The sequence below is a fragment of the Ruegeria sp. YTSC230 genome, from assembly GCF_059609665.1.
The window spans coordinates 57,437-115,107 of the sequence record NZ_JBXWMC010000005.1 but is presented as its reverse complement, the minus strand read 5'-3'; the positions used below and the strand labels follow the sequence as shown (position 1 = coordinate 115,107).

At 55.4% G+C, this 57,671-nt stretch carries 44 protein-coding genes and 2 pseudogenes (1 of these 46 cut by a window edge); 19 read left to right on the top strand and 27 right to left on the bottom strand.

What is annotated here, in order from left to right; genetic code table 11:
* Window positions 1–49 precede the first annotated feature (49 nt).
* Both AC2FD9_RS11565 and phnY read left to right on the top strand, forming a co-directional pair.
* Window positions 50–1,069, top strand: a complete 1,020-nt coding sequence (locus AC2FD9_RS11565; protein WP_282119440.1) for a GlxA family transcriptional regulator — start codon at window positions 50–52, stop codon at window positions 1,067–1,069.
* A gap of 174 nt (window positions 1,070–1,243) precedes the next feature.
* Window positions 1,244–2,704, top strand: a complete 1,461-nt coding sequence (phnY, locus tag AC2FD9_RS11560) for a phosphonoacetaldehyde dehydrogenase (protein WP_496836953.1) — start codon at window positions 1,244–1,246, stop codon at window positions 2,702–2,704.
* A gap of 55 nt (window positions 2,705–2,759) precedes the next feature.
* On the opposite strand, the gene AC2FD9_RS11555 is transcribed toward phnY, so the two are convergent.
* Entirely contained in the window at window positions 2,760–3,602 is an 843-nt protein-coding gene (locus AC2FD9_RS11555; protein ID WP_282119442.1) for a fumarylacetoacetate hydrolase family protein, read from the bottom strand.
* Between the two features lie 239 nt (window positions 3,603–3,841).
* Between AC2FD9_RS11555 and AC2FD9_RS11550 the strand changes: the two genes are divergently transcribed.
* Together AC2FD9_RS11550 and AC2FD9_RS11545 are read left to right on the top strand one after the other, a co-directional pair.
* On the top strand, window positions 3,842–4,483 hold the full coding sequence (locus AC2FD9_RS11550) for a GNAT family N-acetyltransferase (RefSeq protein ID WP_496756045.1): 642 nt from the start codon (window positions 3,842–3,844) through the stop codon (window positions 4,481–4,483).
* A gap of 94 nt (window positions 4,484–4,577) precedes the next feature.
* A complete protein-coding gene (locus AC2FD9_RS11545) occupies window positions 4,578–6,347 on the top strand; it encodes a tetratricopeptide repeat protein (protein WP_496836950.1) in 1,770 nt (589 codons plus the stop codon).
* Between the two features lie 55 nt (window positions 6,348–6,402).
* Here AC2FD9_RS11545 and AC2FD9_RS11540 read toward each other — a convergent pair whose 3' ends face one another.
* The 4 genes from AC2FD9_RS11540 to AC2FD9_RS11525 form a co-directional block, all read right to left on the bottom strand.
* A complete protein-coding gene (locus AC2FD9_RS11540; RefSeq protein ID WP_496772827.1) occupies window positions 6,403–6,978 on the bottom strand; it encodes a hypothetical protein in 576 nt (191 codons plus the stop codon).
* A gap of 149 nt (window positions 6,979–7,127) precedes the next feature.
* Window positions 7,128–8,423 (bottom strand): gluzincin family metallopeptidase, encoded by a 1,296-nt coding sequence (locus AC2FD9_RS11535; protein ID WP_496836948.1) that lies wholly within the window; start codon window positions 8,421–8,423, stop codon window positions 7,128–7,130.
* The gene (locus AC2FD9_RS11530) at window positions 8,410–9,768 is read right to left on the bottom strand and encodes a TfuA-like protein (RefSeq protein WP_496836947.1); all 1,359 of its coding nucleotides are present in this window, start codon (window positions 9,766–9,768) and stop codon (window positions 8,410–8,412) included. Before AC2FD9_RS11530 ends, AC2FD9_RS11535 begins: the two co-directional genes overlap by 14 nt.
* Window positions 9,765–10,970, bottom strand: coding sequence for a YcaO-like family protein (locus tag AC2FD9_RS11525; protein WP_496836945.1), 1,206 nt, complete (start codon window positions 10,968–10,970; stop codon window positions 9,765–9,767). The genes AC2FD9_RS11530 and AC2FD9_RS11525 overlap by 4 nt, the downstream gene beginning before the upstream one ends.
* Window positions 10,971–11,207: 237 nt before the next feature.
* Here AC2FD9_RS11525 and AC2FD9_RS11520 point away from each other — a divergent pair.
* A pseudogene (locus tag AC2FD9_RS11520) lies at window positions 11,208–12,041 on the top strand (transposase family protein); the annotation flags it as partial.
* Between the two features lie 190 nt (window positions 12,042–12,231).
* Here AC2FD9_RS11520 and AC2FD9_RS11515 read toward each other — a convergent pair.
* The 14 genes and pseudogenes from AC2FD9_RS11515 to AC2FD9_RS11450 all read right to left on the bottom strand — a co-directional run bounded on the left by AC2FD9_RS11515 (window position 12,232) and on the right by AC2FD9_RS11450 (window position 26,727).
* The gene (locus tag AC2FD9_RS11515; protein ID WP_496836944.1) at window positions 12,232–14,286 is read right to left on the bottom strand and encodes an adenylate/guanylate cyclase domain-containing protein; all 2,055 of its coding nucleotides are present in this window, start codon (window positions 14,284–14,286) and stop codon (window positions 12,232–12,234) included.
* Between the two features lie 231 nt (window positions 14,287–14,517).
* Window positions 14,518–14,723 (bottom strand): annotated as a pseudogene (locus AC2FD9_RS11510) (transposase); the annotation flags it as partial.
* 68 nt (window positions 14,724–14,791) lie between these two features.
* Entirely contained in the window at window positions 14,792–16,342 is a 1,551-nt protein-coding gene (locus tag AC2FD9_RS11505; protein ID WP_496836942.1) for a polyamine aminopropyltransferase, read from the bottom strand.
* A 76-nt stretch (window positions 16,343–16,418) separates the two neighbouring features.
* Window positions 16,419–17,006 (bottom strand): hypothetical protein, encoded by a 588-nt coding sequence (locus AC2FD9_RS11500; RefSeq protein ID WP_282119451.1) that lies wholly within the window; start codon window positions 17,004–17,006, stop codon window positions 16,419–16,421.
* Between the two features lie 30 nt (window positions 17,007–17,036).
* Entirely contained in the window at window positions 17,037–18,329 is a 1,293-nt protein-coding gene (locus AC2FD9_RS11495; RefSeq protein WP_496760936.1) for a GNAT family N-acetyltransferase, read from the bottom strand.
* A gap of 7 nt (window positions 18,330–18,336) precedes the next feature.
* Window positions 18,337–18,726, bottom strand: a complete 390-nt coding sequence (gene speD / locus AC2FD9_RS11490; protein ID WP_496836941.1) for an adenosylmethionine decarboxylase — start codon at window positions 18,724–18,726, stop codon at window positions 18,337–18,339.
* Window positions 18,727–19,167: 441 nt separating this feature from the next.
* A complete protein-coding gene (locus AC2FD9_RS11485; protein WP_058274623.1) occupies window positions 19,168–20,265 on the bottom strand; it encodes a M56 family metallopeptidase in 1,098 nt (365 codons plus the stop codon).
* Window positions 20,252–20,647 carry a BlaI/MecI/CopY family transcriptional regulator gene (locus AC2FD9_RS11480; RefSeq protein ID WP_113790821.1) on the bottom strand — a complete coding sequence of 132 codons (396 nt, stop codon included), beginning with the start codon at window positions 20,645–20,647 and terminating at the stop codon, window positions 20,252–20,254. The genes AC2FD9_RS11485 and AC2FD9_RS11480 overlap by 14 nt, the downstream gene beginning before the upstream one ends.
* 66 nt (window positions 20,648–20,713) lie before the next feature.
* A complete protein-coding gene (locus AC2FD9_RS11475) occupies window positions 20,714–21,118 on the bottom strand; it encodes a DUF2160 domain-containing protein (RefSeq protein WP_058274638.1) in 405 nt (134 codons plus the stop codon).
* 8 nt (window positions 21,119–21,126) lie between these two features.
* Window positions 21,127–21,924, bottom strand: coding sequence for a carbohydrate ABC transporter permease (locus AC2FD9_RS11470; protein ID WP_058274621.1), 798 nt, complete (start codon window positions 21,922–21,924; stop codon window positions 21,127–21,129).
* Window positions 21,921–22,784, bottom strand: coding sequence for a carbohydrate ABC transporter permease (locus tag AC2FD9_RS11465; RefSeq protein WP_058274620.1), 864 nt, complete (start codon window positions 22,782–22,784; stop codon window positions 21,921–21,923). The genes AC2FD9_RS11470 and AC2FD9_RS11465 overlap by 4 nt, the downstream gene beginning before the upstream one ends.
* The gene (locus AC2FD9_RS11460; RefSeq protein WP_496836940.1) at window positions 22,781–23,857 is read right to left on the bottom strand and encodes an ABC transporter ATP-binding protein; all 1,077 of its coding nucleotides are present in this window, start codon (window positions 23,855–23,857) and stop codon (window positions 22,781–22,783) included. Before AC2FD9_RS11460 ends, AC2FD9_RS11465 begins: the two co-directional genes overlap by 4 nt.
* Window position 23,858: 1 nt before the next feature.
* Entirely contained in the window at window positions 23,859–24,905 is a 1,047-nt protein-coding gene (locus tag AC2FD9_RS11455; protein ID WP_496836938.1) for an ABC transporter ATP-binding protein, read from the bottom strand.
* An 82-nt stretch (window positions 24,906–24,987) separates the two neighbouring features.
* Window positions 24,988–26,727, bottom strand: coding sequence for an ABC transporter substrate-binding protein (locus AC2FD9_RS11450; protein ID WP_058274618.1), 1,740 nt, complete (start codon window positions 26,725–26,727; stop codon window positions 24,988–24,990).
* Window positions 26,728–27,285: 558 nt separating this feature from the next.
* Between AC2FD9_RS11450 and AC2FD9_RS11445 the strand changes: the two genes are divergently transcribed.
* The 3 genes from AC2FD9_RS11445 to AC2FD9_RS11435 all read left to right on the top strand — a co-directional run bounded on the left by AC2FD9_RS11445 (window position 27,286) and on the right by AC2FD9_RS11435 (window position 32,238).
* Window positions 27,286–28,545 carry an aminotransferase class V-fold PLP-dependent enzyme gene (locus tag AC2FD9_RS11445; RefSeq protein ID WP_472725055.1) on the top strand — a complete coding sequence of 420 codons (1,260 nt, stop codon included), beginning with the start codon at window positions 27,286–27,288 and terminating at the stop codon, window positions 28,543–28,545.
* 682 nt (window positions 28,546–29,227) lie between these two features.
* Window positions 29,228–30,925 (top strand): type I secretion system permease/ATPase, encoded by a 1,698-nt coding sequence (locus AC2FD9_RS11440; RefSeq protein WP_496756068.1) that lies wholly within the window; start codon window positions 29,228–29,230, stop codon window positions 30,923–30,925.
* Complete coding sequence (locus AC2FD9_RS11435; RefSeq protein ID WP_282169471.1) at window positions 30,925–32,238, top strand: HlyD family type I secretion periplasmic adaptor subunit; 1,314 nt, start codon at window positions 30,925–30,927, stop codon at window positions 32,236–32,238. Before AC2FD9_RS11440 ends, AC2FD9_RS11435 begins: the two co-directional genes overlap by 1 nt.
* Window positions 32,239–32,251: 13 nt before the next feature.
* Here the strand turns inward: AC2FD9_RS11435 and AC2FD9_RS11430 are convergent, their stop codons facing one another.
* On the bottom strand, window positions 32,252–34,300 hold the full coding sequence (locus tag AC2FD9_RS11430) for a dockerin type I domain-containing protein (RefSeq protein WP_496836936.1): 2,049 nt from the start codon (window positions 34,298–34,300) through the stop codon (window positions 32,252–32,254).
* A gap of 135 nt (window positions 34,301–34,435) precedes the next feature.
* Between AC2FD9_RS11430 and AC2FD9_RS11425 the strand changes: the two genes are divergently transcribed.
* The 5 genes from AC2FD9_RS11425 (at window position 34,436) to AC2FD9_RS11405 (ending at window position 43,998) form a co-directional block, all read left to right on the top strand.
* Entirely contained in the window at window positions 34,436–38,344 is a 3,909-nt protein-coding gene (locus tag AC2FD9_RS11425; RefSeq protein WP_496836935.1) for an Ig-like domain-containing protein, read from the top strand.
* A gap of 60 nt (window positions 38,345–38,404) precedes the next feature.
* Window positions 38,405–39,211, top strand: coding sequence for a SapC family protein (locus tag AC2FD9_RS11420; RefSeq protein ID WP_496836934.1), 807 nt, complete (start codon window positions 38,405–38,407; stop codon window positions 39,209–39,211).
* Window positions 39,212–39,273: 62 nt separating this feature from the next.
* Window positions 39,274–40,569: a TolC family protein gene (locus AC2FD9_RS11415; protein WP_496836932.1), complete on the top strand. Its 1,296-nt coding sequence runs from the start codon at window positions 39,274–39,276 to the stop codon at window positions 40,567–40,569.
* The gene (locus AC2FD9_RS11410; RefSeq protein WP_496836930.1) at window positions 40,557–42,704 is read left to right on the top strand and encodes a type I secretion system permease/ATPase; all 2,148 of its coding nucleotides are present in this window, start codon (window positions 40,557–40,559) and stop codon (window positions 42,702–42,704) included. The genes AC2FD9_RS11415 and AC2FD9_RS11410 overlap by 13 nt, the downstream gene beginning before the upstream one ends.
* Complete coding sequence (locus AC2FD9_RS11405; protein ID WP_496836928.1) at window positions 42,688–43,998, top strand: HlyD family type I secretion periplasmic adaptor subunit; 1,311 nt, start codon at window positions 42,688–42,690, stop codon at window positions 43,996–43,998. Before AC2FD9_RS11410 ends, AC2FD9_RS11405 begins: the two co-directional genes overlap by 17 nt.
* 71 nt (window positions 43,999–44,069) lie before the next feature.
* On the opposite strand, the gene AC2FD9_RS11400 is transcribed toward AC2FD9_RS11405, so the two are convergent.
* From AC2FD9_RS11400 to AC2FD9_RS11390, 3 genes are all read right to left on the bottom strand, one after another.
* The gene (locus AC2FD9_RS11400; RefSeq protein WP_058274613.1) at window positions 44,070–44,768 is read right to left on the bottom strand and encodes a response regulator transcription factor; all 699 of its coding nucleotides are present in this window, start codon (window positions 44,766–44,768) and stop codon (window positions 44,070–44,072) included.
* Window positions 44,768–46,633, bottom strand: a complete 1,866-nt coding sequence (locus tag AC2FD9_RS11395) for a PAS-domain containing protein (RefSeq protein ID WP_496697732.1) — start codon at window positions 46,631–46,633, stop codon at window positions 44,768–44,770. Before AC2FD9_RS11395 ends, AC2FD9_RS11400 begins: the two co-directional genes overlap by 1 nt.
* Window positions 46,634–46,763: 130 nt before the next feature.
* A complete protein-coding gene (locus AC2FD9_RS11390; protein ID WP_496836926.1) occupies window positions 46,764–48,296 on the bottom strand; it encodes a sulfatase-like hydrolase/transferase in 1,533 nt (510 codons plus the stop codon).
* Between the two features lie 296 nt (window positions 48,297–48,592).
* Between AC2FD9_RS11390 and AC2FD9_RS11385 the strand changes: the two genes are divergently transcribed.
* Genes AC2FD9_RS11385 through AC2FD9_RS11370 form a run of 4 tightly spaced genes read left to right on the top strand, consistent with a single transcriptional unit; the run spans window position 48,593 to window position 52,503 of the window.
* Window positions 48,593–49,717 carry an MlaE family lipid ABC transporter permease subunit gene (locus AC2FD9_RS11385; RefSeq protein WP_496836432.1) on the top strand — a complete coding sequence of 375 codons (1,125 nt, stop codon included), beginning with the start codon at window positions 48,593–48,595 and terminating at the stop codon, window positions 49,715–49,717.
* A gap of 1 nt (window position 49,718) precedes the next feature.
* Complete coding sequence (locus AC2FD9_RS11380; protein WP_496836924.1) at window positions 49,719–50,534, top strand: ABC transporter ATP-binding protein; 816 nt, start codon at window positions 49,719–49,721, stop codon at window positions 50,532–50,534.
* Window positions 50,535–50,539: 5 nt separating this feature from the next.
* Entirely contained in the window at window positions 50,540–51,856 is a 1,317-nt protein-coding gene (locus AC2FD9_RS11375; RefSeq protein WP_109310979.1) for an MlaD family protein, read from the top strand.
* Window positions 51,853–52,503, top strand: coding sequence for an ABC-type transport auxiliary lipoprotein family protein (locus AC2FD9_RS11370; RefSeq protein ID WP_109310978.1), 651 nt, complete (start codon window positions 51,853–51,855; stop codon window positions 52,501–52,503). Before AC2FD9_RS11375 ends, AC2FD9_RS11370 begins: the two co-directional genes overlap by 4 nt.
* 43 nt (window positions 52,504–52,546) lie before the next feature.
* On the opposite strand, the gene AC2FD9_RS11365 is transcribed toward AC2FD9_RS11370, so the two are convergent.
* The 3 genes from AC2FD9_RS11365 to AC2FD9_RS11355 form a co-directional block, all read right to left on the bottom strand.
* Window positions 52,547–54,475, bottom strand: a complete 1,929-nt coding sequence (locus tag AC2FD9_RS11365) for a vWA domain-containing protein (RefSeq protein ID WP_282169461.1) — start codon at window positions 54,473–54,475, stop codon at window positions 52,547–52,549.
* The gene (locus AC2FD9_RS11360; protein ID WP_496837195.1) at window positions 54,472–55,011 is read right to left on the bottom strand and encodes an RNA polymerase sigma factor; all 540 of its coding nucleotides are present in this window, start codon (window positions 55,009–55,011) and stop codon (window positions 54,472–54,474) included. Before AC2FD9_RS11360 ends, AC2FD9_RS11365 begins: the two co-directional genes overlap by 4 nt.
* A 61-nt stretch (window positions 55,012–55,072) precedes the next feature.
* Window positions 55,073–56,653 (bottom strand): FMN-binding glutamate synthase family protein, encoded by a 1,581-nt coding sequence (locus AC2FD9_RS11355; protein ID WP_282169459.1) that lies wholly within the window; start codon window positions 56,651–56,653, stop codon window positions 55,073–55,075.
* Between the two features lie 216 nt (window positions 56,654–56,869).
* Here AC2FD9_RS11355 and AC2FD9_RS11350 point away from each other — a divergent pair, with 216 nt between their 5' ends.
* Both AC2FD9_RS11350 and AC2FD9_RS11345 read left to right on the top strand, forming a co-directional pair.
* On the top strand, window positions 56,870–57,277 hold the full coding sequence (locus AC2FD9_RS11350) for a fluoride efflux transporter FluC (protein ID WP_261307899.1): 408 nt from the start codon (window positions 56,870–56,872) through the stop codon (window positions 57,275–57,277).
* Window positions 57,274–57,636, top strand: coding sequence for a fluoride efflux transporter FluC (locus AC2FD9_RS11345; RefSeq protein WP_282169458.1), 363 nt, complete (start codon window positions 57,274–57,276; stop codon window positions 57,634–57,636). Before AC2FD9_RS11350 ends, AC2FD9_RS11345 begins: the two co-directional genes overlap by 4 nt.
* On the opposite strand, the gene AC2FD9_RS11340 is transcribed toward AC2FD9_RS11345, so the two are convergent.
* Window positions 57,633–57,671: the end of a DHA2 family efflux MFS transporter permease subunit gene (locus AC2FD9_RS11340; RefSeq protein WP_496836921.1), read on the bottom strand. Its footprint extends 1,485 nt past the window's final position; 39 of the gene's 1,524 nt are visible here — the last part of the coding sequence; its start codon lies beyond the right edge, outside the window; its stop codon occupies window positions 57,633–57,635. The genes AC2FD9_RS11345 and AC2FD9_RS11340 overlap by 4 nt on opposite strands.

Here is a 57,671-nt window from a genome sequence, read left to right as displayed (position 1 = left end):
TTCAGCAGGCCAGCGACGATGCGGTATTCGAACGCGAAGGAGGGGTGTAGTGGACAGCCAACGTTTCCTGCCCAGGGGGGCGATTTCCGTCGACGTTCCCTATGATGGACCACCCAAGGCCTTTCATTTCCTGTTGCTGCCTAATACCACGATGTTGGCGTTTAGCGCTGCGATTGAACCCTTGCGTATTTCAAACCAACTGGCCCGAAAGCAATTGTTCGAATGGTACGTCCTGTCCGCAGATGGCGCACCGGTCACGTGTTCGAACGGAATCCGCATTCAAGCCGACCAACCCATGCATGATCTAGAGCAGGGGGCCTATACCTTCGTGTGTTCCGGCACTGAGCCGATGGCCTCGTTTGACACCCGGGTTCTGAATTGGATCCGTCGGCAAAAGGCACATGGATGTGATTTTGGCGGTATCTGCACCGGGGCATTTGCCTTGGCCAAAGCCGGCCTGATCGGCGACAGAAAGTTCACCGTTCATTGGGAAAATCGCCCCGGGTTTTGCGAGTATTTTCCGACAATGACACCAACCCAGAGCCTGTACGAGATTGACGGCAAGCTGCGCACTTGCGGGGGAGGGCACGCCAGCACCGATATGATGCTGGAAGTGATCGAGGAATTGTTCGGCAACGCCCTGGCCATCAACGTGTCTGAGATGTGTCTGCATCGGCGGGTCGGTGAAAGTGGCAGCAATCAGGTTTCGCCCGTCTCGGCCCTTTTGGGGACGCGCAACGGCAAGCTGGTCGAAGCTGTCCAAGTCATGCGGGACAACATTGAATCGCCGCTCAGCCTTGAGGCGGTGGCGGATCAGGCGTCTCTGTCCAGACGCCATATGGAACGGCTGTTCCAGCAGCATACAAAGATGTCGCCCGGCCAGTATTACAACAACCTCAGGCTGGATCGCGCCTTCGCCCTATTGAATGAAACCGACCTCAGCGTATCCGAGATTGCCTTTGCATCCGGGTTTTCCAGCACGGACAGGCTTTCGGTTCATTTCCGAGGCCGGTACAATGTTTCGCCGCATAACTTCCGCAGATCGTGGTCGCACGAAAGTGGCAACTAAGACCGTTGGTGAGACTTGGATACCGAGGTGCAATCCAGCTCTGGACTGCCACAGTGGATTGACCGAGCGGGGCGTTCCCTTCATCTTCAATTGCGTGATCGACACTTCGCTGCGCCTGCCATTGCGCAATTTTGAAGCACCGCTTTTTGCCAGCATAGCGTTGGCCCCTTTATCATGGACATTATCATGAACACATCCGGTATCCGCAACGAAGGCATGCGTATTGGCGGCGAGATTGTCTTTACCGATGCTAAAATCCCGGTCCACTACCCCTACACGAGTGAGGTTGTCGGTACCGTCCCTGCCGGCACTTCTGAACATGTACGCAAAGCTTTTGAGATCGCCGCAAATTACACGCCCAAATTGACGCGTTACGAACGCAGCGAGATTTTGCGGCGCACCGGCGCGTTGATTGGTGAAAATCGCGAAATCCTCGCAAAATGGCTGACGCTTGAGCTTGGCATCTGCCATCAGCACTCGATCTATGAAACCAGGCGCGCGCAGGACGTTTTTCAGTTCGCTGCCTCCGAGGCCCTGAAGGACGATGGTGAGGTTTTCTCGTGCGATCTGACCCACAACGGCAAGGCGCGCAAGATTTTCACCAAACGCGAGCCGGTCAGAACCATCAGCGCAATTACACCGTTCAATCACCCTCTGAACATGGTCAGCCACAAGATTGCACCGTCCATTGCCACCAATAACAGCATGGTCTGCAAACCGACCGAGCTGACCCCACTGACGGCCCTGACGCTGGCGGACATACTGTACGAGGCAGGGCTGCCGCCCGAAATGTTTCAGGTCGTGACTGGCTGGCCAAAAGATATCGGCGATGAGATGATCACCAATGAACACATTGACATAGTCACCTTCACGGGCGGTGTGCCGGTAGGCAAGATGATCGCGTCCAAGGCGGGTTACAAACGGCAGGCACTGGAGTTGGGCGGCAACGATCCTCTGATCGTGCTGAATGATCTGAATGACGCCGATCTGGACAAGGCCGCCAGTATAGCTGTGGCCGGGGCCACAGGGAATTCGGGGCAACGCTGCACCGCGATCAAACGCATTCTGGTTCAGGAAAGCGTGGCAGATAGATTTGTGCCACTTGTTCTGGAAAAGGCAAAAGCGATCCGGTTTGGTGACCCTCAGGACCCAGAAACGCAATTGGGTTGCGTGATCCACGCACAAGCCGCCGAGTTGTTCGAAAACCGCGTGCTGAAGGCTGCGCAAGAGGGCGCAGAAATCCTCTATCACCCCGGCCGCGACGGTGCACTGTTGCCGCCGATCGTCGTCGACAAGGTGCCCCACGGCAGCGAGTTGGTGATGGAAGAAACATTTGGTCCAATCGTGCCGATCGTTCGTGTTCCAGATGATGATGCGCAAGTCATGCAGATCTCAAACGGCACCGCATTTGGTTTGTCTGCGGGTGTCTGTACAAATGATCTGAACCGGGCGATTACCTACATCAACGGGTTGAACGTTGGCACCTGCAACATCTGGGAACAGCCCGGCTACCGGATCGAAATGTCTCCTTTTGGCGGCATCAAGGACAGCGGCAACGGCGTCAAGGAAGGCGTGATCGAGGCGATGAAATTTTTCACCAACGTCAAAACTTATTCACTGCCCTGGCCCGAGTGACTTTTCAGCCCTTTTTCTTTTGCGGGAAATTGTGACAATTGCACAAACAGGGGGCTCAGCCCTGCACAACGTTCTGCCGTTGCACACCCAAGCCTTTGATGCCCAACTCCATCCTGTCGCCGGGTTTTAAATAGGTCGGCGGATTTTGGCCCATGCCCACACCCGGAGGGGTGCCTGTCGAAATCACATCTCCCGGCTGCAGCGACATGAACTGCGACAGATGAGAGATTGCTGTCGCCACGCCGAAATGCATCGTTCGGGTCGATCCATTCTGAAACCGTTGCCCGTTCACCTCAAGATACATCTGCAGGTCCTGCGGATTGGGTACCTCATCCCGTGTCACAAGCCATGGACCTATAGGACCGAACGTGTCGGCGGATTTGCCTTTGACCCACTGGCCCGAACGGTGCAGTTGGAAATCGCGTTCTGATATGTCGTTGATGACGCAATAACCGGCGACATGGTTCAAGGCTTCGGCTTCCGAGAGGTATTTGGCCTCTTTCCCGATCACCACACCCAGTTCCACCTCCCAATCGGTTTTGACCGAGCCACGAGGGATTTCGACCGTGTCGTTGGGGCCAATAATGGCCGAAGTTGCCTTAAAAAAGATTACCGGTTCCTGCGGCAGCTCCATCCCACTTTCGGCCGCATGATCGGCGTAGTTCAGACCTATGCAGACGAACTTGCCGACCTGACCGACGCAAGCGCCAATCCGCGGTTGACCATCCACTAGAGGCAGGCTTGCGGTATCCAACCTGCGCAATCGGTCCAGGGCTTCATCGCCAAGCAACTCGCCTGTGAGATCATCAATCACACCCGACAAATCACGAATTGCGCCCTTGGCATCCAGAAGACCGGGCTTTTCCGCGCCCTTGGGACCGAACCGCAGTAATTTCATTGATAGTGTTCCCTTTGCTCAGAGCGTCCGCGGCCATCATTAGCCAACAGGGGTGCGGATGGGAAATTCCGTTGTATTTGACCGGACAGCACACTTATCGACCCCCTGCACCAAAAACTCAATTCTTGTGGTGAATTAAACAGAGGACAGAGATACTGTAATCTCATTTCGTAATTTTGAATTTTTTGTGCTAGTGTCCGAGCAGATTTTACTGATTTCTTTCAAAGGTACTATTTATCGTGAGCAACAATTCACAAAACACGTTCAGGTTGCGTCCGATGGAAAGGGCAGATCTGGATTCCGTTCTGAGTTGGTTTCAGGACGTTGAAGACCTTGCGCGTTTCGATCGTACAACGCGCGTGCCCCTCAATACATCGCATGCCGAAGAATTTTGGAGAGATTCATTTACGTCTTCCGATGCCAGCCGCAAATGTTGGTTTATCGTCGAGTCCTCCGCAGGTGAGGCCGTTGGGTTGGCCGGACTCGAGTCTATCTCGAACATCAATCGCGATGCAGTGGTTGCAGTTTTCGTCAACAAGGCAATGCGCAGATCCGGCGTCGGGCTCCGGGCATCTGCTTTGGTGCTGGATCTGGCATTTCGACAGTTGGGGCTGAACCGCATAACGTCTTATTATCGTGAGGACAATCATCACAGCCGTGATCTTGTTGCGAAGATAGGATTCCAGATTGAAGGGACAATGCGTCAAGCGTGGTTCGCTGAAGGTGAGTTTCAAGATATGGTTGTTGTGGGCATTCTGAAATCCGAGTGGATGGTTCGCCGAAACGTTTTGGCACAGGAACTGGATGCGAATACGATCGTGACTTTGGGGCCGAATGATTGCGCCGACTGGTCATGGCCACCTCGGATCGCAGAGGTGTGATCAGTTCCGATCAAAACTGCTTCGGTCGTCAAAAACGTTTTTTGATATATGTTGGTTACGGGTCCGCTATGAATCCGAAAAAAGAGTAACACTTGTGAGTACGACAATTTCTGACATTCCAATTACTCAACGGCTTGGCGCAGTATTGTTCGCCGATGTCGTAGGATACTCCCGGCTTATGAGCGAGAATGAGCTGGATACCTATAATGAATTGAAAGCATTGATTTCTTTGCTTGAGGCATCGTGCGCAAAGTACAACGGCCGAGTGGTTGAGGTACGTGGGGACGGGATTTTGGCCCTGTTCGAAACTGCCACCAGCGCAGTAGAATTCGGGGTCGAATTGCATCAAATCGCAAGCGATCAGAATAAAACCCGCGCGCAGGATCAGCGAATCAAGTTCCGGGCCGGGATTCACCTTGGTGAGATACTGATAGACGAACGTGGCATTCACGGCGACAACGTCAATATCGCGGCCCGGTTGCAAGAGATAGCCGAGCCTGAGCGGGTCTATGTCAGCTCTGCCGTGTATGATCAGGTCTGCAATCGCCTGCGATATGGGTACGAGTTTCTGGGGCCAAAACAGCTCAAGAACATCATGAATCCTGTCTCGACCTACTGCGTCCGCAGCGAAGTGGCCGGCGCAACAATGGCTGGCACGATGCGCCCGGATTTGAAAGGGGACATATTCGAACGGCCGGATACGCCGTCGGTGGCCGTTCTTCCCTTCAGCAGCTCTGGCGGCGATGAGTCCGACAGCTGGATCGCCGAAGGTCTGACGGACGACATCATCATGAATCTGTCCAAGTTCCGGAACCTTTTTATCATCGCTCGGAACTCGTCGTTTTTCTTCAGGACACAATCGATGCCTCCGAAAGAGGCCGCGCAAAAATTGAATGTCCGTTATGTCGCGCGCGGCAGCGTACGTCGGTCAGCAAGTCGGATCAGGATTTCCGCAGAGTTGATTGATGCCAACACCGAGCGCACGATCTGGGGCGAACGGTTCGATCGCAAGATTGACGATATTTTCGACATTCTTGATGAGGTCACAGAGTGCATTGTGGCGGCCACTGCGGTGATGATCGAGTCGCATGAAAAACAGCGCATGATTCAGGCGGTTCCAAACGATCTTGAGGCCTATGGTTCGGTCCTTCAAGGTCAGCACCACATCTTCAAATACACCCGAAACGACAACCGCAAGGCACAGAATTTCTATCAATCAGCCCTTGAACGGGACGAAGGATATGCTCGTGCTGCAGCAGCGCTGTCGCGAACTCTAAATATCGACTGGCGTTATTCCTGGGCCGAAGAGCCGTCACAATCCCTGGAAAAGGCGCTGATGTTGGCGCAGCGCGCGATTGAGCTGGACCCGACCGACGCGCGTGGTTTCGGCGAATTGGGCTATGTGCACCTGTACCGCAAAGAGCATGACGCAGCCATCCAATCCTATCAGAGGGCGCTGGCGTTAAACCCAAATGACGCAGATATGCATTCTGACTTTGCCGATGCTCTGGCCCATTCGGGCGATAACGAGACGGCCATAACGCATCTTCAGCAGGCAATGCGTCTAAATCCCTATTTCCCGGATCAGTACCTTTGGCACTTGGGCGGAGCGTATTACAACCTCAGACGCTATGAGGATGTAATTGAGACGGTCAACAAGATGAACAATCCGACTGAAGGGCAGCGTATGCTGGCCGCCAGCTATGCTCAGCTGGGTCAAACGGACATGGCCCGCCTCATAAGGGAAAAGCACCGCGAGGCGCATCCGAACTTTTCGCTGGCCCGGTGGACAACCGTTCAACCGGATCGGCTAGAGGAAGACACGCAGCACTTTGTGGAAGGTCTGAAAAAGGCCGGTTTCTAAAATGCAAAGGGGCACCGCGTTCCGGTGCCACTGAGCTTACTTTCGAAAACTGGATTTAGTCGCCGCCGCGTACCTTTGCGCCGCTGACTTTGGCACCACTCACCTTCGCGCCACTGACTTTGGCACCGCTGACCTTGGCCCCACTTACTTTCGCGCCACTGACTTTGGCACCGCTTATGGCCGGGCTGTCAAAGCCGAAATAGATGTCCAGCAGGACTTGTTCGAACTGGCCGGTCATCACGTCCATACGCATGGTCTGGTCAGATTTGTCGTACCGCCAGACGCGGATGCCATCGGCGACCTGATAGTCAGCCGCTGCGACGCCGCCAATACTCGGGTCTTGCGGCGCTCGGGATGCGTCGTCTGCAGGTTTATTGGGATCAGCGACCAGCTCACCTTTGCCATGAACCAGAAATATCACTGGCTCCGGCATATCGTAATAGGTGCCCTCAAAAGCAAAGCCATAAATCTTGGCGAACCGAGGACCTTTCTCCCCTTTTGCCACCCCAAATTGATCGTCGAGATGCTTGTTGGCGCCCTTCCCTTTGGACGGAATGCGTTTGTACTCTAAATCTTCGAGCTCACGGCCATATATCAACACTTCAGAAAAACTGAGTAAGGATTCAGGCATATCTCTCTCTCCCAATTATGGGATCGACGAAGCCAGAACCCTCATCTCCCCCTCAAAATAAACTCGAAAAATATTCGAGCAAATGCGTTCCAATAATCTTCTTCCGATTGCATGCCATAAAACCGCTTAAAAATAAAGAATTTTACACGTCATTCCGGCACCTGCGTACGAACCGAAGCAGAGTGGCTGTCTTCTTCGGGATCGGGAAGACGTGGACCGGCAGATGTCAAACCAATATCACGTATGCGGAAGTTGCCTTCGATGATGTTACTAAATGCACCGCCAGTGACTTCCTGATCGACCGCCAGCAGGGCCTTTTCAACACCGAAATAGCTGAGCATATCGGCATCCAGCCGCTCCCATGTTTCGGCCAGATAGGTTCCCAGAAAATCGCGCGCTTCAAGCAAAGCAATCCGGAAACCTTCGGGGTTTTCGGCATAACGGGCATCGAACACACCCTGCATAACCTCGCCGTAATCCGGAGAGTCTTCCAGTTGATCGGACAGGTGTTCTTCTTCAGGTGAGATCAGCCCATGCAGCAGCAGGCGTTCGTGATAAATATCTACGAAAATGTCGAACATCGCTCCGGTCAATGGTTCGGACAGGTCGTGTTCGCTGGTCCATCCGGCCGCAAACTCTGACATGGACCGTGTGTTGGCGGCAATTCGGATTTGCGCGTTTTCCCCCAGTTCGGCAAACCGGTTCAGACGATTGAATGTGTACAGGTTGCCCCGCGTGTTTTTCAACAAAGCGTGAACAACAGAACCAAAATGCAGCGACGCAAGAAGGGCTACCATATCGGCAGCGGACTCGTGAAATCCGTAATATTCGCCCGACGCATCTCCGTCTGACGGCATACCAATGACGCTATAGATAATGGCATGTCCAATTTCATGGGAGACAACGTCAAAGTTCAGGCTGTATGGACGGTACTCGTCTCCATCTTCGTGTGTGCCGCCCGTTTCCAGAAACCCCCAACCAATATGTGCGTTGTCCAGACTGGGTAGCAGGGATAGTTCAAGCCGGTCAAAATCGCGCGCGAAATGCCACGGGATTGGTCGATCAAAATACCCTTGCCACACATCCATTGTAAAATGGGCCGACCCGAACAAATGCGCCGCCTCAAATGCGGGGTCGGATGGGGCAATATGAAAGAAATTCCCAAACTCATCGGGCATCGCGGGCGGTTGGATGTATCCGTCCCAAGGTGGCAGATACATACCCGGTCCATTTGGCCCCGGAACGATGGCGCCGTAAGGTGTGGTTTTGCCGACAGGATTTACAGTGTACATGCGTGGTCCGGATGGGCCCGGTCCGATGCTACCTTGCGGAGCCGAAATTTCGACAAGCTCCGGTTGCGCACCCGGCTCCAGAAAAGGTGATTGCGGATATAGCAGGAACCGTGTGCCGGGTTCTTCGTCGCTTACAGTCTCATGTGTGTTCATCAATCGACCCCTCGTGCTGGGCGGAGGTCACCTTGCTTTTTGGGACGTCCGCACAGGCACTCCTGTGGCAAAACAAATACTCTGCTTCGATCAACTCACCAAGTTCCACGCGCCCGGATAGGCCAAGCGAGGTTGCGTAGCTGTCCAGGTTATCCGGCACGTCCCGATTAAGGCGCGTTTCAAAATACCACACGACCATTCGCAGACGATCTGCGCCCGAAAGTTGCCCATTCACAATCGCAGCTTTTTCCTTGGCGGCCGCCCGTTCCCGTAGATCGGTGTAATTTCCGGTTCGTTTCAGTTCGGCCAGCAATGGCCCTTCCAACTGCGTCAAACGCGCGGCGACCGTCGCATCGATCCGGGCGGCATCTGCCAGAATGTCCTCGTATTCCGCAAGGTTCAGATCATTGGCGGTCAACCATTCCATCAAATGCGTTTTATGAGACAATCCAGCCTTGGCCCTGTGGCCCGTCATCTGCCGGATCAGGGCGTCACGATCAGGTTGCCGATCCAGCTCGGCGGCTTCTTCCTGTGCCATTACGCTCAGCACTGCGCGGTTGCGCAATTCGGTGTAAAGCACGGGGTCTAACCTCAACTCGTCGATCACCGCGTGGTTCTGTGCCTCGTTGGTGTCGATGCGGTTGCGCAACTGTTTCCACACCAATGTTGGTTCGGTCCGCGTTACGGAAATTGGGGGTAGGGTGCCCTGCGACAGGCAATCCGCCATAAGGGCCAGCATCGCCCGTGCGTCATCTGCCTTGGCATCAATTTGGCCGTCGGGTAGCCAATCTAAAAAGGCCACCATTCCGGGCAGGTCGCTTAACTCTTTGCCGATATTCTGCCAGATGCGGTGCCGATAATGTCTGGATTTCGCATGCTCTAGGATAGTGGCGACGCTTTCAGAAGGTAAAATCCCCTGAGCCTGCGCCTGTTTGACTGTGGCCCGGATAGACACCATCGGTGTACTGAGCGGTTGAAACCCCAGCTCTGCCGGGCTGTGCAGAACCGCGACCTCGTCGTCATCCTGCAAAACGCCGCTGAGGTAGTCCTCAAAGATCCCGCCGACACCGATCATTCCAAAATCGGCAAGTTCCGCTGCACGCAGGGCACCCATGCTGGCGCTGCCAAATACCGGTATCCCTTGTTCCATCGCCCACAAGATTTCCTTGTGCCAAACCGAGGGCACACCTTCGAAGAACCCATCTATGATCCCAATGGCGTGCGGTTGATCCTTGGCTGCGCGATAGACATCACCCTGCTGAACAGGGGGCAGGATCGCAGCATTCAACTGCGCGGTGACTTCGTGTGCTGGCAGGGTAGGGCCCACAAATACGACAACGTTCATGCGGTTTCCTGCCTGATCTGCAGCGCTCTTAGGCCCGGTACGTAATCCGAGTCGTCGTGCGGCGCCTCCAAGCCCGGTATGACCGCCCGAACAACCGAAAGATCATATTCAGGCCGAGACAAGTCCACGATCACCACCTGAGAAATCCCGACGGCCTCTAACCTGTTCAACAACAAAGCCAGGTCATCCTCGAATGTCTTGGTTGAATGCGTCGGGCAGTCCTGGAAATTCTCTGTCGGAGGGGCACGATCGATCAGATCCCGCACATATCTACACCGATCCGTTTGCGCCTGGTCAGTGAATTCTTCCGGATCCAGATCATCTCGCGCGCCCGAGATATAGGTCAGCCGGGTCTGAGCAGCCTCTGTCACCGCGCGCAGCAACGCGATTGCTCGATCCGGATGGCATCCATCGCCGATGCCGATGTGACCGGGCTGCCCACCGGCCTCACAGATCACGCAGCGAAAACTGGCAATTCCGATGTCCGACGTGGTGTTCCACACCCCGATCTCCAGATTTGCGCCGGTGACTTTTTCAATGGCCGCCTGACATCTTGAGTCGTCGACAGTGCCGAGATCAACGCGCGCTGTCGTGGTATGATGAGACCACAGCGTCGTTGAATCACGCTCAATCAATTCACAAATCGCATGACAACGCGCTTCGGCATCATTATTTCCCGAAGCCAAACCGTTTGTTGTTCTGGGAAAGGCGCGTTGTCCGGCGAGTGGAGCGGAAGTGTAATCAGTGTCCACCATCTCAAGCGGAACCCAGCAGGCGTGTTGGCTTTTCAAATCCCGGCCTTCGACCCATAACATGTTGCTATTGGGATCAAATTGCGCGCCGGTGACTTTAGGCAATCGCTCCGCATCCACAACGGTCGCTTCATCAGCCAAATCGGTATATCTGGCAAGCCGTTGCGGAAGTCGCACACGTTCGGCATGCCAGGATTCGATCGCTTCCATAACGCCCGAAGCTTGCGCTGCCTGTAACGACAGTCCCTTACCAAGTGACACCGCAACAGATCGGGAATTGGGACGAGCAACCATGACGGTAGGCAAACCAATCCGATCCAGGCCGGTCAGATTTGCGATCCGAGTTATACCCATTTCCCGAAGAAATGGTTGCACAATGCTTAGGGTGTGCGCGGGGTCGCGCAGACGATGAGTGTCATGCACGTAGGTCTTTTGTGAACTATCGGTCATTTCATCGACCTTGCCAAAACAAACGTGCAGGTTCGCACAATAAAACAAGCTATACGCAAATAGGATGGTAGATGAATTCGTGTGGGTCAACCATGATGGTTTCTGGCGTCGGTTTTGTAACAAGGAGACAACTACAAGAAAAATAAATTAACATAAGATTGATTATGCGATTAAATGATGTTGATCCTCCACCACTAAATTGTTCCGCCCCTATAGTTAGGTACCCGAGGGTCAGATCTGATAGTCAAACGATACAACCCGGAAGTGATTGTCACTAAATTATGGAAGGTTGAGGCGTTTTACGGCCAAGAGATGCTGCGCGTAGACACCATGCGATAAGTGCGGACAACAGACAGACCTTCTATCGCTGGTGTAAGCAGTATGCGGTATGGCAACCGACCAACTTAAGGAGCTAGAGCGGCTTCAGCAGGAGAATGATCGGCTGCGTCGTGCCGTGTCACACCTCACGTTGGGCAAGCTGATCCGGTCTGAAGCAGCACAGGGAAACTACTTAGCCCTTCAAGTCTCCGGGCTTGCATTGATCACATTCGTAACAAGATGCGGGTGTCCGAGCGGCGGATCTGCCGTGTTTTGGGTCAGCATCGGCCCACGCAGAGACGGTTGCCAGTTGGACGTGCCGGCGAAGACTGGCTGGCTACCTACACGATCAAGCTGATGCGCCATTCTGGTCGATACTGGTAAAGCCTTATCGCAGCCCTTCTGAGTGACGCGGGCTAGCAGATCAACAACAAGCGTGCCGAGCGCCTGTGGCGACGTAAGGGCCTCAAAGTGCCAATGAAACAAAGATGGGGCGTCTCTGGCTGAATCCTCTGAGGATTTTGCTTCGCAATGCCCTGCCGCGCTGTGGACGGGTCGTGTGTTCGACTCCGACCGGAACATCGTAATCATGTCTGGTCACATGACTTCGTTCTTCATCGGACCGATGACGGGAAAGCGTTCCTGGCGATACGGATGCTGAACTCGACAGAAGTCTTTGGTGCATTGATGGACCTGTTCATCTTGCGCCACACTCCGGCCTACATCAGGTCGGACAACGGCCCGGAGTTCATCGTTACTATGGAACCCAAGGCCAATCCTGCACTCACGCTCAAACTGGACCACTCGGATGGGGCTAATCAAGGCGTCGGCTTGCCAGAAAAGGTCAGACATATTTACCGGTCGGTTGCGCGCCGTGAACCGCACCACAAAACGAAAATCAAAAAAGGGGGCCTGAACCTAACTTAGGCGGATGTGGCTACTACTATTTTTTGGTACTGGTAATTGCGCGCCAGTCTTCTGGTGGAGGCTTGTCTAACAGGCTTTGGGCACGGGCCATCATTGCGACTGAGGCGGGATCTCCATTTCGTTTTCGGTCTGCAACCTCAAATGCGGCAAGAGCCTCTTCAAACCGCCCTGCCCGGTAGTGCGCAAGGCCTTGTTCATAGGTCTCTATCCAGGCAAATGATCCGCCACGCCCACCTGCCATCGCTATCAGTTCGTAGACCACAAGCTCTTCAACGCGCCCAAATACGGTTAGCGTGTCCAGTTCGCGCACCACGATTGTGTCGGCTGCCTGTTGTCTCGTTTCCGGTCCAATGAGGATCAGCGTGCCATAATCTTTGTTGGCTCCTTCCAATCGGCTGGCAACGTTCACGACATCGCCAATCGCGGTGTAGTTCAACCGTTGCTCTGATCCGATGTTTCCGACCAGAGCCTCGCCGCTGTTCAATCCGATCCTGACACGCAAGGGAGTGCCGTCATCATCTTGAATTCCGGACGCGTCCACTGCAGCGACAAGGTCCAATGCTGCGCGGCAAGCGTTTTCAGCGTGGTTTACATCCTTGCGCGGCGCCCCCCAAAACGCCATCACAGCATCACCCATGAATTTGTCGATCGTCCCACCATTGTGAGCGATAGCCGTCGAGGCCGCGCTGAAGAAGGGCTCCATCAGTTGGGCAATCTTGGGGCCAAGTTTTTCGGACAGCCCAGTGAAGCCCGTGACATCGCAGAACAAAACAGAGATCTGCTTCATCTCTCCGCCTGGCTGTATCTTGATACCTTCAGCAAGCAGCATGCGCACGAGATCCGTGGGTACGTATTTTCGGAATGCTGACAAACCAGCCGCCATGCTGGCGGTGGCCGCAGAAAGATTGGCAAGCTCAGACAGTTTGGACGGTCTGCGCTCAATCTGCTCGACGTCAAAGCGCTCAATTTTACCGAGGTCTTCGGCAATGCGTGCCAGCGGATTTGCCACAACTTTGCGGATCAGCCAGATCGCTAATCCGGTTGCGACAACTACCACAATGATCAAAACGTAAATCAGATTGATCAGTGTCTCGTCGATCCCCGAAAGAAAGGCCGCTTCAGGTATGACTGTGGCAACGCGCCAGCCGTAAAACCCCAGGGGCGTCAGCGCCACCGCATAAGGCACGCCTTCAATGACGACACGTTTCGTCAATGTACCAGAGGCATTTGCTTGTGGGTCAGCCAACAGCCTTTCGCCTGAGATCATTGCTACTTCATAAAGCTTGCCCTCGCCCATGCGCGCCGGAGTAACCTCATCCGCTTCGGCATCGGGGACCGCAATAACCTTTCCATCGGCATTCAAGATAAACGCCGCGCCAAATTCGCCGGGCGCAAGCGTGGCAAGAAACCGTGACAAACGATCCGTTTCGATCGCAACGGCCAGAACGCCTTGTCGCGCTCTATTGACGTCTATCGGACCGGCAAAGGCGTAAACGGTTCTGTCACTATCCGGAAGGTCGCGCGCTTCGATCCACCCAGAGGAATTGAGGCCCATGAAGTTTTTGAACCAGGCATGTTCGCGCGGATCATAAGATGTTTCAGTAAAGGTCCGCTCTTCGAACTGTATGTCACCGGGAATGAAGATGTAGCGGTCTTTCCGCAGCATTCGGTCGCGGATTCCCTCATCGATTTCAATCATCTCAAGCCCACCGTCACCCAGGCGATGTGACGCGAAAAAATTCCCGTCAGGCCAACCGAAGAACATCCATGAGATATTCGGCTGTGCCTGCAATTGTGACAGAAAAACAAACTCCCGCTTGTCGGCCTGTCGCGTCGCGATGACGTTCTGAACAAAGATCGTGCGAACGGCCGCCCAAGCGGCTTCGGCCGACCTGAGCGTCACGCCCACCTCGATACGGACAGTGTTTGCGATCTGGCCGTTTATTTCTGCTGCAAGCATGCGGCTATTGTCGCGCGCTGTCGTCCACCACAGGGAATGAACAATAAACGTCGATACTCCGATAGACACAGCCACCAGAATTGACACAGCAATGCCTACACTAAATCGCAATAAACTCTCCGCCAAAAAGCCACGTGTTTCAGTATTGAATTGAGACAGCTAAGAGAGCAAAGTTTTCTTAGACCCAGACGCGAAATCTCACGCAACTGTTAGTTTCAGGATATCTAACCCGTAAATAACGAGTGCAGCAAAAGCGATTGCGAAGAGAAAGGCTTTTGGCATCTTTCGTAGCGTGTCGCCATTCGCTGCCGGGCCGACCAGCATCTAGGCAAAGATGCCTTAATCGCTCCACAGCTTCCAACGGTTAAAGAGGATCTTGCGCGGACCAAAGTCTTTGGGCGCATCTCGTCAATTTAACCCGTTGCGGTTAATGAAATAATACCACTCAACACATGCCTGTCGTCAACACGGGGCTTCCCATGAGGCTTTGGAAAAAAGGGCGCAAGGCGTGCCAACTGTACGTCGCTCAACCAGAATAGATCAGGCATGCTCGCCGCCTGTTTCAGCCACGGCGAACCATACAGCTAGACGGAAATCGATCGGTCGCAAACCTAGCTCAATAGCCAGAAACGTCACGCGAGTATTCGTGATAGATTCCTGGGTCAAAGATGGAATTAATCGCCAGTTCTCGCTTGGGAAGAAGGTCCTCGGAAAACACTTGGGCGGCTTCAAAGACACCGGATGTCAGAAAGCGCGCACTCTCTGGAACCTCGCCCAGTGTCGCCGTCGGATCATTGGCCACAAGGTTGTATCCCCAAACTCCGAATGACGGGATCGAAACCTGATAGTTCACCACCTGCGGGAAAATCTCGGAAAGGGTCTCGGAAATCGTCCAATAGGTATGCGGTGAAAAGAAGGGAGAGCTGCTTTGAGTGACCAAAGCACCATCGTCGCTCAAAATGCTGTTCACCATGGCATAGAACTCGATCGAATAGAGCTTTGACAGCGCTTCGTTATGGGGGTCGGGAAAGTCTATAATGATCCGATCGTAGGTTTGATCGGTGGATTTGACATAGTTGAATGCATCGGTGTTGAAGACGTTCAGAATCGAGGCTTCCATGCTGTTTTCGTTCAGGCGCGCGATGGGGGCCAGATTGCGCCCCAAGTCGGTCATCGCCGGATCGAGATCAACAAGGTCGATGCGCGAGACGCTGGGATGTTTCAGGATCTCTCGCACGGCCAACCCGTCGCCTCCGCCCAGAACCAATACGGACTTGGGCGCGTTTTCCCCCCATGACAGAACCGGATGGACCAGCGCCTCGTGATAGCGATACTCATCCGCTTCGGCGAACTGCAGGTGGCCGTCGATGTAAAGGCGCACGTCATTTTTCTGCCAGGTGTTGGTGACGACCAGGGACTGATACTGCGACTGCTTACGCCAGACGATACGGTCAAAATACAGATGGTCCTGCGCAAACGCAGTGATGCGCCCGGCCAGCAGAGTCAGCGCGAACAGCAAAACGATGGTCGCGATTGCGCTGACCAGCATCCGTTTGGGTGAATCCAACTGGTCGCGTAGGCAAAGGACGCTCAGCAAAGCGACCATGGCATTGGTCAGGCCAATGGCGAATGAGGATGAAATCAGTCCAAGCGATGGAAGCAACAGGATTGGAAACAAAACAGATCCGAAAAGTGCTCCGATATAGTCAAGTGATAGCACGTCGGCGATGGATTCCCGCGCGGTACTGCTTTCGGACAAGACCCGCATCAAAAGCGGAATTTCCAAACCGACGAGAAACCCGATGGTCGAGATAAAGGTAAACATTCCCACCGTGTAGAACCACGGCGCATAGGGAAAGAGCATGAACAATGACACGCTGCACAGGCCGCCGACCAAGGCCAGAATCAGTTCAACCCAGATAAACGTTTGGATCAGGTTGCCGTGGAAAAAGCGTGAGACATATGACCCGACCCCCATAGCAAACATGAAAAACCCGATGGTCAGTGAAAACTGATAGACCGAGTTGCCCAGCAGGTAGCTGGACACCGTTCCAATGATCAGTTCGTAGACAATGCCGCACAGGGCAACAACAAGGATCGCGCCAAGCAGAACCATCGCCTGCCGGCGTGGCAGCTCTGTGTAACGCGGTGTCAGAGTGTCGGTCATATTGAATTCCGAATAACTGGAAAGCCCGACGCGATTAGCGCCGGGCCAGAGTGGAGTATGTTGCGGACGCGGTGCCTTATTTACCGGCGCGCAGACCACCAGCGCGAGCGCTGCGCGGAGCTGAATAGCTGGCGCGCGGCGTCACGTTCCGGTTGTTGAAGCTTGAGGCGCTGATACCGGCCGAACGCTGTCGGCTGAGCAGGTTGCCAATCAGCGCACCGGCCAGGAAGCCGGCGCCCGAGAAACGCAGGCCAGCGGACTCACCAGTAGTGTCAGTGGCGATCAGGCGTCTGTTGGCCTCGTCAATCTCGATGGTAAAAATCTCACCTTCATCCGAGTCTCGTGCGCCGTTTGCATTAGCGTCTGCATAACCCGAGAACTTGGCGTCGGATAGAATTTCAAGACCCAGCGGCTCGTCATAAAAGCGCGGTTCCGAGTTCATGATCTGGGTGAGATACTCCGTGAACTCTTCCACTTGATCGTCCGAGGCTTCGGCGATGCTGTTAGCTGTCAGATATTCCTGATACTCGTTGATCGCAAATTCGGTCCGGTCCAGAACCTGCCCAAGATCGGCGGTCTGTTCGGACTTCGGGGCCAGGAACACCGAATACCCTATGAAGCCCACAACGCCCAAAATGACGATTGTTTTTAGATTTCCAAACATAATTTCTCCTATCGAGTTAAGACTGTGTTTTCAGGTTTCATCAAGGTCATAGGACCACCAATCCTGGTGCAGGTCCTTGCCGTAGAATTCTTTGAGCGCACCGCATTTCTTCATCCCCTGCCCCTGTAATTCGGCTGCATGTGCGTCGGACAGATCAGAGGGGACAGTAAGAATGGCCATGCGATATTTCTGCGTGCGAGCCAGCGAAAGCTGCTGATCCAGCCCGTTCAACCCGGTACCGGACTCGCTCCAGCGTAGTCCCGCTACATCGTTGGTTTCCGCGGCCTTTTGCAGGTCAACGACAGACAGACCTGTGGTTGAGGCAGGATGGGCAGGCGGTAGTTCGGGCGCATCCGGATTATCCAATCCATAGATGATTTTCGCCTCTCGCGGGCTGTGATACCCAGGAACGGTCAACTCGACCGCTGCCCCGAATTCTTCATACAGCTTATGCGCGGCGGCATAGATTTTCTTGCCGAACTCTTCGTAGTCACTGGTTTCGATGAAAATCTTGCGGATCTGTAGCTGCGCAAGCTTACCCAGCATGTCGTTCAACATCTGCCCGCCCAACCCTTTGCCGGTTTGGGCCTGATCCAGGTAGGTCCAGGACAGCCACGCAACATCAGGTACATCTTCGTCAATACTGTAGCCGATCAGACCGAGCACGTTGCCCCGATCTTGCAGGACAAACATGTTTTGGGTGCCCTCGTTAACAAATTTGTCTTCAGCCTCGGCCGCGTCATCTTCATCGGTCTGGGCGATGATCTGAATGGCAGGCGATACATGCCGCCATTCCATAGGCGTGAGGGTCGGCCCCTTCGAGCCGAACAACGCATTAAACAAGGCAAGACCTCCCCCGACCAACGCGGATGTAATATGGGTGAAAACCGCGATCTGAGACCGCAGGTACAAAAACTCGGCGACGAGCAGAATGCATATCAGCGCAAGCGCCCAAACACGTTGGCTTGGCGGTCCCGCTGCTACAAGACCAAAGGCAACAAGGGCATAGGAAACGCTTGATAACCCTACGAACCCCGGTCCGACCAGAACGAACTCTGCCACTGTGCCGGCAACGACGCTCAGGATCACAAGGCCTGCGGTTCCGGTACTGCCCAAGCGAGGTTCGGTCAGACAGCCGCCGATGAAAATCATCACACAGTTGAGTGTCAGATGGCTCAGATCGCCATGCCGGATCACGAACAACAGATGGTCGGGCAAGCTTTGCACAGGCCCCGAATAACGCACCGGACCGAACAGCACGTAGACGCAAATCGCGCACAGGATTAGAGATATCGTGACCGGGCATCTGCGCAGCTCTCTCATTCGCCCTTCAACTGCCGGCGATAGCCAGCCGCGGCACGTTTTGTCCGATCAGGCCCCGTTTGATGGATTGCACCTCAATGCGCTGCGGGCGGAAATAGGATTTCAGTACATCCAGGCTGCGCTGCGGCTCGGCGTCGCCGCACATGAAGATATCAACGGCGGCATAACCATGCTCGGGCCAAGTGTGGATCGAGATATGGGACTCAGCCAACAAAGCCACCCCGGTAAACCCTGCACGTTGTCCGAAATCATGAGTTTCGACGTCAAGGACATGCGCTTTGGCTGCAATAGCCGCGCGTGTCAGAGCTTCTTCAGCTGGGGCAGGATCATAAAGTTCAGTTGAATCGAAGAAATCCGCTAAAAGATGTACACCTAAAGAGGGCAAAACAGCGCTCATAAAAAACTCAAAGCCTCAAACCATAAATTATTGATCCACTTCTATTTTATTGATCTCTGCAGTCAATCTGACTGCAGGGTTGCCCGCGTTTGGCTGCCACGTTGTGGCAAAAAATACACAACCTATAGGGGATCATTCAAGAGTCTGAGTATTTGCGTCAGACTCTCGTTTTATTTCCGGTCCATTCTTTGGGAAGCGTGCAACTCGCACTGGGTTCGGGCCCGCAAGGCAACACCATGCCGGTTGCGCAAGCGGTTGTACGTTGGTGAAACGACATAGCTCTGCCTGGTTGCGTTAAAACGGGCACCCCTGCCCCGCTTTAACGCAAAATCAGGAACTCAACATGCCCTAGCCTCGGGCCAAAATTTCCCGGCGCTGAACATCGTGCGCATGAAACGGCAATCCGTCTCTCCAACCCTGGCCGGAGAGCATCACCGCATATCAATTCCCCTGAGTGCGAGCCTCAAGCCGTTCCAGATTAACAACTGTCGACAGCATCAAGCGATCGTGGCTCCAATCCTGAGTTTGGCGTACTGACGCCGAGCTGATGGCAAGAATGGTTGCCAATGCTAGGGTCATCCCAAGAAATACGGCAGGCAGAGGAGGACTTGCCGTCGACGCTTCGGTCAAGGCAATCACACGCAAACGCAACACATGCTTTGCTTTTGTCCCGTTCACCAAGGCCACATGAAGAATGCGTGGGCAGTTCATTGTAAGAGATCGCGAACAGTAATCCAGCAAACAGGCCGTATAGTCTTTGGCGTCTATCCCCTTACGCGAGACAACGGATTGGTCACAGGCCAACTCGCGCAGTCGGTCAAACTGGTGCTTAATCACCAGATATGCCGGGTTCCAGAACAGTAGCGGGCGCATCAGCTCAAAGCCCAGCTCCCACTCCACATCCATGGCACGGATGTGTTGAAATTCGTGTGCCAGAGCGAACCGCAATTCACGCGGTGTATTTAGCAAATGGCTGGGTAAGACGACGTGGCGGCGACGTAGGCCGCGCACAGCGAAGGGTACGTTTATCCGGTCCGACAAACGAATGTCTACCTTCGACGACCGCCGCCAAAGAAAGCTGGATCTCACGGTTTTGCGAATTGCCCATGCATCGCGAAGCACACGAATTGTCAAGAAAGTCGACACCAGGGCGAATGCAATCAAAACGCATGTTACAAGGACAGACGAACCAGAAAGAACGTGATCAAGCCAACGTTCGCGCGTGTTTAGCAGGGTTTCGAACTGCGCAGCCGGCATGGCAATATCACCACGCAAGTAGGCAGCCACGGCCAGATCCCCCAGTGCGACTGCGCGTCCAGGCCACAGAAAACCGATAAAGGCCGAGACACCCATTGCCAGCACCGGGCTCAGCACAACACAAATACAAAGTGCTTTGAGCGATCGAAGTTGTGCAACAAACCCATATCGCATAGACGATCGCGCGAACACGACGCGCACCGCCAGCCAGATAAGTGCCGACAATCCAAGTACAACATTTAACTCGAGAAAAGCGTCGAGAACCGGTTTAACCGCCGTCATTTTGCAGTCTCCTCTCTACCAGTGCTCGAATTTCCTCCAGATCATCTTCTGTCAGCCCCGCATCGTCGACCAACCTTGCAACCAAAGTTGCGGGGGTGTCGTCGAATAACGTTCGGGAGAGATTTTGCAGCGAACGCGACTGATACCTGTCTTTTTCCAGAAGTGGCCTATAAATCAACGATTTGCCGTTCTTTTCGCTTTCTACAAATCCCTTTTCATCGAGAATGCGCAAAATTGTTGCGCCGGATGTGTAGGCCAGATTTCGATCTGGCGCCAAACGATCAAGAACATCTCGGACTGAGCCCTGACCCAGCGCCCAGAGTTCATTCATGAACTCAAGTTCCACTTCGGTCAGCAAGTTTGTAGTTTTTTTCTTTCGCATCAGTCTCGGTGTCGCCATTTTTTAGTATGCCTGACAGACAAGCATCCTTTCACTGTTTCGCAAAGCCTAAACTTTCCAGAAGACGAAGATGCCCCAACCGATGGACAAAAACAGCGGCGTCCAAACCGGTTGCCCAACCAATCCGAGCCAGGCCAGAAAGATGTAGGCAGCCCCGAGAAGCGTGATGAAGAGACGATCGCCGAGCGTGGTGGTCAGACCCAATACGCCGCGCCGTTCAATCCCGTCGCGATATTTGAAGCCTTCTAGAACGCCAATCAGCGCGATGGCTGAGAATATCCCAACGAAAACTGCAAGTGTCGCAGGCGTCCAGGCCATCCAGAAATCGGGCCACAAAGGGTCGGTCCAGGAAAATCCCTTTTCCTCTTGTTGGCCAACGTTGCCCCATCCGGTCTGAGCCTGAGCCAAGGCCGTCGTGGGTAGGAAGGGGAGGATGAGAAGAAGTTTACGCATATCGAACCTCACACACGACCCATCGCGAAACCGCGCGCGATGTAGTTGCGGACAAACCAAATGACGATGGCTCCGGGGATGATGGTCAGGGTTCCGGCAGCGGCCAGCAGGCCCAGCTCGTACCCGGCGCTGGAGGCAGTACGCGTCATCACGGCCGCGATGGGTTTAGCCTCTACCGCAGTGAGGGTCTTGGCCAACAGCATCTCGACCCACGAAAACATGAAGCAGAAGAAGGCCGCGACACCAACACCCGCTTTGATGTTCGGCAGGAAAATCGTCACGAAGAAACGTGGGAACGAATAGCCATCCACATAGGCGGTCTCATCCAGTTCTTTGGGAATGCCGCGCATGAAACCTTCCAGAATCCAAACAGCCAACGGCACGTTGAACAGTGTATGGGCAAGTGCCACGGCCAGATATGTGTCGAACAGACCGATGGACGAATATAGCTGGAAGAAGGGCAGCGCGAAGACCGCAGCCGGGGCCATCCGGTTGGTCAGCAACCAGAAGAACAACTGTTTGTCGCCAAGGAACCGATAACGCGAGAACGCATAGGCGGCGGGCAAGGCCACACAGACAGAAAGCACCGTATTGATAGTCACATAGGCGATGGAATTGATGTAGCCCCAGTACCACGTCGGGTCCGTGAAGATGGTGATATAGTTTTCCAGCGTAAAGGTTTGGGGAAACAGGGAAAAGCCCGACAGGATCTCGTTTGTCGTCTTGAAGGACATCGCCACCAGCCAATAGATCGGCAGCATGAGGAACGCGATATAGAGGATCGGAATAAGGGACCGCTTCTTCATTGCGCGTCATCCTTTGTCATCAGAGTGTAGAATACCCAAGACACCAGCAGCGTGATTGCGAAGTAGATCAGGCTCATCGCCGCCGCAGGGCCAAGGTCGAACTGTCCCAAAGCGATCTTCACAAGGTCGATCGACAGCAAAGTGGTTGAATTGCCGGGGCCGCCTCCGGTCAGAACGAAGGGTTCGGTATAGATGTTGAAACTGTCCATGAATCGTAGCAGCACGGCGATGGTCAGAACCGTCTTCATCTTGGGCAGCTGAATATAGCGGAACACCGACCACGGGCTGGCGCCGTCAATCTTGGCGGCCTGATAATAGGCGTCCGGGATCGACACGAGGCCAGCATAGCAAAGCAGTACGACCAATGAGGTCCAGTGCCAGACATCCATGATGACGACTGTGATCCACGCCGACAGCGGCTGCTGCGTCATGTCATAGTTGATGCCCAGAACGTCATTCAGGAAATAGCCCAGCAAGCCGATCTTGGGCAGGGTAAAGATATTCCACATCGACCCGACTACATTCCACGGGATCAGCATCGGCAGAGCCATAAGAACCAGACAGACAGGAACCCAGAACCCTTTGCGCGGCATCGAAAGGGCCACGATGATGCCCAGGGGCACCTCAATCAGCAGGATCAGGAAAGTGAACAGGAACTGCCGTCCAAGTGCGGCCTGGAACCGGTCTGACCGCAGGATTTGTTCGAACCAACCCAGCCCTTCCCAGAAGAACTGGTTGTTGCCGAAGGTTTCCTGCACCGAATAGTTGACCACCGTCATCATCGGCACCAGTGCATTGAACGCGACCAGGGCCAGAACTGGTAGGACAAAGAACCACGCTTTTTGGTTTTCTGTTCTCATTGTGCCCGCTCCTTGCTTACGATCCAGCCGTCGCGGTAGACGCGCGATTGTTCAGGTTTGAATTGCAGGAAGACTTGTGATCCCGGTTCCGGAACACTGTGTTCAGTTACTGCTTTCAGGGCCGTGTTACCTACCATGGCGCTTACTACGTAGTGACGGCCAATATCCGAAACCTTTGTCACATGAGCCGGGATACCGGTGTCACCGAACCCAACATATTCGGGGCGGATGCCCAGATCGGTGCGACCGCCGTCACCATGGGTCGGACCTTCCAACATCACTTCGTGGCCTTCGAAAACGGCGCGGTCGCCCCTAGCCTCGCAAGGCAAGACGTTCATGCCAGGTGAGCCAATGAAGTGGCCAACAAAAGTGTGCTGAGGCCGCTCGAACAGCTCAACAGGCGTGCCAATTTGAACCACTTCGCCGTCCTGCATCACGACCACCTCGTCTGCGAAGGTCAGCGCCTCGGTCTGATCGTGGGTCACATAGATCATGGTGGCCCGCACGCGCTGATGCAGTTCTTTCAGCTTGGACCGCAGCTTCCATTTCAGGTGGGGATCGATCACAGTCAGCGGCTCGTCGAACATAACCGCATTCACGTCGTCGCGGACCAGACCTCTGCCCATCGAAATTTTCTGCTTATTGTCTGGGCTGAGTCCTGACGCTCGGGTCTTGAGCAACTCAGTGACATCCAGCATCTCGGCAATCTCATCGACGCGACGTTTGATCGTCGCCGTATCAACTCCTCGGTTTTTGAGCGGAAACGCCAGGTTCTCGCCTACTGTCATCGTATCGTAGATCACCGGGAACTGGAATACTTGCGCGATATTACGCTGGTCAGGCGGCAGAGCTGTCACGTCGCGATCATCGAACAGGATCTGGCCCTCGGACGGCATCAACAAGCCCGAGATGATGTTCAACAACGTGGACTTGCCGCAACCCGACGGTCCCAGCAGTGCATATGCCCCACCATCGCGCCATGTCACGTCGATTTCCTTCAGCGCATAGTCTTCCGGACCTGCCGGCGTCGGCATGTAGCTGTGTTTGAGGTTTGAAAGCTTGATCTGTGCCATGTCAGGCCACCCTTTTGCCGTCTTGGCCGAAATACCGGCAATGGGCCGGGTTCATATAAAATCGGTGATCTTCGCCCACCCGATAAGGGTGCACGCCAGCCGCCAAAGAGACCCAAGCATCATCCCCGTGCTGGAAATGCGCGCTGGAATCGGAACCCGATAGCTCTGTGACAATCACACGACCTGTCAGTTCCACATCGGCATCCGAGGTGCGGGTGGGAGTCACTCGGTGCGGTCGTACTGCAACCATGTACTCGCCGTCCGCCAAATCCGAAACCGCCCAGCCGCCGCCTGCAAGCTGTGCCTGCGTAGCTGACACGGTGACACGGGCCACATTGATCGGCGGGTCTGAGAACACGCGCGCAGCGGCAATATTCTCAGGGTTGCGATAGATATCAGCAGTCGGGCCGAATTGCGTAACGCGACCGTCTTCCATAAGGGCGGTATATCCACCCAAAAGCAGCGCCTCTTCGGGTTCCGAGGTGGCGTAAACCACCACCGCCCCACGACCGGCAAACAGGTCGGGTAGCTGCTCGCGCAGTTCTTCGCGCAGCTTGTAATCCAGGTTGGCCAACGGTTCATCGAGGAACACGGCTCTGCTTTCTTTTGCGATGGCTCGGGCCAACGCGGTACGTTGTTGTTGGCCGCCTGACAGCTCATGCGGTCGGCGATGCAACATCGGGCGCAGCTGCAGCAAGTCGGCGGCCTCTTCCACGCGTCCTTCAATCTCGGATTTCGCCATTCCAGCCACACGCAAAGGCGAGGCGATGTTGTCAAAGACAGTCATATGCGGATAGTTCACGAAGAACTGGTGCACGAGGCTGATCTGTCGCTTTTGCGTGTTCAGCCTTGTGACGTCCTGCCCGTCCATCAACACCTTGCCCGAGGCGATCGGGTCCAGCCCGGCCATCATCTTGATCAGAGAGGTTTTGCCCGATCCTGTCGCGCCCAGCAGCACATTGAAATGGCCGGTTTGCAGCGTCAGGGTCGTGGGCTTGATATGGATAACGTTGCCAACGCGTTTGGTGGCATCTTGTAGTTCGATCATGTCCGTGGGTTCCGGTTCTTCAGTGCGTCGCACTGGTCTTGAGGTGGGGATGCCTGAAACGGCATCCCCGGGTTTCAATGGCTTACTGAGACTGCCAGCGTTGAACCAGTTCGTCGTAGTTGACGGTTTGACCCTGCGGCTTTTCGTTCTCAAGCTTGGCTTTGGGCGAGCCTGCTTTTTCCAACCAGAACGACGCATCCTGCGGTTCGTTCAAGCGGGGACCACAACCACCGTAGACACCGGCGCTTTCATCCGCGGCCTGCATGCGGGCCATGGTGATGTCCATCTCTTCGGCCAGACGGTCCATCGCCTCTTGCGGGGTGAAGGCACCCGAGTTCACGTCACCGATCTGCTGCCACCAGATCTGGGCCAGCTTCGGATAGTCCGGCACGTTGATGCCGGTCGGCGACCATGCCACACGGTCAGGCGAGCGGTAGAACTCGACCAGACCACCCAGCTTGGGTGCGCGTTCGGTGAACGACTCGTGGTTGACCGAGCTGTCGCGGATGAAGGTCAGACCCACATGGGACTTCTTCACATCGACAGTCTTGGACGTCACGAACTGGGCATAGAGCCAAGCCGCCTGAGCACGATCCGCAGGGGTCGACTTCAAGAAGGTCCAGGAACCCACGTCCTGATAACCAACCTTCTGACCGTCTTCCCAGTAGGGGCCGTGCGGGCTTGGCGCCATCCGCCACAGCGGCGTACCTTCGTCATCCACGGTGTTGTTGCCTTCGGACTTCGGCTTCACCATGTCGGCGGTAAAGGCTGTGTACCAGAAGATCTGCTGGGCCACGTTGCCTTGGCTGAGCGCCGGCAGCGACTGATAGAAGTCATAAGACGCAGCCCCCGGAGGCGCATAGTTCCGCAGCCATTCATCCCATTTGCGGATTGCGTAGACCGCGGCCGGACCGTTTGCAGCACCACCGCGCGACACCGAAGCGCCAACAGGGTTACAGGTGCCCGCTTCCATGCGGATGCCCCATTCGTCGACGGGGATACCGTTTGGCTCGCCTTTATCACCTGCACCAGCCATCGACAGCCATGCATCAGTCATACGCCAGCCCAGGTCGGGCGCACGCTTGCCGTAATCCATGTGACCGTAGATCGTGGTGCCGTCGACTTCTTTTACGTCGTTGGTGAAGAAATCTGCGATGTCCTCGTAAGCTGACCAGTTGACCGGAACGCCCAGGTCATAGCCATACTTCTCTTTGAACGCGGCTTTGTTGGCCTCATCATCGAACCAATCCTTGCGGAACCAGTAGAGGTTCGCGAACTGCTGATCCGGCAGCTGATACAGCTTGCCGTCCGGACCGGTGGTGAACTGAATGCCCATGAAGTCATCCAGATCCAGCGTCGGTGAGGTCGTACCGGCCCAGTCGCCACCCATCATGTCGGTCAGCGGATAGGCCAGCTGCAAACGCGAATGCGTGCCGATCAGGTCACTGTCGTTGACATAACCGTCGTACAGGTTCCGGCCTGTCTGCAACTGGGTCTGAACCGCCTGAACCACTTCGCCCTCACCAAGGATCTGGTGATTAACCTTAATGCCGGTGATTTCCTCGAACGCCTTGGTCAGGACCTCGGATTCATAGGAATGTGTCGGGATACCCTCGGACAGGACGTTGATTTCCATGCCAGCATAAGGCTGTGCAGCTTCGATGAACCACTGCATTTCCGACATCTGTTCGTCTTTCGACAAGGTCGATGGCTGGAATTCATCGTCGATCCAACGTTGTGCTGCGGCTTCGTCGGCCCAAACGGGACCGTGCCCCGCAATGACGGCAACAGCCGCCACTGCGGAAAGTAGATGTCTCCGCATCTCTTTCCTCCCAAAAAATTATGGTTTTCCGGCGCAAACCGGATAGCAGACAGCATCAGCGATTTTCTGCGCACCTGTCAAACTAAATTTTTAGTAAATAGATAAACTCTGATCAACTTGTTGATTATATAATATATTTTTAGAAAACCAGCGTATCACCCAACGGCAGGATAGTGCCCGATCATCGTGAAAAACACCCTGCGGTAAGTATGCTAAAGCTGACAAAAACCTTTGTCGAGGATATGAAACCGTTCACGATACATATCGCCTGTTTCACCACACACACGAGCCAACAGAAGATGCCATTCTCATCTGGATCTCCCGGTAATAAGCGCAAAAATTTTTATGAAAGAATAGTTCGATAACGACAAAAAACGACGGTGCAGCGCAATCATATCGCGTTGTCGCTTGACAGGATGGCAGCATGCGGCCTGATCAAATCAGTTCGCGGAATTTTCGATGACTCTGTCGACGGTTTTCCGAACAAAGCCTTATCGCGGCGGCCAAGCTCCGCCGCACGATCGTGAACCGCGCTCTGACTATGCACAGGACAAATCTATGATCCAAGACAACCCTGCCCTCATCGACGCCATCCGCGACCGGTTCGCCCATGTCGGCACTTGCCCGTTTCAGGGCGAACGCATCTTTTTCGAGAATGCGGGCGGAGCACTGACATTGAAATCCGTCGCTGAAACCTCGGCTTTTTATGCAGCAATCCCAGACAATCCCGGGCGCATGAATCCGGCAGGTCAGGGAACCCAAGGCGTTATTAACAAGGCAAAGGACGACCTGGCCGTGTTCATGAACGCATCTTCCGGGCAGTTCTTCGCAGGTGAAAGCGGAACCGAGCTGCTATTTCGCATGATCCGCACCGCGTGCCTGGTCGCCCCCAAAGGGTCAAAAGTGATAGGGTCATCCATCGAGCACCCGGCCACCCGAAGCGCAGCACGCCGCTGGGCTGAAATCGCAGGGCTGGAGTATGTGAATGTGCCCCACGGCAACGACACCGGATTGGTTACGGCCGATGACTATACCGCGCTGATGACGCCAGATGTCGCAGTGGCAACGATCCTGCATGCGTCCCCCGTGACAGGCATGGGTATGGACGTAGCTGCAATTTCCGCGGCGATCCGTTTTGTGGCACCGGATTGTTTGATCATCGTCGACGGCATTCAGCATGCTGCCCACGGGCAACTGGATCTGGATGGCTATAATGTCGATGGCTACGCGATCTCGCCCTATAAAGTGTTTTCGCGTCACGGATATGGCATCGCCTGGGTTTCTGACAAACTCAGCGCTTTGCCGCATGACATGTTGATCGACGCACCCGCAACCGGGTGGGAGTTCGGGACCCGTGACGCGGGATCTTACGCAACTGTTTCGGACGTAGTGGCATATTTTGACTGGCTCGGTAGCGAAGTCTCGGATGAGACCGAACCGCGCAAGCGGATCGAGGCTGCAGGTCGCGCCATTCACGCCTATGAAACACACCTGACCAATACTGCAATCAACGGCACAGGCAATCTGCCAGGACTGCGTGATATGGACCACGTGACCATTTTGGCGGGCGCCGATAACCCGGCACGCGAAGGACTGGTGTCAATCGTGGTCGAGGGGTATGCATCCGAAGACGTAGTCGAGGTATTGAATCAACAGGGCATTCGGACCCATACGCGAAAGGCCGATCACTATTCCGGCAACGTTCTTACGCCGTTGGACCTGTCAGATTGCATTCGCATTTCCTTCTGTCACTACAACACGGAGCAGGAAATCGCCCGTCTTCTGGGGGCGATCAAGGTATTGGGCGAAAACCGCTGACGGGCTGGCGAACACACTCTTCGGCTTCAAAACTGTAATCCAGTTGCCCGGTTACATCATCGGTCAGGTGAACTTTGCCCAAGTCATCCCACGATCCGTCGAAGGTTTGGGCAAAGGATCGCAAATAGCCTGACGCCAGCCCCGCCCTCCCCAATGTTGCACTATAGTTTCGGCCCCTTCACGCCCCGCCCTGATCGCCTTGTCCACATTTTCGACCGAAGTACCACCCCTGTGTTCAGCGCACCCAATTTGGCACCGTCGTGCGTCCCGTGACGCAGAACATTGTCCGTTTTCCCGATCAGGTGCAGTTCAGTTGTCCAGCTTGTTGAAACCATTGCGGTATCACCGCATCGACGTCATCAAACGCGACGATGACAAGCGCGCGGTTCGCAGGGCTTGAGATGTTTGCCATGTGGACTCTGCCTCGATTGCGCTACGTGAAGATCAAGAGAATACCGTTTCAATCAACAGGCGAGTTTGATGCCAATGCGCTATATTCAATACGTCGATTACGAACTCGGTCGGCGGCATATGGACAATCCGCGACGGCATGCATTTCCACTGTTGAGACATCAGTCTAGGATGCGCGCGAATGCTAGCCCATTCGAAACCCGAGCAACAAAAACGAGAAGCTTCGTTCGTGAATATTGAGAACCGCAGGGCCACCCAGCCAAGACATGAAATGCAATCAGCGCGCAACCAGGGGATCACATTCCTGGCGCTGGCGTTTCTGTTCAGTATTTTTGTCAACTTGCTGATGCTGACCGGACCCTTGTTCATGTTGCAGGTCTATGACCGCGTCCTTGGATCCCGAGCGGTCGAGACCTTGGCGGCACTCTTCCTGCTGGTCGCTTTATTGTACGGCCTTATGGCCATGCTCGATTTTGCGCGGGGTCGGATCGTGGCGCGTTTTGGCGCGCGTTTTCAATCGCAATTGGACGAACGCGTGTTTGACGCGACCCTACGCCGATCGCTGCACCCACGCGCCCGGGCAGCGCCAGCAACCGCATTGCGCGATCTGGAATCCATCCAAAACCTGTGTTCCTCTCCGGTTCTGTTGGCTGTGATGGATATCCCCTGGACGCCGATCTTCATTGCGGCGATCTTTCTATTCCATCCCCTTCTGGGCTGGCTGGCCGTTGGTGGCGGTTCGCTTTTGGTTGTGATCGCGTTGTTGAACCAGATACTGACCCGTCGCAAAGTTGCTCTGGCTCAATCCGCGTCCGCAAAAGCCAACAGCTTTTCGGAACATGCCCGGCAAGCCGCCGAAATCGTCCGCTCGCAAGGCATGCAACAGGACATCACGCGTAGATGGCAGCGACAACGCTCAAACGCCCTGCAGCAGACAATCGCTGCCAGTGACTGGACCGGCAGTTTTTCGTCCGTGACCAAATCGCTGCGGCTGTTTTTGCAATCTGCAATGCTGGCACTTGGGGCATTGCTGGTTCTTCGTAACGAACTGACCCCCGGCGCGATGATCGCGGGATCAATCCTATTGGGCCGCGCTTTGGCTCCCGTTGAACAGGTCGTTGGGCAATGGGCTGTCGTTGAACGTGCCCGAACTGCGTGGACCTCGTTGAGCCGGTTTCTGGATGCCACGCCGCCCGAAGCACAGCGCACCAAGCTGCCTGTGCCCCAGGCGCGGCTAACGGCCAAAGGTCTGACGGTCATCCCACCCGGCGCGGATACGCCAACCCTGCGTAACGTGTCGTTGAACCTCGAGCCCGGGCGGGCGCTTGGCGTCATCGGTAAAAGCGGGTCCGGAAAATCCACCTTGGCCAAGGCGCTTTTGGGTATTTGGCATCCTGCCGCGGGCGAGATCCGGTTGGGCGGTGCAACGCTGGATCAATACGACCCGACTGATCTGGGTCAGCATATCGGGTACCTTCCGCAAGAAGTTACGTTGTTCAACGGAACTGTTGCCGAAAACATCGCACGCATGTCCGAAGACCCAAACCCTGAAGCCGTTGTAGCAGCTGCCAAGAAGGCCAATGCGCATGAGCTGATTCTGACGCTGGAAAAAGGCTACGACACCATTCTGGAAGGCAATGACAGTCAGCTGTCGGGTGGTCAAAAACAGCGGATCGCATTGTCGCGCGCGCTGTACGGAGACCCCGTGTTGCTGATCCTTGACGAACCGAACTCGGCGCTGGATGCCGATGGGACCGAGGCGCTGAACGCCGCCGTTCGCGAACTCAAGGCCGCAGGAAAGTCCGCAATCATTATGACGCACCGTCCGCAGGCGATCTCGGAATGTGATGATCTTGCGGTGGTCGAGCGCGGACAGGTTGTCAAATCTGGTCCACGGGATGAAGTTCTGGGCGCAGTCGTACAAAACGCCGGATCGATCCAGCGCAACCTCAGCAAGGCAGGCAACTGATGCAGGACAAAACAAATAATCCGCGGCCGGTGTGGCGCATTACGATCCCTGCCCTGGTTGGTTTTGCAGCCCTTGGCATCCTTGTTGGCGGCTTGGGTGTTTGGGCCGTCAACACGCGATTGGCCGGGGCTATCATCTCGCAAGGCATTATCGAGGTCGAAAGCAACCGTCAGGTTATTGAACACCCCGACGGCGGCGTTGTTGGTGAGATCTATGTGCGCGATGGCAATGCCGTGGACAGTGGCGAATTGCTGTTGCGACTGGACGACACTTTTCTGTCGTCTGAGAAAACCATTGTCGAAGCCCAGCTGTTCGAACTATTGGCCCGCCGGGCCCGTTTGGAAGTCGAGCGCGATGGCACAAATGCCGAAGCTCTGGCCGCCCGGCTGGCCGAGATTCTGCAACAGGAAAATATTGACCCTGATCTGATCGCAGGTCAGCAACGCCTGTTCGAGGCGCGCTTGAACACACTGAACCAGCAAACAGAGCAATTGAGCAAACAGACCGTTCAAATCGAAAGCGAAATCGGCGGTACCGAAGCGCAGCTTGTTTCACTGCGGCGTCAGGTCGAATTGATTCAGGCCGAGCTTGATGATCAACAAAGCTTGCTTCAGCGCGGCCTCACTCAGGCCAGCCGTGTTTCCGCCCTTCAGCGCGAAGAAGCCAGCCTTACCGGTGATATCGGCCGGTTGGAAGCTGCCGCTGCGCGCCTGAGAGGCGAGATATCTGCGACCGAAATTGCAATCCTTGAGCTTGAGGCGACACGGCGAGAAGAAGCCATCTCGACACTGCGAGATATTCAATCCCAGATTTCAGAACTGGCCGAGCGCCGCCTGTCGCTGGACACTCGTTTGTCACGACTGGATATCCGCGCCCCTGTTTCAGGAACGGTATACGGCAGCCAGGTTTTTGCCCTGCAGTCTGTGATCCAACCTGCGGAACCGATGATGTATCTGGTGCCGCAGGATACGCCCCTGGTCGTGGCCGCACGCGTCGATGCAATTCACGTAGACCAGTTGCATGTTGGCCAGCCGGTTTTGTTGCGGTTTCCCGCGTTCAATCAACGTGAAACGCCTGAAATTGACGGACAGGTGATCAATGTCTCGGCAGATACATTTACAGACGAAAACACTGGCCAGACATTCTATCGCGCCGAGGTCGTACCACAGGACGGGCAAGTCGATCGTCTGAACGGGCAGGAATTGCTGCCCGGCATGCCAGTGGAAACATTGATCAAGACGGATGAACGTACGCCCCTGTCCTATCTGGTGAAACCGTTGGCAGATTACTTCAACCGGGCGTTCCGAGAGTGACCGCCCGGCCGCACTAAGGCGCTTCGAGGTTGCCCAGCAGGATCGAGGTCATGTCGGTAGCAATCAAGCCATCCACAGCCACTACATTGGCCCCGGTATCATAAGAAACATCGGTGCGCGTGATCCCTGAAAGGTCCGCGTCACTGTCGATGAAAACCCATCCCGGGGGAACGGCTGTCGGCTGTCCGACTGCTACTTGCAGAATCGACAATGCATCGAGCGCATTCACCGAACCATCCCGGTTGAAATCTGCCGCTATCAAATTCTCCGGCGAGGCCGGTCCCCATGTCGGGTCCAGTCCGACCGAAATTCGCAAAACCTGCAGCGCGTCCAATGCGTTGATGTCCTTGCTCGCAGTGGAATAGGTCTTGATGACGTCAAACTCGCCCTCAAAAGTGCCGGACGGTAAATTCAAATCGAACCGTCCATTGCTGTCTGCACGTACAGTGATTGTAGCTCCGCCATTTGGGGTGAAGCTGATTTCTGCGTCGCTGAGGCTGGGGTTGGCGGTTTCTGAGTTAATTGAAACATCCCCCAAAACCCCATCGGAACTGCCCGGATCGAGCCCCCCGAAATCGCCGAAATCGACGGGAATGTGATCGGGGCCGCCAAAACCCGCGCCAAACACCTGAGCGCTGGTCAGCGGACCACCAGAGGCGGAGTTCACGAATATTGTCTCATTGAAGTATTCAATTCGAGCGCCTTGTGCCGTCACGGTAAAAGTCAACTGTCCGGGCGTTCTGAGCAGCGGATAGTCGAATGTGTCCAACCGGTCGATACCGGCCTGAAAGTCCGTGATTGTGGTGGTTTCCGCTCCGTATTGCATGACAAAGATGTCGGCACCGGACCCGCCCGTCATTGTGGTCGCGGCCGAACCCGCAATCAATATGTCATCCCCGGCCCCACCAATAAGGGTCGTCGGAAGGATATTGCCGCTGAGTATATCGTTACCGACGGTCCCGTTAACGGTTTCCAGGCCACTACGCACGACGCCCAGATCCGCGACATCCACCGTAAGTTGGGTCAGCCCCGCATCCTGTTGCGACGCGACCAGAATCTGCAACTCATCACCGACCCGCGCGACGCCGAACGACTCCACATTCTGCACACCGCTTTGGAGCGTATCGGCAAAACTGTCCAAATGCACCAATTGTCCGCCGGGCGTCATGGCGAACAAGGTTATTCCATCATCGCCACCGCCCGCGACAACAAACACATGCCCATTGACCTCAACCACTGAAAGATCCTGAACCGACTCGAACCGTGTGTGCAGCGAATCCAGCACATGATCGGTTGGGATTAGACGGCCATCGGCGGCCAATTCCATCACACTGAGAGAGTTGCTTTCAGCCCCCGCGACCACCACCCAGGACTTGCCATATGCCTGTATCACTTCGACCGCCGTGGGCGCAGCAATTCCCAAAGTCGTCAGGACCTCGCTGTTGTCTACCACTGCTATGGCTGCAGTTCCCCCATCAACCCTGTAGGTCGAGACAGTGTTGCTGGCCCCGTCGGCCGCAATAACAAAGTTGTCTGCGCCAATGCTCAATGACTGCATCGAATCAGATCGTGCCACGATCACGCCCGAGGACGTCAACGTGCCGTCCCCGTTCACGGTATAGGTGACAATCCGCCCGGTATCTTCATGCGCCATCATCAGCAGATCGCCGGACCCGGTCGACAGTTTCACCAGGGCTGAAATGTCACCGCCGCCAGTCAATGTCCCGGTTTCCCGCAAGGATCCAACGGTCCCATCCGCGTTCAAATCATATCCCACAAGCCCATTTGCAGTGTCGATATCCAAAACGAGCTGATTACCACCACCAAATGAGACCGGTGTTCCGATGCTGCCCACCTGAAACGTGATCGAACCACTGAAATACTCGGTATCGACCAGTTGCGGCACAGCGCCATCAACAAGCTTCCAGACCGCAACACCGCCTCCGGGGCCGGTCAAACTGTACAGATACGTGGCCCCGTTAAGCGTTTTTAAAGCCGTATCACGGATACCTGAATCGAGCGCTGCGCTCCCTGTTGCAACCACGCTTTCGAACTGAAGCATCATACTACATCACCCCACGCCAAACTTGGCAATGACTGCAGGATGATCCGATGCCCGGCCCGATACCAAAGCGGAATTGTGGTGAAAATGAGGAGTTCGGTTTGAGTTTAACACAATTTTTCCTGGTCCGACCGCATGAGTCACAAACGCGAAAGACTGATGAACAAAACCTGGCCCATCCAGGCGGACACAGACATCACATGTGAGGGTAAGATGACCAAAGAACATGATCCCAAGGCCAAAACTGCAGACCCCGGATCAGACAATGGTCGCAAGGACCACATTCGCCGGTGGATTGATGGCAAGATGCGACGCTGGGTTGGACGCGGTATCGCTGGGGGGCTTGGCTCGACTCTCATGGCGCTACCCGCCTTGGCGCAGGCAACGATAGAAGAGCTTTATGCCTATCAGTTTGCAGAAACGATTCCCGGCGTTCAGTCAGTGAAGCTCCTGAAAAACGGGGATGTTCTGCTGAAGATGATAGATGGCAGTACAATGATTGTCGCTGCGGAAAACGTTCAGGTTCTGGACAGTGGCGCGATCATGATCGCCGAAAATGCCGTGAGTGAAATTGCGCAATTCAGTCTGGCTGCCGAAGCAGGTGGTGCCGCTGCGGCGGGCGGCGGCATCAGTGGCGTCGGGGCTGCATTGGGCGGATTGGGCCTGGCGGGGGCCGCCGCTGCGGGGGCCGGCGGCGGCGGTGGTGGAGACGATGGTGATTTTCAACCCGCGCCGCCTGCTCCGCCTCAGGTTTTGAACCTCGCGCAGGCACAATCCACAGCGCTCAGCAGTACAGAGGCGAATATCAGGGTTCCGGATGGAACCGAAACAGTGGAACTTAGGATCGGGTCTTTGGTCAAGTCCGTGCCACTCAATCCCGATGGAAGTTGGAGCATTTCGCTGACAGCTGTTGAAGCGGCCAGTCTGCCACAAGGCGTTCAGAACGTCACGGTTCGTCACTTGGACAGCGGCGGGCGAGAACTTTCGGTAGAAACCGTATCTTACAACATCGATACAGTACCCCCTACTCTGACAATTTCCGGATTGTCGGACGGTGCGGTCATAAATGCGGCGGAAAGTGCAACGGATCTGACCGTCTCCGGGACGACAAACGCGGAAAACGGTCAGACCGTGACGGTTACTCTGAACGGCGGAACATACTCTAGCACTGTGACCGACGGTCAATGGGCCGTCACTGTTCCTGCCAGCGATCTTGCCGCGTTGCCGGATGGCGAAACCATCGTGTTGACCGCAGATGTTTCAGATATGGCGGGAAACCCGGCAGCACAGATCAGTGACAGCATTGAGACAGACTTTACGGCACCGACCGTTACCTTGGACCCTCTCCCCGTCGACAAAATCGAATTGGTCGACGTTCAGAACGATATGGAGCTGAGCGGATCGACAACAGCAGCTGATGGCCGGACAGTTATGGTCGAATTCGGTGGGCAGACCTATTTGACAACCGCCTCTGACGGTAGTTGGAGCGTCACTATACCATCCGCTGATCTCGCAAATCTGCCCTCAGGTACTCCTGTGTCGATAAGGGTCGTTGTCAGCGATGAAGCAGGAAACACTTCGGTTCCGGCAATGACCTCCGTTCCGGTAGATCTGACTGGCCCTGCAATTTCCATATCGCCGCTATCAGTTGGGTCCGCTGTGAACGCGGCAGAAGTCGGTTCGGATTTAACAATTTCGGGAATTACCGGGAACGTAGAAGACGGCCAGCAAGTAACAGTCGTGCTGGACGGCCAGAGTTACATCGGCGCAGTGTTCGGCAACAGCTGGTCGGTGACCATCCCAGCGGCCGACCTTGGAGCATTGGCAGACGGGGGCACATTCACCATCACCGCAAATGTATCCAATACGGACGGGCTCGCAGCCAACCAGGCGAATGCACCCGTATCCAAGGATGTCACCGCCCCGACCTTGACCATCGACGGATACTCTGATGGTGCCGTCTTGAATGCCGCTGAGCGTGATACGGACCTGACAATCACCGGATCAACTGATGCAGAGGACGGACAGACCGTAACTGTATCGTTAAACGGCCAGGATTATACTGGCACCGTCGCTGGTGGCGTCTGGAGCGCGACTGTACCCGCGGCAGATTTGACGGCACTGTCCGATGGCGCAACAATCCCGGTGACTGCAGACGTGACAGATGCCGCCGGAAACCCAGCGCTGCAGGCAAGCGGCAGTTTTGACACTGATTTCTCACCTCATTCCATCACCATCACCAATTTGTCCGACGGCCCGGTCATGAACTTGGCGGAACGCGGCACGGATCTGACGGTCTCAGGCACATCGGATGCCCCGGACGGCACCACCATCACCGTGGAAATCGTCAGGGCAGATGGCACTGTAGACCTGAGCAATACCACTACGGTCAGTGGCGGCACCTGGACGTTGGTTTCGTCGGCGGCCGGCTTAAATGCCCTGCAAGACGACGAAATTTACAGTGTGAATGCGACGGTTTCAGACACGGCTGGAAACAGCGCCAGCGCGAGTGATGGGTTTGGAACAGACTTCACAGCACCAACTGTGACGATCAACCCATTGGCTGTAGGATCTGTTTTGGACGTCTCCGAAAAGGGCAACGATCTGTCCATTTCCGGGGCGACATCGGCGGAAGAAGGGCAAATAGTCACCGTCATGCTGGATGGCCAATCATATACCGGTGTCGCCACTGGTGGCACTTGGTCGGTCACTGTCCCTGCGGCGGATCTTTCCGGATTGGCGGACAGTACAAATTTCCCCATTTCTGCAACGGTCAGTGATCAGGCCGGCAATAGCGCCAGTCCGGCGACCACAACACTCGCTACGGATTTCCGGCCGCTGTTAGACCTGAATTCTATAGGGGCGAACAACTCAATTTCACTCGGCGACGCGCAGAGTTCTGGCGTTGTTGTATCTGGAACATCCGTTGGCCTCGCCGCTGGCCAAGCGGTGAACGTAACACTCAATAGTAACTCTGTCGGCACCGCTACTGTCGCAGCTGATGGAACCTGGTCGCTTGCAGTTCCGGCGTCGGATTTCACAGGTATTTCAGCAGGTGATGACCTGAACTTTCAGGCGCAGGCCACGGTTTCCGGCGGCCCTGATCCTTTACCGGCAACCGGTGAGACGACGGCGCATGTACCGGGCGCATATGTCATTGCAGAAGCGGGTCGGAGCGGTTCAACTATCACGTACCAAATCTTCGCAGACGCTGACCGCGACGTTTCCAGCGGGCTAGCGATGACGATCGAGTTGGGATTTGATCCGTCAGTTGTGACCTTCGACGCAGGATCCGATATTGGGAACGGGGCTTTCGGTCTGTATCTGTCCAACCCAGTTGGGGGCTCCGTGGTCAACTTTGCAGGTGTTGCGACCAGCTTTACGGATCTGAACCAACCTCTGGTAACGTTCACCATGACCGTTCAGGACCCCAGCAAACCGGTTGAACTGTCGCTTACCACCCCGGATGGGGGTCCGACGACCGTCATAGTCGGCACTGATGGAAATGACACTTTGGTCGCCAGCGATGTGGACAGCTTTGTTCGTGGTCAGGGCGGTGACGACGCCGTCAATGTCTCGGACGCGGGTCGCGACGTCGTTGTGTTCGAAGCCGCCCCTGCGGCTAACGGAGTGGACACGATCACCGGCTTTTCACTCGGCGCGGCAGCGGATGTGTCAGATGCGTTGATGTTCAGTGGCCTCGATCACTCTACTTTGCGTGGCGATGGCACGGACGTTGAGACATTAAATGTAGGCAGCGCAGTTGGTGCCAACACGGGCGTCATCGGCTTGACCACAGCTCTGGCCGACCTGTCGATCAACACAATTGAAACTGCCGTCGAAAGTTTGACGGGACTTCAAGCCGGTGACGAGATCTACGTACTCGCGACAGATGGAGACGACAGCGTTCTGGTCAGGGTCGACTATTCATCCCCGACTGCAGCCACCGTTGAAACCATGGCGCATTTTTCGGGGTTGGACGACCTTAGCGGATTGAGCGCGGACAATATCCTGATCGCCGACCCGACCGGAGCAACGGCTTGATCAAAACACGGACTGCCGGCTTTTCAACCGGCAGCCACTCCATACACCAAAGGATCAAACATGGCAGAGAACGGCCTGTTTCCAGTCACATATGAGCGGCACAGTGGCAAATACTGGAAGCGTTTTTCATCTTACCACTTTGCGGAAACCCAGCAGGCTTGCTCGATTGTCGAGAAAGAAATTCTGCTCGTCGCGGCCACGTACCCGGTATTGTTTCGCGAATCCGAGGGGGAAATTGAACCTGTAGCGCTTTTGTCAATTAACACGGACGCGCCAACCCCTTTTGTGTCCGACGAAGGCCGATGGTTGGCCACCTACATTCCGTCCGCGTTACGGTGCCCGCCCTTTCAAGCGGGTTTGCCGAGTAAAACGGATTGTGAGCCACAACTTCAGGTCGATGAATCTTCTGGCCTGGTCACTGACACTCCGGAGGACGAACCGTTCTTTACCGACGCTGGTGAGTTGACCGCTGAACTTTTAAACGTCCTCAGGTTTATCCAAGCACGAGAGGCTTCGGCAAAGGACATTCGGTCCGTGTGTAAAGTCATTCAAGAGATGGGTCTTTTTGAAAAAATGACCAGCTACGAAAACGTCGCCTTGCCGACGGGGTACCTGGTCCTGGATGTCCGACGCCTGAAGGCTCTTTCGCAGACAGAGAAGCTTGCGTTGTTTGATGTCGGTGCAATTCAATTGCTGCACGCTCACCAAGTATCACTATCACACATTTCTTGGCTGTCGCAGGCACAGGAGCAGCTGGCAAAGCCAAAACTTCAAAAGCAATACACCGAAAATTCAGACATTTCGCGTTTCCTTACCGCCATGGCACACGCGCATAATGACGAACTTTTAGTGACCGGTGAGGTGTGAATATGCCTCTGATCTGCTGCAACTCTGGCCTAAAGTATCTTGCCTGTCTGTGTATTCCTTTAATGGCGGCTTGCGCACCTCCGCCTGACCTTACGGGCGTAGAGGTTTCACTGTCAGCAGGTTCTGTTGGGGCTGGCGCGCAGCGGCCCCTTCCACGTCTGACGCAAAGCGAATTTGGTCAAAAGGTGCGGGCGGCTGTCGAAACTAACCCAAACCTCGCGCAAAGCGCGACACGACTGGAAATCGCAGACGCTGACGAAAATGCGGCCAAGGGTGCTTTCCTTCCTCGCGTATCAATGGGCATTAATGCGCGATCACAGCGTGTGAATTCCGATATTGCAGACTTCACCCCGTATCTGCGCGTTTCGCAACTCGTCTTTGACGGAGGTGCTGCGTCGGGCGAACTGGCTGCGGCTCAGGCTCGCGTCCTCGAAAGCCGAGGCGGTCAGCTGCAAACCGCAGCGGCGTTGGCTCTCGCCGCGATCGAAGCGTATGTTGTGGTCCTTGATCGGCGCAAGATCCTGGAAATCTCAACCCAGAACGTTGAGGTGCACGCCGAGATCGTGCGCCAGATCACGGAACGCAACACGCAGGGCGTGGGCTCAAATGCCGACGTTTTGACCGCACGCTCGCGTATGGCAGACGCGCGAACGCAGCTTGCCGATGCAGAAACCCGGACAGACAGGGCCGAGGCACAGTACCAGGAAGTCTTCGGACGCCCACCGGGGGCACTTACCGCTCCAGTCGCTGCGCCCAAATTGGCCAGAACGGATTCGCAAATCGTTTTGGACAGCCCACAAGTACGACGTGCGAATGCCGCTTTGATCGCCGCAAAGGCCGAGCAGACCGCAGCCATTGCGCGGCGGCAGCCAGGTGTAGAGATCGCGGCTTTTGCTGATCGCGATGACAGCAATGATGCTAATTTCGGTGTCGACCTGTCCGTTAACTATGAACTGGACAGCACCGGTCAACGTAAGGCCGCCATAGCTGCGGCCCAAGCTCAGGTAAAAGAGGCCGAATTCGCCCGTGAGACGTTAATTCGAGAAATCCGCCGCGAGTTAGAGTTCATCCGGTCAGATCAGGACGCGGGAGCGGTTCGCCTGCAGGCGGCTCGTTTAGCTGCCCAGGCTAACGCCGAAAGCGTGGAAGCTGCGCGGGCTCAATTCACCATCGGCCGACGCAGCTTGGTCGAGATATTGGATGCCCAGCGAGACTATGTGAACGCGCAGCAAAGGCTGATTTTGGCGGAACAAAGCTTCTTCCTTACAAACTACGCCGCCCTCAGTCTGACCGGGGACATCCTGGATTATCTCGGTATTTCAATTGCAAACAAAGGTGTAGATTCATGGCCGCGTTGAAACCTTTAACACCTAAACAAGAGCTTTCTCCGTTAGAAACCTGCCTGCTGCACGTCGCCGCGCATCTTGATCGCTCACTTACGGTCGGGGCACTTCACGCAGCGCAATCCGGCACCACAGGCCATTTGACCCAACGCGAGGCGATTGAGGTGGCGCGCCATGCCGGGTTGCAGGCTGGGTTTGGGTCGCAAAGAGTTGTGGATTTCGATGACTCACTGGTCCCAGCAATTTTTCTGTTGGAGGACGAAAAAGCAGTTGTGTTTCACGGGCGTACCAAGAGCGGCCATCTTCTGATTTTCGACCCGGAGATGGGTGAAGGCATCGGAGAGGTTGAAGAGAAAGTTATAGGAAATCGCTACACCGGTTACGCACTTTTGTTTCGGCGCAGACACAACGAGGAAACGCAGGGCCGAAACAAGACCGCATCCGGGCATTGGTTTTGGTCGGCCATGTTGGCAAACCGCTGGTCTTATGCGCAAGTGGTGCTTGCTGCGGCGGTAGCTAATTTCCTGGGCCTTTCCACATCCGTTTTCATCATGGTCGTCTATGACAGGGTTCTTCCGAATGAGGCGACGGAATCCCTTATCGCACTGACCGCAGGGGTTGGTCTTGCCCTTGCTTTCGATTTCGCCCTCAAACTCTTGCGCGCTGGCTTTATTGATCGGGCCGGGCAAAAGGCCGATTTGTTTATGGGGCGGCGCGTTTTTGACCAGGTTTTGAACATCAAAATGAAATCGCGGACCGGATCGACCGGTGCTATGGCCAGCACAATCCGCGAATTTGAAACTCTGCGCGAGTTTTTTACATCGGCAACTCTGGTCGCCCTCGTGGACCTGCCCTTCATCGCCCTCTTTATATTGGTCATTCACCTCGTTGGTGGACCCCTGGCGCTGATACCTGCCCTTGCCGTTCCGATTGTTTTGATTGCGGGCCTGGTAGTGCAACCAATATTATCGCGCTTGGCCGAAAAAAGCTTTGCGGACGGTCAGTCAAAACAATCCGTACTGGTCGAGACGGTTTCCGGTCTTGAAACCATCAAAACAACTGCAGCGGCAAAACAAATGCGGGCGCGATGGGAAGATGCTATCGAGCGGCAGTCCTCGCATGGAGTCCGCAGCCGAACAGTTACCCAGTTCGCATTGAATCTGACGGGCTTCACGCAACAGGCGGCGCAAGTCCTGATTGTCTTCTTCGGCGTGTTCCTGATCACTGAAGGGCGGGCAAGTATGGGTGCGTTAATCGCGTCGGTAATGCTGACTGGACGCGCGCTGGCGCCATTGGGGCAGCTTGCCCAAACACTCACACGTGTGAACCAGGCGCGCAGCGCGTATCGAAATCTGAACGCTTTGATGCAGGCGGAAAATGAGCGGCCCGAAGGACGCAACTGGATCAGTCGACCACATGTTGAAGGCCGCATCTCTTTTAAAGATGTGCATTTTGCCTATCCTGAACAAGCCGATGATGCGCTTTCTGGTGTCTCATTCGACATAGAGCCGGGTGAAAAAGTTGCCATTCTGGGCGCGATCGGATCTGGGAAAAGCACCATCGCGCGTTTGATGCTCGGTTTATTCGAGCCGAGAACCGGTTCGGTATTGCTGGATGGGGTCGATATCCGTCAGATTGACCCTGGCGACCTACGTCGCAATGTCGGTTCGGTTTTGCAGGACGTTTGGCTTTTTTCCGGCTCAATTCGCGAAAACATTGCCAGCGGTGCGATCCGGGCCAGGGATCAAGATTTGATCAGAGCCGGCCAGGTGGCCGGGGTTGAAGATTTTATCGCGCATTGCCCCAACGGCTATGACCAACAACTGGCAGAACGTGGCGAAGGAATATCGGGCGGCCAGCGTCAAGCCATCGCGCTTGCCCGCGCGTTGATTGGACGCCCACCAGTGTTGCTGTTGGATGAACCTACCAGTGCAATGGACGTGAAGACCGAAGCCGAAGTTATCAAGCGTCTGAAGCAAGAAACCAATGACGCCACAATGGTTATCGTCACACATCGGAGCAGCCTGCTTGATCTGGTCGACAGGGTCATTGTTATCGAACGCGGCCGGGTCGGCGCAGACGGTCCAAAAAGCATGCTGACCCAGCGCGCGCACTCAACAGGGAGGCATCTGAATGTCGCGGCATCCTGACCTTGCCATTATGGCAAGAGAAATGCGGGGAAAATCTCCGTTGGGGGGGTCTCTCCTGTTGCTTGTTATCCTTGCCTGTCTCGTCTCCGCCGGGCTTTGGGCCTATATGACGGAACTGGACGACGTGACCCGCGTGGACGGGCGGATTGTGCCGTCGGCAGACGTTCAACTAATCGAGGCAACAGAACCCGGAGTATTGCAATCCTTGCACGTCGCGGAAGGGTTGGTTGTCGACAAGGGAACACTGTTGATGGAGTTCGACACAACGCAAATCGACAGTCAGTTGAGCCAGGAACAACAGCGCGCGTATGGATTAATGGCTCGTGCCCAACGATTGCAGGCAGAGATTGACGGCACCCAGCTTACCTTCTCAGGAAAGCTGATTGAAGGCGCGCCAGAAGTCGTCAGATCCGAAACTGCTTTGTATCAGGGTCGTCAGGCGGAACTGGCTGCTGAAGTTGCCATTCTGGAGCGACAGCGTGAGCAGCGCCACCGCGAGTATGAGGAAGGACTGGTGGACCAAGTGACAGCCGAAGAAACGCTTGGGATCCTGGCCGAAGAACGCGCCATCATGACCCCCTTGGTGGAAAAACGAATGGAACCTGCGACAACGCTTTTGTCGCTGCGCCGCAGTTCCGCCGAATGGGAGGGTCGCAAGGTCCGTGCAGTTGCAGTGACCAAAAGGTTGAAAACCGGACTGGAAGAAATCGACGATCGTATTCAAGCCGCGCATAGCAGGTTCCGGAGCGCGGCTCTGACCGACCTAGCAGTCTCGACAGCCGAACTAGCAGCACTTCGGCCGTCCTTGCCGGCCTTGCAAGACCGCGCGGATCGCGCACAGATCAGATCACCGGTGCGGGGAATCGTAAATCGAGTTCACCGGACAACGATTGGCGGTTTGGCACGCAGCGGCGAAGAGCTGATCGAGATTGTTCCACTAGACGACAGGCTTCTGGTCGAGGCCTATGTTCGCCCAGAAAATATCGCGTTTTTGCACGCAGGCCAGCCTGTTAAGGTAAAAATTACGGCCTATGACTTTGCGCGTTACGGCGCGCTGGATGGTGAGATCACCCGCATAGGCGCGAACACGGTGACAAGGCCGGAACGTAATGATGAAGAGGTATTCGTCATCGAAATCCAGACACGTCACGCTATTCTGGACGCAAGCGGCGTTGCCGTCGAGATCATCCCCGGGATGATCGCCGAAGTGGATATCTTATCAGGCAAGAAAACAGTTATGGACTACCTTTTGCAACCCGTAATCAAGATTAAGGATCGCGCTCTGCGCGAATAAAAAAGTGCAGCGTCAAACGACAAACTGGTGCCCCAAGTATTAACGCGGCAGGACGTCGTTTAGACCATTGCTTACCATTCAACATCACCCAAAAATATATATCCGGCACCATAGATAGTCTTGATCAGGCGAGGGTTTTTGGGGTCTTCGCCCAGTTTGGTCCGCAACCTGGAAATTCTGACATCCATCGCACGATCGAAACTGTCGCCGGCAGCGCCACCCAGGGCATCTTGCATCTGAGTGCGGCTGATCAATCGCTTGGGACTTTCCAGAAACAGCCTCAGAACTTCTCCCTCTGCATGACTGAACGGGGTCTCGGCGCCGGATCCGTCTTCTAGGATGTAGCGATCAAAATAAGCCGTCCAACCGTTGAAACGCGCCACGTCAGACTGTGTGGTCTGCGCCTTGGGGGACCGCAACCGCGCCCGAATGCGCGCCACAACTTCGGCAGGGTCGAATGGCTTGGTAATATAGTCATCCGCCCCCAGCTCCAAACCGGTGACACGATCCTGAACCTGAGCACGACCGGATATGATAATGACCGAAGCCCCCTGCTCCAGCGCCAACCGATGGACCAGTGCCAACCCGTCCGTATCCGGCAATGACAAGTCAACCAGACATACGTCCGGCGTGACCCGTTTGAGCGACGCTTCGAATTCCCGCGCGCGCGCAAAACTCTGGGTGCGAAAGCCTGCTTCTTCAAGCGCGTCGGTCAGAATGCGCCGGATTTCGGGCTCATCATCGACGATGGTCACCAGCGGTTGGGTCATCAGGCAGCCTCGTCACGGATCAGGGCGGACAGTTGCGCCCGGGTAAAGGGTTTCCGCAGCACCGGCGCACGTTTCAGCGCCTCGCGATACAACGGATCGGAATAAGGCAAGGATGTCATAAGGATACGGGGCAAGGCGGGCTCCAGTTTTGCCAAAAGATCCAAACCCGTCTCCTGCCCTTCAAGGCGAATATCGGACAGCACCAAAGCAATGTCTTTGACATCTTTTGCCAGGGCGATGGCTTCGTCACAAGACGTCGCCTCAATCACTGCAAACCCGATGTCGACCAACATATCGCGGAATTGACTGCGCAGATCGTTGCTGTCTTCGACCAACAAAACCAACCCCTCCTGTACCGGCGGGGCCGCACGGTACGGCAATCGCAAAATAACCGACGCACCTGACGGAGTGTTGCGCAGACTCAGGTCGCCCCCGGCCAACTTGACGGTGTCGTAGACCATCGGCAAACCAAGGCCTGACCCTTTGTCGCCTTTGGTTGTAAAAAATGGGTTCAGCGCCTTATCCAACGCATCTTTCGAAAACCCGGGGCCCGTGTCCGACACTGCTATTTCCGTCCATATCTCACCGATTGTGTGGGCGCTGATTGTAATCTGACCGGTTTCACCACAAGCGTCGCGCGCATTCAAAACCAGGTTCAGCAAGGCGTCCTGAACCATTCCTGGATCCAGCATAAGAGCTTTGTCAGGCAATGTATTCACCAACGACAGGCCGACCCCGCGCGGCAAAGATGGAGAGGCCAGAATGCGCAGATCTTCCAGCAGCCCGCGCATGTCTGTCGCTTTTGGCTGAGGTGTCCGGTTACCAGTCATATCCGCAATGCGATTCAGCAATTGTCCGCCCCTGCGTGCTGTCTGCTTGGTCGCGTCGATCAGTTCCAAAGCCTCTTCCGACAAATCCATTTTTTCCAGTTGAGACTGCATGCCCAGAATAATGGTCAATAGGTTCGAGAAATCATGCGCCAACCCGCTTGTCATCTGTGCAGCCATCGCGCGGCGACGGGTTTGCTGCAGCGCGACGCGCGCCTGTGTCTCTTCGGTGATGTCGACGGACATGATGTAAACGCCACCCTCGCCATCAGGCGTGAAGGATACGCGAATCCGTCTGGAATCCTGGTCTTCGGTAAACTCAAAAACAGAGGTCTCGCCAGCGTAGGCCTTTTGTAAATGCGTCTCGACGCGAGTAAAGGCAGCATTGCCCAACGCCTGCGAAATATGCATACCCAAAATCTCGGAAGGGCGACCGGGCATGACCGAGTTGAGCCGCCGGTTGGAGTAATCATAGCGGCCATCGGCATCTAGATGCGCAATATGGGCCGGCATCATTTCGGTCGTCATACGGGTGCGCGCTTCAATTTCGGTCAACTGGCGCTTGGCTTCTTCCAGCGCCGAATTTGTCGCCGCCAGTTTTCTGTTCGTTGCTGACAATTCTTCAGCCCGGTCGAGCAACTGGCCAGATAGTTCCTCGGATCGGGCACGCAGCAGGGCTTCGGCCTGTTTTGTATTTGTAATGTCGGTATAGACCGCCACCCACCCGCCTTTGGGTAGTGGGGCACCCTCGACCGAGATAACCTGACCGTTGGCACGAATACGTTCGATGTAATGAGATTCGAATGTCAAAGCCTGATTGACACGCAGATCGACGGCCTCTTCGACGTCATCGACATATCCATACTCGCCACTGGATGCGAGGTGCCGGATCGTATCACTGAACAACGCGCCGGGCTGGACAAGATGGTCCGGCAGATCGAACATTGTCTGAAACGGTCGATTGCTGACCACCAGCCGAAGCTGACTGTCATAGATCGACAGGGCCTGGCCGATCAGGTTCAGACCAGCTGTCGTCATAGATTTTATCTGTTGCTCGGATATTTCCAAACCCATCCTCCCCGCGACACATGCGTAACACCGGATCTGTTACAGGTGTAGAGGGCAACAGCGCGACAGGTTGGAAAAACTGGTCGCATATATTTTGCGTTCAATACCTGGATTTGGTCTTGGGACCATCCGCCGTAATGGAATCCAGGGACAGCGTATGATCCATATTTTGCATCCGATGGCGCAACATTTGTCTGGATAGGCGCATCAAGACCGACATACATTCGGGATCATTTGCTTTGTTCCGCAATTCTCCACCATCCTGCCGATCAAACAGAATGGGCGGAAGGTCTGCGGCGAATTCGACCAGAGTGAAACGCTCATCCCTCAGGATGCCCAGACATGAATCGCTATTACCCGTACCCAAAACCTGCTGCCAGATTGTTGGCTGCTCGGGTTCGGCAAAATCCAATTCGCTGAAGGAATATGTGCGCCAATCGTCGGGGATTTGCCCTTGCAAAAGCGGCAGCAACGACCGGCCGTCCATGGAATTCGGGATCGGCTGGCCGACCCAATCCAAAATCGTCGGCGTTATGTCGATGGATTCCGTCGGCACCGAGATCACCGATCCGGCGTGCGATTGATTGTTGGGGTCCCTAATCATCAATGGCGTTTTATAGGCGGCGTCAAAGACCGCCATCTTGCCCCAGCTGTGTCGGTCGCCCAGCATCTCTCCGTGGTCCGCAGTGATGACAACCATCGTGTCGTCGTATTGGCCGCTATCCTTCAGGAACTGGACGACACGCCCGATGTGGTGGTCAACCTCGGTCGCAAGGCCCAAGTAAACGGCGCGTAGGGATTGGGTGTTTTCAAGCGTCGGCTCAACCCCGTCAAAGCCCAGAACAAAATCATTGGCAGACGTATTGTCAATTGTCGGGCCAATAAATGGGTGCATCGCCCGCTCATCCAACGAATTGGAGAACCCTTCGGGCCGAGGCAGGGTCGCTGGGTCATACATATCGTTGTAGGGTGCCGGGGCGACCAATGGCGGGTGTGGTCGAATATAGGTCAGATGGGCAAACCAGTCTTGGCCAACATAAGGCGCCATGCTGTTCAAGAACACGTCCGTCAGGAAGGCAGTATCGCTGTCTTCCGCCCGATACATCGCAGGGTCATTCAATCGGGGATCACCCCCATCCGGCGCGACCGGCTTGTGAACGTCCCAGTAGTCTTCGAACGCATAACCCTTTTGCATCAGATGTCCGCGCCAAGGATAGGATTCCTCCAACCGCATTTCGAGGACCTCATGAAACCCAGCCATTGGGTGTTCATAGGATTTCAGGATCGGATCGTTGTGATCATGCACCCTAGGGTCGGCGGATGTATCCGTGTATCCAAACAGCATGGGCAGATAGCCGGCTTTGCGCATTTCGGTCGCGATGTTCGGGGTATCATGCCGCAACGGGGTTCCATTGCGAACCGACCGGTGGTTCATCGCATATTGCCCGGTCAGAATTGACACACGCGAAGGACCACAGGGGTTGGTCACCGAAAAATGCCGGTCAAACGTCACCGCCTCGTCCATGAATGCACGCAGGTTTGGCAGATCGACATGGGCCGCTAAAGCGCCGTTCAGACAGTCGGCGCGCAACTGATCTATGATGATGAACAAAACATTCTTAGCGTGCCGCATTTCGCTCTCCCTGATTCCACGTCAGTGGCGCCAGAGCGAACTCTGTCTTGGTTCGCAGAACCCCGCAACACCTGAGTCACAACCCATCGGATTTTCGCCCCACGCGCCCTTGCAACAGAAGCAACAGATTAATTTGAAATGATCTTGCACCGGTCGGCCCAGTTGAGCGCAAAACCAACCACAACCATGACTTTGGTGTCTGGAGATGTCACTTAGACGCTATTGAGCGGTAAGAAATACAACGTAGTTCGCAAAAATCCGTTGCAGGTCAATGTCCTTTGCCATCACATACGCTCATGACGCAGCCAGTGATACAGTCGGACCGTGACGCCAACGGCGTTTACCTGCGGGTTTCGGGTGATCTGGTGACTCAATCCCTGGACATGGTCGAAAAGGCGTTTGAAGGGTTTCGAGCAGACAGTAACGAACTAACTGTCGATCTTTCGAAGGTCGGAGCACTGGATACCGGTGGCGCATGGCTGATTGCCGATGTTGCGCGGCGCGCAAAGGCAAGTGGCGCAAACGTTCATTATGAAGGGTTAAAGCCCGCCCATTCCGCGCTTTTGGAAACCGTGGCGGAAAACATTCCCGACGACCCCGGTGTGGCAACTGAAAAGCGCAGTTTTACCGACTGGGTCGCAAGTGTCGGGGAACGCACCGCCCAGGCCGGAAAAGGCATGCTATCCCTGCTGGGCTTCCTGGGTCTGACGCTGCATCGTCTTGTCCGTACAATTCTAATGCCGCGCCGTCTGCGCAAAGCGGCCTTGGTCTCGCAAATGGAAGAGACCGGCCTCAAGGCCATCCCGATCGTTGCCCTTATGGGGTTCCTGATCGGCGTCGTACTGGCCTTTCAGGGCGCGACCCAGCTAAAGCAGTTCGGCGCCGAGATTTTCGTGGTCGAACTGATTTCGATCTCAGTTTTGCGTGAGCTCGGCATTTTGCTGACAGCGATCATCGTTGCTGGGCGTTCAGGCTCGGCTTTTACCGCCTCGATTGGCTCGATGAAGGTCCAGGAAGAGATCGACGCAATGCGCACATTGGGTTTGGACCCAATCGAGGTGTTGGTGATCCCACGTGTTGTTGCCCTGTTGATCATGCTGCCGATCCTTGGCTTCATCGCCGACCTTGCCGCCCTGATCGGCGGCGGATTGATGAGTTGGATCGACCTTGGGGTCAGCCCTGGCATGTTCGTCACGCGCCTGAAAGAAAACACAGGTATTTGGCAATTCGCCATCGGCATGATCAAGGCCCCCTTCTTCGCCTTGGTCATCGGCGTTATTGCTTGCTGGCAGGCAATGCAGGTCAAGGGGTCTGCCCAATCCGTCGGGCAACGAACCACGGCTTCGGTTGTGCAGTCCATCTTTCTGGTGATCGCTTTGGATGCTTTGTTCTCGATCTTCTTTTCGGTGATGGAGGTCTGAGATGGACGGCACGACGCTGGAACAGACATCTAATACCGGCGCTCAGCGCGAAGCGGTGATCCGCGTTCGCAATCTTACAAACCAGTTCGGACCTCAAGTTGTACATCAGAACCTGAATCTGGATGTGTGGCGTGGTGAAGTTCTGGGGATCGTCGGTGGATCGGGAACTGGCAAATCGGTTCTGCTGCGCACGATTGTGGGCCTGAACAGACCCGCGGCGGGCAGCATTGAGGTGCTGGGTGTCGACGTATTGAATGGCCCGGAACAGGAACGCCGCCGGATTGAGCGTCGCTGGGGCGTTGCCTTTCAGGATGGGGCATTGTTTTCCTCGCTGACGGTCTTGCAGAACGTGATGGCGCCACTGCGCGAACATACAGGGCTGAGCGAAAACCTGATGTGCGCGCTTGGTAACCTGAAGATCAGCCTTGTCGGTTTGCCGCAACTGAGTTGCGGGAAATTGCCTTCCGAATTGTCCGGCGGAATGCGCAAACGCGCCGCCCTTGCCCGCGCCTTGGCTTTGGACCCCGAGATCGTATTTCTGGACGAGCCAACTGCCGGCCTCGACCCAATCGGCGCGGCTGCGTATGACGAGTTGATCGGTGAATTGCAGCATGCTTTAGGCTTGACCGTCTTTATGGTCACACATGACCTCGATAGTCTTTATGCCATTTGCGATAGGGTCGCAGTGCTCGCAGAAAAACGGGTTCTGGTTGAAGGTCCGATTGAAGAAATGACCAAAGTCGACCATCCTTGGGTTCAAGAGTATTTCACCGGCCACCGGGCCCGCGCGGCGCAAGAGAAGGGGCAGGACAGGTAGAGGCTATGGAAACCCGGGCAAACTATATCCTGATTGGCGCGTTCACAATCGCGGGCATCCTTGGTGCCTTCGGGTTTTTCCTATGGCTCGCGAAATTCGAGGTGTCGCGCCAATACGCATATTACGACGTTCTGTTCGAAAACGTATCGGGCCTCTCCTCTGCGGGCGGCGTAAGCTTCAACGGCTTGCCCGTTGGTCAGGTGATTTCGTTGAATCTGGACGAGGACGATCCGTCAAAGGTGCGCGTTAAGCTTGAAGTAGATGCCGACATACCCGTCACCGAAGATACCATCGCGCAGCTACAATCTCTGGGTGTCACAGGCGTTAGTTATGTTGAGCTGACAGGTGGCAAAAGCGGCGACAAACCCTTGCCGGAAAACAGCGTAATCAAAAGCAAGCGCAGCGCAATTCAATCCTTGTTCGAAGGCGCCCCGAAAGTTCTGGATGAGGCGGTTACCCTGCTTGAAAGTCTGAACTCGGTCGTTGACGACAAGAACCGCCAATCCGTCAGCGAAATTTTGGACAACCTGGCTTCTGCGTCCGGCAGGCTGGACAAAACGCTGACAGATTTCGAAAGCTTGTCCACCGACCTTGGCGGCGCTGCCAAGCAACTGGGCAACTTTACAACGCGGCTTGATAAATTGGCCGATACAGCCGAAACCACCCTGACGACAGGGACAGACACACTCAAAAGCGTAAAAACTGCATCCGAGTCCGCAACGGAAACACTGAACAGCGCCAAGACAACAATTGAATCGGCCGATCGCATAATACAGGACGACGTGAAACCATTTATCGATCGAGCCTCAACATTGGCAGAACGCCTGACCGGCCTGTCCGACGAAGGCAGCGTTGCCTTGGCGACCGCGACCGAGACCTTTGTGAATGCAAACAAAACACTGGGGTCGATCACGGCAGCGATGGATACAGCAAACACCACATTGGCTTCTGCGGAACGCGCTTTTGACTCGGCCAATGAGGTCATCAACAAAGACGTCGGCGCAGTCATGGACGATATTCGCAATGCGGCCAATCAGGTCGCCTCAACAGTGTCTAATGTCACAAGCAAGTTGGACGAAATTTCGGCCGATATCCTCAATGCATCGCGATCGGCGTCCGAGTTGCTGGGCACCATTGACGGCATCGTTCAGGACAACCGACGGCAATTGTCCGACTTCCTCCGCGTCGGCCTGCCGCAATTCACACGTTTCGTAGAAGAGTCGCAACGATTGGTAATCAGCCTGGATCGGCTGGTGGACAAGGTCGAACGTGACCCGGCACGCTTCTTACTGGGAACCCAAGCTTCGGAGTTTCGCCAATGATCAGGCTGTTTCTTTTGGTTCTGGCGTTGGGGTCGCTGGGCGCGTGCACCGGGTTGGGCACGCTGAGGCAGGCATCCAAGCCAAACGACCTGTATCTTTTGACGCCGAAAAGCACCTTTTCGTCTTCTTTGCCGCGTGTGCAGAAACAAATCGTTGTACAGGAACCAACTGCAACGGCGGCGGTCAATACCGATCAGATCGCTATTCAGCCGACCCCATTGCAGGTGCAATATCTACCGCGCGCCAGATGGGTCGACCGTGCACCGCTTATCGTACAGGCGCTGTTGGTCGAAAGCTATGAAAACAGCGGCAAGGTGGCCGCTGTTGGTCGCTCAACCGTGGGCCTGCGCGCCGATTATGTCATCGTTCCGGACCTGCGCGAATTTCAGGGGTTCGTCGTCAGCGATGTTGAGGGGACAAAAACCATCCGCGTCGAAGTGCGCATGAACATTAAGATCATTGATGAATTCGAAGACAAGATCATCGCGTCCAGTTCATTTCGGGAAGTTGTTGCCTCTGCCAGCGATGCGACGCCTGACCTTGTGAAAGCCTTTGACGATGCTTTGGGCAGGACCATGCGCGACGCCGTAGAGTGGAGCGTGCGCCGGATCAACACACATGCGGCCAACAACCAAAGATCGTATTGACGGGACACGGGCGCTGCCCAACACAGCGCCCCATTGCCCGCTGTTACCTTGACAACGTTTGCGCAAGCCGCATAAGCGTGGCAGCTTCGGCCCTGTACCCAAAGGGGTCTTCGCCACGTGCAGCGTTTGCCAATCCGATCGCATCGTCGTAGGACCAGTTCCCCAGATACTCTGCACCGTGCAATAACTGCCCGAATCCGGCGATGGCATAGGAAAAGCGGACATCGTCTGTAGCCTCGCCCTGCGTCGCCGCAATGGCCTGTTCGATCAACTGACTCTGGTCAGATCCCGGCATTTTGTAACGCAGCTTGAAAAACCCGATCTCATCCGAACCACCGCGCACCGCTTGGGCACCATAGCGCAACGGGTCGTTCAGGGTGGCGTCTGAACCAACAGGCGTGACCTCGTAAATCGCCGTGACCGAGTGGCCTGCTCCAATATCACCGGCATCAACTTTGTCATTGGTGAAATCTTCCCGACGCAACGCGCGCGTCTCGTATCCGATCAGGCGATATTCGGCTATTTGTGACGGGTTGAACTCAACCTGGAGTTTGACGTCGTTTGCGATTGGGAACAATGCGCCGGTCAACTGGTCGACCAGGACTTTTTGCGCCTCGCTCAGCGTGTCGATATACGCGGCCTGTCCGTTTCCGTTCTGGGCAAGTGCCTGCATCGTGGCATCGTCCAGATTACCCCGGCCAAAACCCAAAACACTCAGAAACGTACCGCTGTCACGTTTATTTGCTATGAAGTCTTTCAGCGCATCAGGATCAGACAAGCCAACATTAAAGTCGCCGTCCGTTGCCAGGATGACGCGCGTGACCTCACCGTCGGCGCTCATGCTTTCGGCTACCTGATATGCCTGTTGCAACCCGGCCTGACCTGCGGTCGAACCGCCTGCCTCCAACTGGTCGAGCGCGCCGAGGATTTTGTCACGTTCCACGGCCGCGGTGGGTTCCAGAACCTGCCCCGCGCTTCCGGCATAGGTCACGATCGAGACCTCGTCCTCGTCTCGCAACTCGGACAGCATCAAACGGAACGATTGTTTTAACAGTGGTAGTTTGTTGGCATCATGCATCGATCCCGACGTATCGATCAGAAAGACCAGATTCAGCGGTGGTCGGTCCTCAATCTGCGGCAATGCCCCTTGGATACCGACATGCACAAGCTGAGTACCCTCATTCCAAGGCGTCGGTGTTACTGTGATCGTCGGCCGGAACGGCGCGTCCCCTTCTGGTGCGGGATACGAGTAAGGAAAATAATTTACCATCTCTTCGACACGGACGGCATCCTTGGGTGGAAGCTGACCGCGCATAAGAGAGGACCGGACGATCGAATAGGAGGCCGTATCAACGTCAATTGAAAAGGTGGAAACAGGCTCTTCACTGGTGACTTTCAGAGGATTGGCTTCAGCGTTTGAAAACGCCTCGGTATCCGGGAAGGGCAGAATTCCCACCTCTGGTTCAACCATCATATGAGCGGCATCGCCCGAAGTGATGCCAAGTCGCGCAGTGTTTTCAGCAACCAAGCCCGAAACGCCTTGCTGAGGGGCGGCCGCTTTGGATCGCACGGGCGCGGCATACTCTTCAACTACGACCGGGGCCTCAACGACGGGTTCTTCCAGTGCGGCAGAATCTGCTTCGGGTGCGGGCGCAGGGCTTTCGCTGCGCGATAAGGGCTGCACAACGAAGTCGCGGGATTGCGGCAAGAACATAATCAGCGCAACGGCGGCAACGGCGGTTGTCGCGGTCAGGGCGCCGCGATGGGACAAAGCATTCAACATGGATTTCGCTCCTTCTGTCATGCGGGCCATTGGGCCTCGCTTAACAGTCGGACGCACCGCAGCATGCGATCCTTGGCTGTGTGCAAAATTTTTCTGAGCCCGTTTTAAGTTTTGCGCCCGCCGTTCGGCATCTGGTGCCGGCGTCGCAGCATCCATCAAGGCTTTGAAGTCATCAAGATCATCGGTCATGGTGCCAATTCCTCTTGTCGCAGGGCGCGCAGACGTTTGCGAATGTCGGACATGCGCCAGGACACGGTGCCTTCGGACACGCCCAGAACTGCTGCAGCTTCGGCGTGTGTCATTTCATCCTCTAATGTCAGGGCCAGAGTATCTTGCAAATCGGGTGGCAGAGACCGCATGGCGCGCTGCAACCAATCCATTGCTTGGGCCGTCTCGGTCGCCTCTGCCCGGCGCAATTGCTCCACATCACCCCACCCTGCGGCGGCGCGGCTGTGGCTTGCCTGGCGACGCCGGGCGTCCTCGGCCGCGTTGACAACCACGCGGTAGAGCCAGGTCGTGAACTTGGCCTGCGCCCGGAAGCCCGCGATTTTGGTGGGCAGCGCTGCACAGACATCCTGTGTCAGATCCTCGGCCTGACCTGCCCGTCCAGTCAGACGAAAAGCCAGACGAAAGACCCGGTCGTAATGGCGCTGCAACAGGGTCGCAAACGCCTCAGCGTCCCCGTCCGCGGCGGCCCTGGCCAAGTCCTCATCCGATGTTTTCATACGCATCACACTGAGTATGACGGATCGAAAACGTCAATCCTTGGCGATATCTCCAAAAAAATTAAAAGCGATCCGCCGAGGCAAGTTTCCAATCGGCCGCGTAGTCGGACGGTATTGTGTCTGTCAGCAAAACACCCTCGTCGATAAGGGTATAGAGTTCGGCATAAGACCGTTCCCGCTCGTCTGCCGTACGGCGGCGGATATCTACCGGGTGAAGGTCTGACACTTTGTCTTTGCCCATAGCGCCCAAAAGTTCGCGGAAGCTTTCCAATGTCGCATCGTGGAAGCGGTGTACGCGTTGGCGTTTTTGGGGAACATTGACCGCCCTGCCCCGTATCGGGTCCTGAGTGGCAACGCCGGACGGGCAGCGGTTCGTATTGCAATGCAGCGCCTGAATGCATCCTACGGCAAACATCATCGCGCGCGCCGCGTTGCACATATCTGCCCCCAGCGCGAATTTTTCGACCATATCGTAGCCGGTGGCTACCTTACCCGAACAGATGATCCGGATTTTGTCGCGCAAACCGACGCCACGTAGGCAGTTGTTTACGAAAATCAGCGCCTCGTTCAGCGGCATGCCCAACCGGTTGGTGAATTCGACCGGGGCAGCACCGGTACCGCCTTCGGCACCGTCAATTGTGATGAAATCCGGCAGGATTCCTGTTTCCAGCATCGCCTTGCAAATCGCCATAAACTCGGACGGTCTACCAATACACAGCTTGAACCCGATTGGTTTGCCGCCAGACATTTCCCGCAGATGCTGCACAAAATGCATCAGACCGGTTGGACCTTCAAAAGCAGAGTGAGTGGGCGGAGATATCACGTCCTGATGTTCCGGCACGCCGCGAATTTCGGCAATTTCCAGATCCACTTTTGCGGCAGGCAGCACCCCGCCATGCGAAGGTTTGGCCCCCTGCGACAGCTTGATTTCAATCGCTTTGACAACGTCCTTTTTTGCCTTTTCGGCAAACAGGTCCTTGTCAAAACCACCCTCGGGCGTGCGGCAGCCGAAATAGCCTGTTCCGATCTGCCAAATGATGTCGCCACCCTCGGCCAGATGGTGCGGGGACAGGCCGCCCTCACCCGTGTTATGCGCAAATCCGCCGTCCTTGGCGCCGCCGTTCAGTGCCCGGATCGCATTGGCGCTGAGCGCCCCAAAGCTCATGGCGGAGACGTTCAGCCGCGACGCACTGTATGGCTGCGTGCATTGCGGGCCACCCAGCATGATCCGTTCTTCGCTTTCATCCACATGCTTGGGCGCAAGCGAGTGGTTAGCACGATGATATCCGACTGACAGGACGTCGTATTGCGTACCAAACGCCTGCGTATCCACCTGTCCTTTGGCCCGCGAGTAGACAAGTGATCGTACGATCCTATTGAAAGGGCGGCCGCTTTCGTTGGTTTCCACAAAATACTGCCGGATTTCCGGGCTGACGAACTCCAGCATATACCGGAAATGCCCCAGGACCGGATAGTTGTTCAGCACGTTGTGTTTGGTCGTCAGCATGTCGTAAAGGCCGATCACGGCATATGGAATGAGCACCACCAGCAACCAATGGGCGGGCGGCCAGAAAAAACCCCACAACAGGGTCAGCGGCAGACACACATATGCAATGAAGTAATAGAGTCTGCGTACAATCATTCGTGCTCTCCCAGGGTCGCGTGCTTGCCAGCCTGCTGCAGCAGGCGAGGTGTTCGCCAAACGTGGGGCAAATCGCTGTTAGATTGCAAGCGATTGTGCCCGCCTTCACGCAAACGGGCGAAGATGTGAAATGTAGTCCGGACATTGGTCACGGTTGATCCGGGCAACGCCAGCTATTATGCCCGAGGAAACGGGATAGGGGCAGGACGGCAGGCTGTGACACAAAAACGAACGCATGTTCGGACCACGGCATTGATGTTCGGAGCCGTGTTCATTGGTGGCGCAGTTGGGTCGCTGCTGCGCGAGTTGTTCTCGGTGAGCATACCGCATGCCGGATTTCTGACGCAGACCTTTGGCATCAATATCGTGGCCTGCTTCATACTGGGATGGCTGTATTCGGTGCGAAACCGCGTCCATGCCCATGTGCTGCATCTTGGCGCTGTCGGCTTTTGTGGTGGCCTGTCGACCTTTTCCTCTTTTGTTTCCGAATTGGAGCGGTTGGCATTGTCTAACATCTGGGTTGCGGCTTCGGCCGCCGCGTTGGAAATCGCGGCGGGACTGGCAGCCGCCATTTTGGGTGAGGCTATCGGAAGGCGCTTTCATCCGCCGAGGGCGACTGAATGAGCGAATTGTTCCTGCACGCGATGTTCGGGTTAGGCGGTGGTTTAGGGGCTGTTTTGCGCCACTGGATCGCTCTGCGAATTGTTCATGACCTGCCGTTTTCGACCCTGATTGTAAACGTTCTGGGTAGTCTGCTGCTGGGGTTGTGGATCGGCTATCTTGGCGGATCAATAGAGATGGGCGAAGAACAAAAACGCCTGGTCTTTGGTTTTTGCGGCGGCTTCACGACTTTTTCCAGCTTTGCCTATCAGTCGCTGGAACTTAGACGCGAACGGACCGTGGCGCTGGCGGCGGGCAATATATTGCTCAGCCTGGGTCTTTGCTGGGCGGCGCTGGCATTTGGCTTTTTCCTGATGCGTTAATGTGCAGGCACTGACGCCTGCGTTCCAGGTTTAGG

Bases quoted from the DNA above. Each gene is read 5' to 3' on its own strand.
- phnY (WP_496836953.1), top strand. From the start codon at position 1,244: ATGGACATTATCATGAACACATCCGGTATCCGCAACGAAGGCATGCGT.
- AC2FD9_RS11475 (WP_058274638.1), bottom strand. From the start codon at position 21,118: ATGCGTAAACTTCTTCTCATCCTCCCCTTCCTACCCACGACGGCCTTG.
- AC2FD9_RS11450 (WP_058274618.1), bottom strand. From the start codon at position 26,727: ATGCGGAGACATCTACTTTCCGCAGTGGCGGCTGTTGCCGTCATTGCG.
- AC2FD9_RS11535 (WP_496836948.1), bottom strand. From the start codon at position 8,423: ATGAACACACATGAGACTGTAAGCGACGAAGAACCCGGCACACGGTTC.
- AC2FD9_RS11555 (WP_282119442.1), bottom strand. From the start codon at position 3,602: ATGAAATTACTGCGGTTCGGTCCCAAGGGCGCGGAAAAGCCCGGTCTT.
- AC2FD9_RS11440 (WP_496756068.1), top strand. From the start codon at position 29,228: ATGCAATCAGCGCGCAACCAGGGGATCACATTCCTGGCGCTGGCGTTT.
- AC2FD9_RS11465 (WP_058274620.1), bottom strand. From the start codon at position 22,784: ATGAGAACAGAAAACCAAAAAGCGTGGTTCTTTGTCCTACCAGTTCTG.
- AC2FD9_RS11480 (WP_113790821.1), bottom strand. From the start codon at position 20,647: ATGCGAAAGAAAAAAACTACAAACTTGCTGACCGAAGTGGAACTTGAG.
- AC2FD9_RS11505 (WP_496836942.1), bottom strand. From the start codon at position 16,342: ATGACCGACACTCTGACACCGCGTTACACAGAGCTGCCACGCCGGCAG.
- AC2FD9_RS11455 (WP_496836938.1), bottom strand. From the start codon at position 24,905: ATGATCGAACTACAAGATGCCACCAAACGCGTTGGCAACGTTATCCAT.
- AC2FD9_RS11345 (WP_282169458.1), top strand. From the start codon at position 57,274: ATGAGCGAATTGTTCCTGCACGCGATGTTCGGGTTAGGCGGTGGTTTA.
- AC2FD9_RS11355 (WP_282169459.1), bottom strand. From the start codon at position 56,653: ATGATTGTACGCAGACTCTATTACTTCATTGCATATGTGTGTCTGCCG.
- AC2FD9_RS11375 (WP_109310979.1), top strand. From the start codon at position 50,540: ATGGAAACCCGGGCAAACTATATCCTGATTGGCGCGTTCACAATCGCG.
- AC2FD9_RS11470 (WP_058274621.1), bottom strand. From the start codon at position 21,924: ATGAAGAAGCGGTCCCTTATTCCGATCCTCTATATCGCGTTCCTCATG.
- AC2FD9_RS11380 (WP_496836924.1), top strand. From the start codon at position 49,719: ATGGACGGCACGACGCTGGAACAGACATCTAATACCGGCGCTCAGCGC.
- AC2FD9_RS11540 (WP_496772827.1), bottom strand. From the start codon at position 6,978: ATGCCTGAATCCTTACTCAGTTTTTCTGAAGTGTTGATATATGGCCGT.
- AC2FD9_RS11485 (WP_058274623.1), bottom strand. From the start codon at position 20,265: ATGACGGCGGTTAAACCGGTTCTCGACGCTTTTCTCGAGTTAAATGTT.
- AC2FD9_RS11500 (WP_282119451.1), bottom strand. From the start codon at position 17,006: ATGTTTGGAAATCTAAAAACAATCGTCATTTTGGGCGTTGTGGGCTTC.
- AC2FD9_RS11385 (WP_496836432.1), top strand. From the start codon at position 48,593: ATGACGCAGCCAGTGATACAGTCGGACCGTGACGCCAACGGCGTTTAC.
- AC2FD9_RS11530 (WP_496836947.1), bottom strand. From the start codon at position 9,768: ATGAACGTTGTCGTATTTGTGGGCCCTACCCTGCCAGCACACGAAGTC.
- AC2FD9_RS11370 (WP_109310978.1), top strand. From the start codon at position 51,853: ATGATCAGGCTGTTTCTTTTGGTTCTGGCGTTGGGGTCGCTGGGCGCG.
- AC2FD9_RS11430 (WP_496836936.1), bottom strand. From the start codon at position 34,300: ATGCTTCAGTTCGAAAGCGTGGTTGCAACAGGGAGCGCAGCGCTCGAT.
- AC2FD9_RS11435 (WP_282169471.1), top strand. From the start codon at position 30,925: ATGCAGGACAAAACAAATAATCCGCGGCCGGTGTGGCGCATTACGATC.
- AC2FD9_RS11400 (WP_058274613.1), bottom strand. From the start codon at position 44,768: ATGACCCAACCGCTGGTGACCATCGTCGATGATGAGCCCGAAATCCGG.
- AC2FD9_RS11425 (WP_496836935.1), top strand. From the start codon at position 34,436: ATGAGTCACAAACGCGAAAGACTGATGAACAAAACCTGGCCCATCCAG.
- AC2FD9_RS11395 (WP_496697732.1), bottom strand. From the start codon at position 46,633: ATGACGACAGCTGGTCTGAACCTGATCGGCCAGGCCCTGTCGATCTAT.
- AC2FD9_RS11415 (WP_496836932.1), top strand. From the start codon at position 39,274: ATGGCGGCTTGCGCACCTCCGCCTGACCTTACGGGCGTAGAGGTTTCA.
- speD (WP_496836941.1), bottom strand. From the start codon at position 18,726: ATGAGCGCTGTTTTGCCCTCTTTAGGTGTACATCTTTTAGCGGATTTC.
- AC2FD9_RS11495 (WP_496760936.1), bottom strand. From the start codon at position 18,329: ATGAGAGAGCTGCGCAGATGCCCGGTCACGATATCTCTAATCCTGTGC.
- AC2FD9_RS11390 (WP_496836926.1), bottom strand. From the start codon at position 48,296: ATGCGGCACGCTAAGAATGTTTTGTTCATCATCATAGATCAGTTGCGC.
- AC2FD9_RS11460 (WP_496836940.1), bottom strand. From the start codon at position 23,857: ATGGCACAGATCAAGCTTTCAAACCTCAAACACAGCTACATGCCGACG.
- AC2FD9_RS11445 (WP_472725055.1), top strand. From the start codon at position 27,286: ATGATCCAAGACAACCCTGCCCTCATCGACGCCATCCGCGACCGGTTC.
- AC2FD9_RS11365 (WP_282169461.1), bottom strand. From the start codon at position 54,475: ATGACCGATGATCTTGATGACTTCAAAGCCTTGATGGATGCTGCGACG.
- AC2FD9_RS11405 (WP_496836928.1), top strand. From the start codon at position 42,688: ATGTCGCGGCATCCTGACCTTGCCATTATGGCAAGAGAAATGCGGGGA.
- AC2FD9_RS11410 (WP_496836930.1), top strand. From the start codon at position 40,557: ATGGCCGCGTTGAAACCTTTAACACCTAAACAAGAGCTTTCTCCGTTA.
- AC2FD9_RS11525 (WP_496836945.1), bottom strand. From the start codon at position 10,970: ATGACCGATAGTTCACAAAAGACCTACGTGCATGACACTCATCGTCTG.
- AC2FD9_RS11420 (WP_496836934.1), top strand. From the start codon at position 38,405: ATGGCAGAGAACGGCCTGTTTCCAGTCACATATGAGCGGCACAGTGGC.
- AC2FD9_RS11360 (WP_496837195.1), bottom strand. From the start codon at position 55,011: ATGAAAACATCGGATGAGGACTTGGCCAGGGCCGCCGCGGACGGGGAC.